The organism is Paenibacillus aestuarii, assembly GCF_027789125.1.
Taxonomy (GTDB): domain Bacteria; phylum Bacillota; class Bacilli; order Paenibacillales; family NBRC-103111; genus Paenibacillus_E; species Paenibacillus_E aestuarii.
The window spans coordinates 173,015-230,685 of sequence record NZ_JAQFVF010000088.1 but is presented as its reverse complement, the minus strand read 5'-3'; the positions used below and the strand labels follow the sequence as shown (position 1 = coordinate 230,685).

53 protein-coding genes (2 of these 53 running past the window's edge) are annotated in these 57,671 nt (G+C 51.9%); 13 read left to right on the top strand and 40 right to left on the bottom strand.

Features of this window, described 5'->3' with window-relative positions; all coding sequences use genetic code 11:
- On the top strand, positions 1–379 hold the 3' portion of the coding sequence (locus tag O9139_RS29705; RefSeq protein WP_270885349.1) for a hypothetical protein. Its footprint begins 191 nt before the window's first position; the window shows 379 of its 570 coding nt (coding positions 192–570); its start codon lies beyond the left edge, outside the window; the stop codon is at positions 377–379.
- A gap of 49 nt (positions 380–428) precedes the next feature.
- Here O9139_RS29705 and O9139_RS29700 read toward each other — a convergent pair whose 3' ends face one another.
- Entirely contained in the window at positions 429–1,385 is a 957-nt protein-coding gene (locus O9139_RS29700) for a hypothetical protein (protein ID WP_270885348.1), read from the bottom strand.
- Positions 1,386–1,387: 2 nt separating this feature from the next.
- Positions 1,388–2,467, bottom strand: a complete 1,080-nt coding sequence (locus O9139_RS29695) for an ABC transporter permease subunit (protein WP_270885347.1) — start codon at positions 2,465–2,467, stop codon at positions 1,388–1,390.
- Between the two features lie 163 nt (positions 2,468–2,630).
- On the opposite strand from O9139_RS29695, the gene O9139_RS29690 reads away from it, so the two are divergent.
- The gene (locus O9139_RS29690; RefSeq protein WP_270885346.1) at positions 2,631–3,410 is read left to right on the top strand and encodes a lipase family protein; all 780 of its coding nucleotides are present in this window, start codon (positions 2,631–2,633) and stop codon (positions 3,408–3,410) included.
- A gap of 458 nt (positions 3,411–3,868) precedes the next feature.
- On the top strand, positions 3,869–3,991 hold the full coding sequence (locus O9139_RS33500) for a transposase (RefSeq protein ID WP_377525701.1): 123 nt from the start codon (positions 3,869–3,871) through the stop codon (positions 3,989–3,991).
- A 433-nt stretch (positions 3,992–4,424) separates the two neighbouring features.
- Here O9139_RS33500 and O9139_RS29685 read toward each other — a convergent pair whose 3' ends face one another.
- Positions 4,425–4,958 carry an SRPBCC family protein gene (locus O9139_RS29685; RefSeq protein WP_270885345.1) on the bottom strand — a complete coding sequence of 178 codons (534 nt, stop codon included), beginning with the start codon at positions 4,956–4,958 and terminating at the stop codon, positions 4,425–4,427.
- Positions 4,959–4,986: 28 nt separating this feature from the next.
- Positions 4,987–5,808 carry an AraC family transcriptional regulator gene (locus O9139_RS29680; RefSeq protein WP_270885344.1) on the bottom strand — a complete coding sequence of 274 codons (822 nt, stop codon included), beginning with the start codon at positions 5,806–5,808 and terminating at the stop codon, positions 4,987–4,989.
- Between the two features lie 117 nt (positions 5,809–5,925).
- Here O9139_RS29680 and O9139_RS29675 point away from each other — a divergent pair, with 117 nt between their 5' ends.
- Positions 5,926–6,378: an SRPBCC domain-containing protein gene (locus O9139_RS29675; protein ID WP_270885343.1), complete on the top strand. Its 453-nt coding sequence runs from the start codon at positions 5,926–5,928 to the stop codon at positions 6,376–6,378.
- Between the two features lie 50 nt (positions 6,379–6,428).
- On the opposite strand, the gene O9139_RS29670 is transcribed toward O9139_RS29675, so the two are convergent.
- Positions 6,429–10,190, bottom strand: coding sequence for an MSCRAMM family protein (locus O9139_RS29670; protein WP_270885342.1), 3,762 nt, complete (start codon positions 10,188–10,190; stop codon positions 6,429–6,431).
- A 236-nt stretch (positions 10,191–10,426) separates the two neighbouring features.
- Positions 10,427–11,266: a sulfurtransferase gene (locus tag O9139_RS29665; RefSeq protein WP_270885341.1), complete on the bottom strand. Its 840-nt coding sequence runs from the start codon at positions 11,264–11,266 to the stop codon at positions 10,427–10,429.
- Positions 11,267–11,397: 131 nt separating this feature from the next.
- On the opposite strand from O9139_RS29665, the gene O9139_RS29660 reads away from it, so the two are divergent.
- Positions 11,398–11,931 (top strand): GNAT family N-acetyltransferase, encoded by a 534-nt coding sequence (locus O9139_RS29660; RefSeq protein WP_270885340.1) that lies wholly within the window; start codon positions 11,398–11,400, stop codon positions 11,929–11,931.
- Positions 11,932–11,933: 2 nt separating this feature from the next.
- Here the strand turns inward: O9139_RS29660 and O9139_RS29655 are convergent, their stop codons facing one another.
- Genes O9139_RS29655 through O9139_RS29645 form a run of 3 tightly spaced genes read right to left on the bottom strand, consistent with a single transcriptional unit; the run spans position 11,934 to position 14,399 of the window.
- On the bottom strand, positions 11,934–12,227 hold the full coding sequence (locus tag O9139_RS29655) for a 4a-hydroxytetrahydrobiopterin dehydratase (protein ID WP_270885339.1): 294 nt from the start codon (positions 12,225–12,227) through the stop codon (positions 11,934–11,936).
- Between the two features lie 26 nt (positions 12,228–12,253).
- Positions 12,254–14,062: a DNA helicase RecQ gene (gene recQ, locus O9139_RS29650; RefSeq protein WP_270885338.1), complete on the bottom strand. Its 1,809-nt coding sequence runs from the start codon at positions 14,060–14,062 to the stop codon at positions 12,254–12,256.
- Positions 14,063–14,105: 43 nt separating this feature from the next.
- The gene (locus O9139_RS29645) at positions 14,106–14,399 is read right to left on the bottom strand and encodes a hypothetical protein (protein WP_270885337.1); all 294 of its coding nucleotides are present in this window, start codon (positions 14,397–14,399) and stop codon (positions 14,106–14,108) included.
- A 185-nt stretch (positions 14,400–14,584) separates the two neighbouring features.
- On the opposite strand from O9139_RS29645, the gene O9139_RS29640 reads away from it, so the two are divergent.
- The 4 genes from O9139_RS29640 to pyrH all read left to right on the top strand — a co-directional run bounded on the left by O9139_RS29640 (position 14,585) and on the right by pyrH (position 21,453).
- Positions 14,585–16,174 carry an SWIM zinc finger family protein gene (locus tag O9139_RS29640; RefSeq protein ID WP_270885336.1) on the top strand — a complete coding sequence of 530 codons (1,590 nt, stop codon included), beginning with the start codon at positions 14,585–14,587 and terminating at the stop codon, positions 16,172–16,174.
- Complete coding sequence (locus O9139_RS29635) at positions 16,162–19,038, top strand: DEAD/DEAH box helicase (RefSeq protein WP_270885335.1); 2,877 nt, start codon at positions 16,162–16,164, stop codon at positions 19,036–19,038. Before O9139_RS29640 ends, O9139_RS29635 begins: the two co-directional genes overlap by 13 nt.
- A gap of 261 nt (positions 19,039–19,299) precedes the next feature.
- Positions 19,300–20,532 (top strand): MFS transporter, encoded by a 1,233-nt coding sequence (locus O9139_RS29630; RefSeq protein WP_270885381.1) that lies wholly within the window; start codon positions 19,300–19,302, stop codon positions 20,530–20,532.
- A gap of 186 nt (positions 20,533–20,718) precedes the next feature.
- Entirely contained in the window at positions 20,719–21,453 is a 735-nt protein-coding gene (pyrH, locus tag O9139_RS29625) for a UMP kinase (protein WP_270885334.1), read from the top strand.
- A gap of 41 nt (positions 21,454–21,494) precedes the next feature.
- Here pyrH and O9139_RS29620 read toward each other — a convergent pair whose 3' ends face one another.
- The 9 genes from O9139_RS29620 to O9139_RS29580 form a co-directional block, all read right to left on the bottom strand.
- Complete coding sequence (locus tag O9139_RS29620; RefSeq protein WP_270885333.1) at positions 21,495–22,163, bottom strand: oxidoreductase; 669 nt, start codon at positions 22,161–22,163, stop codon at positions 21,495–21,497.
- Between the two features lie 20 nt (positions 22,164–22,183).
- Positions 22,184–23,071 carry a GNAT family N-acetyltransferase gene (locus tag O9139_RS29615; protein WP_270885332.1) on the bottom strand — a complete coding sequence of 296 codons (888 nt, stop codon included), beginning with the start codon at positions 23,069–23,071 and terminating at the stop codon, positions 22,184–22,186.
- 163 nt (positions 23,072–23,234) lie between these two features.
- Positions 23,235–23,906, bottom strand: a complete 672-nt coding sequence (locus O9139_RS29610; protein WP_270885331.1) for a GNAT family N-acetyltransferase — start codon at positions 23,904–23,906, stop codon at positions 23,235–23,237.
- A gap of 74 nt (positions 23,907–23,980) precedes the next feature.
- Positions 23,981–24,673 carry a GNAT family N-acetyltransferase gene (locus O9139_RS29605; protein ID WP_377525603.1) on the bottom strand — a complete coding sequence of 231 codons (693 nt, stop codon included), beginning with the start codon at positions 24,671–24,673 and terminating at the stop codon, positions 23,981–23,983.
- A 6-nt stretch (positions 24,674–24,679) separates the two neighbouring features.
- Complete coding sequence (locus O9139_RS29600; RefSeq protein ID WP_270885330.1) at positions 24,680–25,537, bottom strand: carbon-nitrogen hydrolase family protein; 858 nt, start codon at positions 25,535–25,537, stop codon at positions 24,680–24,682.
- A 14-nt stretch (positions 25,538–25,551) separates the two neighbouring features.
- The gene (locus O9139_RS29595; RefSeq protein WP_270885329.1) at positions 25,552–26,541 is read right to left on the bottom strand and encodes an acrylyl-CoA reductase family protein; all 990 of its coding nucleotides are present in this window, start codon (positions 26,539–26,541) and stop codon (positions 25,552–25,554) included.
- Between the two features lie 158 nt (positions 26,542–26,699).
- A complete protein-coding gene (locus tag O9139_RS29590; RefSeq protein WP_270885328.1) occupies positions 26,700–28,277 on the bottom strand; it encodes a UDP-glucose--hexose-1-phosphate uridylyltransferase in 1,578 nt (525 codons plus the stop codon).
- 33 nt (positions 28,278–28,310) lie between these two features.
- Positions 28,311–29,297, bottom strand: a complete 987-nt coding sequence (gene galE / locus O9139_RS29585) for a UDP-glucose 4-epimerase GalE (RefSeq protein ID WP_270885327.1) — start codon at positions 29,295–29,297, stop codon at positions 28,311–28,313.
- Positions 29,298–30,479, bottom strand: a complete 1,182-nt coding sequence (locus O9139_RS29580; RefSeq protein WP_270885326.1) for a galactokinase — start codon at positions 30,477–30,479, stop codon at positions 29,298–29,300. It lies immediately after the preceding gene.
- Between the two features lie 188 nt (positions 30,480–30,667).
- Between O9139_RS29580 and O9139_RS29575 the strand changes: the two genes are divergently transcribed.
- Positions 30,668–31,528 (top strand): AraC family transcriptional regulator, encoded by an 861-nt coding sequence (locus O9139_RS29575; RefSeq protein WP_377525607.1) that lies wholly within the window; start codon positions 30,668–30,670, stop codon positions 31,526–31,528.
- 86 nt (positions 31,529–31,614) lie between these two features.
- Here O9139_RS29575 and O9139_RS29570 read toward each other — a convergent pair whose 3' ends face one another.
- The 9 genes from O9139_RS29570 to O9139_RS29530 all read right to left on the bottom strand — a co-directional run bounded on the left by O9139_RS29570 (position 31,615) and on the right by O9139_RS29530 (position 43,354).
- A complete protein-coding gene (locus O9139_RS29570; RefSeq protein ID WP_270885324.1) occupies positions 31,615–32,598 on the bottom strand; it encodes an ABC transporter permease in 984 nt (327 codons plus the stop codon).
- Position 32,599: 1 nt separating this feature from the next.
- On the bottom strand, positions 32,600–33,679 hold the full coding sequence (locus tag O9139_RS29565; protein ID WP_270885323.1) for an ABC transporter permease: 1,080 nt from the start codon (positions 33,677–33,679) through the stop codon (positions 32,600–32,602).
- On the bottom strand, positions 33,672–35,213 hold the full coding sequence (locus tag O9139_RS29560) for an ABC transporter ATP-binding protein (protein WP_270885322.1): 1,542 nt from the start codon (positions 35,211–35,213) through the stop codon (positions 33,672–33,674). The genes O9139_RS29565 and O9139_RS29560 overlap by 8 nt, the downstream gene beginning before the upstream one ends.
- Before the next feature lie 144 nt (positions 35,214–35,357).
- Entirely contained in the window at positions 35,358–36,425 is a 1,068-nt protein-coding gene (locus tag O9139_RS29555; protein ID WP_270885321.1) for a BMP family lipoprotein, read from the bottom strand.
- A gap of 251 nt (positions 36,426–36,676) precedes the next feature.
- Entirely contained in the window at positions 36,677–38,224 is a 1,548-nt protein-coding gene (locus O9139_RS29550; protein WP_270885320.1) for a putative bifunctional diguanylate cyclase/phosphodiesterase, read from the bottom strand.
- A gap of 122 nt (positions 38,225–38,346) precedes the next feature.
- Entirely contained in the window at positions 38,347–39,603 is a 1,257-nt protein-coding gene (gene ilvA, locus O9139_RS29545; RefSeq protein WP_270885319.1) for a threonine ammonia-lyase IlvA, read from the bottom strand.
- Positions 39,604–39,742: 139 nt separating this feature from the next.
- Complete coding sequence (locus O9139_RS29540; RefSeq protein ID WP_270885318.1) at positions 39,743–42,133, bottom strand: S-layer homology domain-containing protein; 2,391 nt, start codon at positions 42,131–42,133, stop codon at positions 39,743–39,745.
- Between the two features lie 171 nt (positions 42,134–42,304).
- On the bottom strand, positions 42,305–43,039 hold the full coding sequence (gene rluF / locus O9139_RS29535; RefSeq protein ID WP_270885317.1) for a 23S rRNA pseudouridine(2604) synthase RluF: 735 nt from the start codon (positions 43,037–43,039) through the stop codon (positions 42,305–42,307).
- 171 nt (positions 43,040–43,210) lie between these two features.
- Positions 43,211–43,354, bottom strand: coding sequence for a hypothetical protein (locus tag O9139_RS29530; RefSeq protein WP_270885316.1), 144 nt, complete (start codon positions 43,352–43,354; stop codon positions 43,211–43,213).
- 163 nt (positions 43,355–43,517) lie between these two features.
- On the opposite strand from O9139_RS29530, the gene O9139_RS29525 reads away from it, so the two are divergent.
- On the top strand, positions 43,518–44,141 hold the full coding sequence (locus tag O9139_RS29525) for an NAD(P)-dependent oxidoreductase (protein WP_270885315.1): 624 nt from the start codon (positions 43,518–43,520) through the stop codon (positions 44,139–44,141).
- A gap of 52 nt (positions 44,142–44,193) precedes the next feature.
- Here the strand turns inward: O9139_RS29525 and O9139_RS29520 are convergent, their stop codons facing one another.
- The 3 genes from O9139_RS29520 to O9139_RS29510 all read right to left on the bottom strand — a co-directional run bounded on the left by O9139_RS29520 (position 44,194) and on the right by O9139_RS29510 (position 48,457).
- Complete coding sequence (locus O9139_RS29520) at positions 44,194–44,511, bottom strand: hypothetical protein (protein ID WP_270885314.1); 318 nt, start codon at positions 44,509–44,511, stop codon at positions 44,194–44,196.
- 87 nt (positions 44,512–44,598) lie between these two features.
- Positions 44,599–46,671 carry an ABC transporter ATP-binding protein gene (locus O9139_RS29515; RefSeq protein ID WP_270885313.1) on the bottom strand — a complete coding sequence of 691 codons (2,073 nt, stop codon included), beginning with the start codon at positions 46,669–46,671 and terminating at the stop codon, positions 44,599–44,601.
- 40 nt (positions 46,672–46,711) lie between these two features.
- Positions 46,712–48,457 (bottom strand): ABC transporter ATP-binding protein, encoded by a 1,746-nt coding sequence (locus tag O9139_RS29510; protein ID WP_270885312.1) that lies wholly within the window; start codon positions 48,455–48,457, stop codon positions 46,712–46,714.
- A gap of 501 nt (positions 48,458–48,958) precedes the next feature.
- Here O9139_RS29510 and O9139_RS29505 point away from each other — a divergent pair.
- Entirely contained in the window at positions 48,959–49,126 is a 168-nt protein-coding gene (locus O9139_RS29505) for a hypothetical protein (RefSeq protein WP_270885311.1), read from the top strand.
- A 107-nt stretch (positions 49,127–49,233) separates the two neighbouring features.
- Here the strand turns inward: O9139_RS29505 and O9139_RS29500 are convergent, their stop codons facing one another.
- The 3 genes from O9139_RS29500 to O9139_RS29490 all read right to left on the bottom strand — a co-directional run bounded on the left by O9139_RS29500 (position 49,234) and on the right by O9139_RS29490 (position 51,110).
- On the bottom strand, positions 49,234–49,785 hold the full coding sequence (locus tag O9139_RS29500; protein ID WP_270885310.1) for a DUF2231 domain-containing protein: 552 nt from the start codon (positions 49,783–49,785) through the stop codon (positions 49,234–49,236).
- Positions 49,786–49,853: 68 nt separating this feature from the next.
- Positions 49,854–50,690 carry a M56 family metallopeptidase gene (locus O9139_RS29495; protein WP_270885309.1) on the bottom strand — a complete coding sequence of 279 codons (837 nt, stop codon included), beginning with the start codon at positions 50,688–50,690 and terminating at the stop codon, positions 49,854–49,856.
- 3 nt (positions 50,691–50,693) lie between these two features.
- The gene (locus O9139_RS29490; protein WP_270885308.1) at positions 50,694–51,110 is read right to left on the bottom strand and encodes a BlaI/MecI/CopY family transcriptional regulator; all 417 of its coding nucleotides are present in this window, start codon (positions 51,108–51,110) and stop codon (positions 50,694–50,696) included.
- 147 nt (positions 51,111–51,257) lie between these two features.
- Here O9139_RS29490 and O9139_RS29485 point away from each other — a divergent pair, with 147 nt between their 5' ends.
- Complete coding sequence (locus tag O9139_RS29485) at positions 51,258–52,031, top strand: pirin family protein (protein ID WP_270885307.1); 774 nt, start codon at positions 51,258–51,260, stop codon at positions 52,029–52,031.
- A 50-nt stretch (positions 52,032–52,081) separates the two neighbouring features.
- Here O9139_RS29485 and O9139_RS29480 read toward each other — a convergent pair whose 3' ends face one another.
- The 7 genes from O9139_RS29480 to O9139_RS29450 form a co-directional block, all read right to left on the bottom strand.
- On the bottom strand, positions 52,082–52,336 hold the full coding sequence (locus O9139_RS29480; protein WP_270885306.1) for a hypothetical protein: 255 nt from the start codon (positions 52,334–52,336) through the stop codon (positions 52,082–52,084).
- A gap of 72 nt (positions 52,337–52,408) precedes the next feature.
- Complete coding sequence (locus tag O9139_RS29475) at positions 52,409–52,876, bottom strand: VanZ family protein (protein ID WP_270885305.1); 468 nt, start codon at positions 52,874–52,876, stop codon at positions 52,409–52,411.
- A gap of 41 nt (positions 52,877–52,917) precedes the next feature.
- Entirely contained in the window at positions 52,918–53,109 is a 192-nt protein-coding gene (locus O9139_RS29470) for a hypothetical protein (protein WP_270885304.1), read from the bottom strand.
- Positions 53,110–53,301: 192 nt separating this feature from the next.
- Entirely contained in the window at positions 53,302–54,450 is a 1,149-nt protein-coding gene (gene dgoD, locus O9139_RS29465; protein WP_270885303.1) for a galactonate dehydratase, read from the bottom strand.
- Between the two features lie 25 nt (positions 54,451–54,475).
- Positions 54,476–55,108 (bottom strand): bifunctional 4-hydroxy-2-oxoglutarate aldolase/2-dehydro-3-deoxy-phosphogluconate aldolase, encoded by a 633-nt coding sequence (locus tag O9139_RS29460; RefSeq protein WP_270885302.1) that lies wholly within the window; start codon positions 55,106–55,108, stop codon positions 54,476–54,478.
- A 19-nt stretch (positions 55,109–55,127) separates the two neighbouring features.
- Entirely contained in the window at positions 55,128–56,750 is a 1,623-nt protein-coding gene (locus O9139_RS29455) for a response regulator transcription factor (protein ID WP_270885301.1), read from the bottom strand.
- Positions 56,747–57,671: the 3' portion of a sensor histidine kinase gene (locus tag O9139_RS29450; RefSeq protein ID WP_270885300.1), read on the bottom strand. Its footprint extends 839 nt past the window's final position; the window shows 925 of its 1,764 coding nt (coding positions 840–1,764); its start codon lies beyond the right edge, outside the window; its stop codon occupies positions 56,747–56,749. The genes O9139_RS29455 and O9139_RS29450 overlap by 4 nt, the downstream gene beginning before the upstream one ends.

The following is a 57,671-nucleotide window of genomic DNA, read 5'->3' as shown; positions in this document are numbered from 1 at the left end:
CGCCCAGGTGATCCCGCGGGAACCTGCCTGGGTGCCCGTCCAGAATGCCAACTATGTATGGTTCTCCGGTAATCTAAGCGCAGATAACGCTGTAATCTCTACACGCTTTACGCTTTCGCAGCAACGGCGAATCGTTAACGCTTCGTTCTTTATCTCTGTCGACAATTATGCGATTGTCATCATTAACGGCGTCCCGCTTCTCTACGATGGCCCGCAGAATACGCCCGCTTTCTTCAATCCAGGCCGAACCTTCAATGTTCGCCGGTTTCTGCGCAGAGGCCGCAACGATATTGTCATCATCGCCTTTAACTTCGTCGGCGCACGCAGCGTAAGCAACCCGGCCGGCGTAGCGGCCAGATTAGACATCCAGCTCAGCTGATGATCATTGAGAAAAAGCCAGGGGTTCCTCGAGTGGAACCCCTGGCTTTTTAGATCAATTCGCGCTCGGTGCCGTAGCGCCGTTTCAACTGCGCCAGGAAAAACTGCAGCGACAGCAGCACCACCGCAAAGAATGCGCCTACGCTCAAAATAATCCATGGCTGCAGCCTGATATATTTAGCCCCGTAGGCAATCAGCGAGGTCCATTCACCAGTAACGGATACGTTGATTTTGAACCCCGCCTCCTCATCGCCAACCGTCTCCGTACCGCCAAGCACAATGCTGAACACGGCCAACTGCCCCATGAGGAACAAAACCTGCATGAATTCGCTGAGAAACATGAACAATAGCTCATTGCGCATGCACGGAATTAAATGGCGAACTGTCCGGTGATAGGCTGAACCGCCCATCAAGCGCGACGCATCGATATATAATCGCTGGCTATAATATTGTGCACGGCCTGCCAACTGGTGGGCTAACGGAAAGATGCCAATGAAAGTAACCAGAACAATAAAGAGCACCGTAAACATAAAATGATAATGCGGATCCGACTTGATTCCGTAATCCAGCCGCAACCCATAATACATACCCGCCAGTGGCGGAAAGAGAAAGATAAACGCCGGCACAGAGGCAGTCACCCACTGCAGTGAGCTCAAGACACCCAGCCCTCTACTGCTGGCACCACTCCACATGCCCCAAGGAAGGGCGATGAGGAAACGGGCCAAGGTCAAAATAAGCGCCATGCCCAGTGTATACTTCATGCCGTTCAGTAGCAGGCTGAGCATATCATAACCACGGTGATCCGTTCCCAGGAGAAAAGTGCGATTCGGAGCGAACGGCGGGCTGAGATATCGGGTTTTGCCGTCCTGCTGGACTTGAATGAAGTTGATTTTATGATCCGGTGTGATGGGATGGGGCTTGATCCAGCTTCCAAAAATCATAAGCAGCGCCAACAACACCATAAGTCCAACAGAACAGTAATAGGCAGTTGATGAGCGTTTCATCATCGTCAGCCAGCCTCCCTTGTGCGAATGACAACCCTTTTGTGCAGCAGCGCGTAGATCACATGGAACAACATCGCAAGAATGGCTAGTGTCATGCAAATGATTGATATCGTCGAAATGCTCTGCACAGCAGGTGAAATAATAAATCCGCCCAGTCCCAAAATACCGCAGATCGCTTCCGCCACCGCCATGCTAGCAAGCGCCAGAGTCGTCGCTTTAGGCAGTATGACGAGCAGGTCCTCCATCACATTGCGCAGCACATGGCCCATAAGTACCTCACGGCGGGTTAACCCTTTGGCCAAGGCTGTGATGACATAATCTTGTCCAAGCTCGCGGGCCATCGCAACACGAAGCGCGCCATAGATCGTGACTGTCGGGATCAGCGCAATCGCAAGGAACGGGATCAGGAACGGTGTTTTATCTCCGACTTGTACGACCAGGAGCACATAATGACCAAGCGCTCGGGTCACATAAACCGCGCCTAATTGAATCAGAACGATCAGCAAAAAATCAGGCAAGCCGAGCAGCAGAACATGGACGCCGTCGATCACTTTACCGAAGCCGCGCCAGAGCGATGCAGCCAAGGCTAGAACAATACTGAGCACAATCGCCATAAGCAAACCTGGAATAAAGTATGTGCAAGTACGCAGCAGCATGTCCGGAATGGCATCAATAACGCGCATCTCCTTCAAGTTCGTCGGGCTGCGAAAAGTGCCAAAATCTCCGTGGAGCAAGCCGGTTGTCTGATTTTGCACCTGAGAGGCATAATAGCGCCAAGAAATAACAGGATGATCTAATGGAATCGTTGAGGCGCGATAAACACCTCTGGTGGTCATCGCCGTTAAAGCGTATTCCTGCGCTTTCCCGTAGGGGACAGCGAGCAGCGCGATTTTCGGATCGACGACCTTGCTCCCGGGCAGCACGCCGGCCAGCTTCTCTGCCGTCATATCCGGTCCAAGCGACACGCGTATCTGATCAGGATGCACGGACATAAATAAGTACCGGACATTGCTCAGCAGGAAAATACAAACAAGCGTAAATATCCCGAGTCCAACCCACTTCCAAATCGACCTCAACTCGATCACCTCAACCTCTTATTTACCGCCGGTAGAAAACTATTTTCATAGTTTAACACGGTTCTATTGGAAACTCTATCCATTAGATGGAAAATAGGCATATACCAGAGGACAAGTGCCTGCCGTACACATATATATATGAAAAAAGGTCCTGTGTCGGGAGGGGGATCGTATGAGTAGCAGCTTTGATCAACGATTAGCTATTTTTTTAGGTGCCGTGGCTAGTCAGACCTATCAACAGTTTGATAATACAGACGGCACTTTCATTGTTCCAAGAGGCTACAGCGTAAACTTGACCTTTAAAGGCGCCTCCTTTATCGGCCGCGAGGAATATTTCGGGTATATTATTGAATCCAATGATCGGGTGATTGTCGCATTTCGCGGGACAAACACAACTTCGGACTGGATCTCTGACGTGATCGCACGCCAAATTCCATTTCCTTATATTCGGGATGGGGGGTTGGTGCATGAGGGCTTTCTTAACATTTACCGATCTATGCGAAAAAGCATTCTTTCCACGCTGAACAAACGCTCCGCTCAGAAGCAGCTATATATTACCGGCCACAGCCTGGGAGGCGGGCTTGCCACTTTATGCGCCGCTGATGCCGCGGCCAACACCAAGTTCAAATCGCCGATTGTGTATACGTACGCCTCTCCCCGTGTCGGCAGCCCGGCGTTCGCAGGTAGATTTAACCAACTTATCGACAACCGGCAGCGCATCCATAACCAATTCGATGCCGTCCCGCAGCTGCCTACCGTCATCTACAAATCTCCCCGCACGGACGAAGTCTACCATTATCTTCATGTGAAAAAAAGTTATGAGCTCAGCTTTCAAAAAGGCTCCTTATCCGCCAACCATGCGATGAGTAACTATTTCTCTGAGCTTGCCAAGTTGGATCCGGGCTATACCAAGGAGATGTGCAGCCGGAACCCAGGCCTCTGCCCGCGTTGAAAGCTATAAAAAAAGCTGCCCTGCCAAGCATTGGCGCATGTTGGGGCAGCTTTTGTTGTATGTATGCCCCGCATCCGGCCACTTTGAGCAGAACAGCCCCGGCACCACTGCAGATACGTGCCACGGGTCGAGCGCCGTATATTTTTCGAAAATACATTTTCTGTGATATCTACAAATCAATCGGGGTTAACAAATCGCAAGCTTTTCGTCCACGTGGTAAACGGGGTAAATCGAAAATCCTCTATATTCGGAACAAGCCATTTAAAAGTACAAGCTCAAACTTTGTAGATACTACAGAAAAGAGATTCTCGAATAAATCATTTGAAGCAGAGATAATTTGGATAATAATTCAAATTTTTGATTTACATTGCAGATTTGTTTTAGTATAATAAAAGAGAACAAATGTTCTTCCATGTGGGGTGGATGATGTGACTTTTAAATTGCATGACGCTATTCATATGGATTTTCGAACAGAAGCGAATTGTGAAAAGTATTTAATGAAAATGCGCTGGTCAGACGGATTCTGCTGTCCCAATTGCGATAATGATACTTTTTATAAGATTCAAACTCGTAACTTATAGGAGTGCAAAGAATGCAGGGTTCAAATATCATTAACTGCAGGAACAGTGATGCATAAGTCCAAGCTGTCGTTATTGGTATGGTTCCGAGCTATTCAGATCCTGATACAAGATGGTCATCGGCATACGATCACTTCGTTCGCCAAATTGATGGGCGTTAATTACCACACCGCAAAACTATTAATTGCAAAAATTGCTTTAGCCTTGCAAAAAGAGCAAATTCGGCTTGATACAAGCAAACAACAGCATGCAACAGATCAAGTAAAGAAGCCTAAAATACGAAAGCAAAAGGCATGCTATTTTTTTATAAATACTTACGCAGTGCTTCCGAAACGATATATATTCGCTAAATGGATGAAAGCCTTTCTATCTGTAAGGTTATACCCAGTCTTTCTGAAATGCTATCATCGACTGAATTGACATAAATTTAATGCATTCAAAGCTTCTTCTCATACTCCGCTTCCATAACAGCATGTGTCGACCAAAAAGCCCGACGCTTGCGGCCGTTCAACTGGTCACCTAGAATATCCAGATGGGTATGCCAGCCAGCAGCAACACTAACCATAACCGCTCGTTCTCCAGAGAGTTGGCGATGGGTCAAAACAAGCAGCACTTCTTCACCGTTTAGGGTCAGTTCGTAAGTTACTTCCGAAGCGTCCTCCGACCCATCTCCCCAAGTGTAGCTCAGCAGGAAAGGCTCCTCGCAACGAGTAACAATGCCATAGTTGGTATGTCCTTGTTCCAAATGTTTGTACCGCTCTGGGGTCGGTTCGACAAAATCGGATAGTTGGCTGTGGATGAAATTCAGCTCCACTTTACCTCCCACGCGCAGCTCTATGTTGCCCGCTGCCAGCCAGGTCCCCCGCTTCTCCGAATCGGTCAAATACGTCCAGACACGTTCAATCGGACCAGGCAGCAGCCGCTCGACACGAACAGTTCCCACATCAACAAGCGTAACATGATTATTCATTGTTTTCCTCCTTGTAAATTTTATATGATTAAGCCAGCCCAATTTCTTTGACATACTGCTCGGGCGATTTGCCAATTATTGCTTTAAACGTTTTGATGAAGTGCGCTTGATCGTAATAGCCTAGATCGAGTGAAAGCCCGGACCAGTCCGGCACGCCGCCCTGCTCCATCAGCTCTGCAGCATCCTGAAGACGGAAGCGCTGAATGACCCACTTGGGGCTAACACCGACGTAACGATTAAACAGCCGCTGCAGCGTTCTTTTGTTCATATCGAATAGGCTGGCAAGGTCTTCAACCTTGGTAATAGTCCGTTGCGCAATGGCGGCTTGCACCATTTGATTGATCAGTTTGACGTTGTAATCAGGTTCAGGGTGCCGCTTCCGCAAGAAATCCTCGGCAATGTCAGCCATCCGATGATCATCTTCTTGTGTGAACATCATCTGTTCCAACTGCTGCGCGCTTACCCCAAAGGCACCTTCGAAACTAAGGATTCGCCCCGTCAGCATGGATATCGGCTGCTGCCAAAAGGGGTAAAACCCGCCTGGTTTGAACTTGATGCCCAGCACTCTGCCTTCGCCCCGCAGGTTGCGTGTATAGGTCGTTTGTGGTACGCCGTAAACCCCGCTAAACTGCTTTCCATTCTCCTGCTCGAAGGATAGATTCACGTTCGGATAAGACAAAATCGTTTGTGAAAACGGCGTTTGGTCCCGTAAATCCCACCGCACGACCCAGTAATGCTCAATAAACGGTTCCAGGTCTGCGGACGGTTCGATCCGCTTGAGCGTGAAGCGCTGCAAACCCGCTTCCGCGTGCAGGATCCCTTTGTTGGATGGAGTATCGCTTGGATTCATCTTCATTCCTCCAAATACGTTCGTTTTGTCGCGTTTTTACAATACTTATCACTATGTTTATAGTAACATTAAGACCAAGTAATTGGAAAATATTATACATTAAACGGAGGTTAGATCATGGACGAATTGAAGTATGAATTTTATATCAACGCTACGCCGGAGGACATATGGCAGATTTTTGTATCCCCTGAGGGGACAAGGGCTATCTTTTTCGGAAGCACACTGCAAACGACCTTTGAAATCGGAGCTCCTTATCAATATGTAGGACCTGGCAATGATGGGGACGAAACGGTTCATGTATATGGGAACGTGCTGGAGTTTGTGCCTAACCAGCGCATGAGCTATACAGAGCATCCCGGACCATCTTACCGTGAGAACCATGCCGAGCTCGAGACAAGGGTTACTCTCGCGCTGGAGAAGGTAGGCTCGTGCACGAAGATAACGCTGGTCAACGATCAATGGCCGGAGCATCATCCGTCCTACGAATCTACAAAACAAAGCTGGCCGATGATTCTAAGCAATGTGAAAACATACGCTGAAACTGGCAAGACTATGGATTTTGGCTGGTAAGCTGATAGAGCCCGCCTTCAAAGATGCGAAGGCGGGCTCTAGTCATTTTTTTATGCTAAAGGGAATGTAAAAATAATTTCAAAGTCAGGCACAGCCGAACCGTCGCTGGCATAAGCCAGCTTCTCCTCGTCAGTAGCTATATACGTGAGAACAACAGGATATTCAGCTGTATGCTCGAAGGAGAATTCGTAGTGATTGCCGGAACTTGAAGCACCATAGTTGCTTAAGTAGCCGCTGCTATTGCGCACATTTACGGAAGTACGCACGTCTCCTGTTACATTTTGCTTAAAAACAAGCCCGTACGTATCCGCTACGTCATCCAGTGATTGACTCTGGCCTGCCAGCAGTTTCATGCCATTGATAATTCGCCTGATCGATGCCTCCGTCAATTCATTACCATGCGCCCCATAAGCAAGCTGCAAATTTTGATTTAGGCTGAGCAAATTGATCAAATCGATGTCTGCCAAGCTGTTTATCAAGTTGCCCGTGAGCAGCAACGTACCACTCAGAATGCCCTGGTTATGCACGGCAACTGCCTGCTCGATGAGCGCCGCTTGGCGATTGACGGAAACTGCCGTCGCGATGGTAATATCCGCACCGTCGACTTGAGCGGTTAAGTTATCCAATATGATTGGACTTGCCAGTACGGACTCCAGCACCTCGAAACTGTATACGCCTCCACCCAGATCGGTAAAGTTAGTAAACATATCAGGGTCAAATATTCCCCTTGTCTCTCCGCCTACTTTGGCTTTCACATCTAATGCGGTAAGGCCCGTAATCCCTTCCCCGCTTGAGCTAGCGAGCTTGAACGTCACGACCACGTTCGAGCCATCAGCCTTCAAATGCTGGCTTACGATCTGGGCTGCATATTCCGTCGAATAATCGCTCACCGGCGTGGTCACAGACAGCGGTTGCTCCAGGATGACAGTTCCTTGAAGTGAAAGATTGGACAGCACATACGATGCCGAATCTTCGCTGCCTTTAAACATGATCCGATAAGTCTTACTGCTATCGTCATAAGCAAACGATGGGAAAAACTCCGTATCCCCTAGTGATAACTGCTCCTGGCCGACCTTGACGCTGAAATCTTCAGCTGTATAACCTTGTAACGAGTCCCCATTTGCATTCCTTAGGCTCAGGCTAAGGGCTACCTGCTTCGTTCCTGGCCCCTGCGGCACAGGATCGCCTGTCCAGCCTGATTGCTCTGGTGAAGGTACTGAACAGTCAATGGCATTCTGTATAACCTCTTTGAAGAGAAGCTTATAGTTGCCCTGCTTATAGGCCTGCTCCATCAAATGCTCTGCAGCAATAAGCTGTGAGGTCGAGTAAATCCCTGATAAATGATAGCTCGTAAGGATGCTCTCGGCGTTGGCATTAAGATAGGACCAATCAAAGTTACTGTGTCCAGAAAAGAATCCGGACATTAATGCGCGCTGAATGACCGGCGTTTCATTGGCCGTATCCACCCACACTTGCATTTTATCAACAAAGTCATGATCATCTATAACCGACAATAATGCATCCTTATCCATGTTAAGCGCAAATCCATACAAGTCTAATTGCTCGTTATACAGACTATGCAAGCCTGCACGCTCATAATCGTATTTTGTAACGCCAGCCATATTCGCAATGTGTAGACCATTGCGAATAGTTAATAATGCATTTGCAACTGATTTGCGCACGTTGATCATATCGGATGGGTTCGATACATTGCCCGCCGCATCAATCGCGTATAACACGTAATCCCCTTGAGGTACGTTCAATAACTCGATTGAGGCCTCTTCGTCATTAATGGCGTTTGTTTTGGCAACGTAGTGCGCTGCAATGTCCTCGGCATTAGACGATGTCTCTGCAGGTACCAAGTACAGGATCGCGGGCTCATTGGAAGTTGCCTTAACCTGCTGCGATTCGAGCTCTACGACGCCAGTTGTAATGCCGGACAACTGCGGAGGTGTCGAATCTGGCAGCAAACTGACATTGGATAATTGTATTTGCTCCGCGTGAGTATATTGGTTCGTTGCTAATACTTTCTGTGTTTGGCTGGTCAGTCGAATCGGACGATCTGGGAACGCTAGATCATTATAGACTGTTATATCACGGGCCATATAGATCGTAGCAACGTTAGCATTCGACAAAGCTCCAAGCAAGCCTTGTGCGTCTTGCACATAAGCTGTAAGCTCGCTTCCCTCACCAGCAACAAAGTAATTCGCCGAATCCTTCCTTTGAATCATACCTGTATAGCCTGCAAACCCGTTCACCTTAATTGACCCCAAGAAGCTGCTGAGTGCTGCCTGCAGATTGGTTTCATCATTACCCACATCGGAATACATATCTAAATCTCCAAAGCTTACATTGGGATAAGAACTGCTCGTATCCATTGTAAAGCTTGGCGCCGTCAACTGTGTGTGGGAACCGCTAATGCCCTGAAGCTGCACACTCCGGTTAAACGCATATGGACGTGTTAGATGAATATCGTCCAATACCAAAATGTACGGAACCATCGGATCCGCAAGTGCATCAAGCAGCTCATGTTCCGTGCTGACAGCAGCACCGCGCTGCAAATAGATCTCTTTTACTGTAGACTGCCCTTGATTGACCATAAATGGCTGCATTGGGTACAAAAGATAGCCTGCATATGTAACCGAGATTGTATAAGCCTTATTAGGAGGGACTTGGGTGTAGCTGAACTTCCCGTCGGCATCCGAGGTAATCGTTTTTGCATAGCTGCCATCAGTTGCTTCTAAGTGGATACTGACATTTGATAAAGCAGCGCCGCCTTCGCTATCCCGAACAACGCCTATCACACCTTGAGAGATTAGTCTGGTCGTACCGGTATTATAGACATCGGCAGTGACAGGCACCCCTGAAATATGCGCCGTCTGATAACCAGCCATCGCGATATCCAAATCGGCTGCGCCGTATGGTATTTGAGTTAGCATAAACGTGCCAGTCGCATCCGTGAAAGCCTGATAAGTCGTGCCCGTGACACTAACTTGAGCCCCCTGCAGAGGTTGATCCACGTCCGACTTGACGACTCCCACAATGCTGCCTGTCGGCTGGGTATTGACCGCTTTTTCCAGGTAGACAGGGGGCATGGTAACCAAGCTGTTCGCCGTTACGGTCAAGGTCAGTTCATCCCTTATGTACGTGTCCTTCGTCACGGTCACATTCCAATTGCCTGTCGGCACCGCATCGAGATAAAAGTAGCCCCTCGTATCCGAACGCGCATTCCGTGTACCCGCTGGCCCGTTGAGCGTAACAAGTGCCGATTCCAAAGGCTGCTGATCCGCCGTGAACACATACCCGGCAACGGAGCCTAGGGATGGTATACTCGTTAGGAAAAGGTTGTCCAGAACGAGGGAATTTCCCGGCAAAATATTAAATGCTTCGGAATACACATCGGTGTAATCGGCTTTATGGACACGAACCTTGGCCTGGTACATGGCTGGGACGTTGTTAAATTCAAATTTTCCGGACGCATCCGTTAATACGGTCAAGCCCAAGTCGACAAGAACAACCTCAGCTCCCGGTACGGTTTCCCCTGTTTCATCCAGCACGTAACCTGTAATCGTCCCTTTAACGGACCGTTGGCTTATTGGTTGGATTTGACTAAGGAGATTTTGCACATCGGCCTTATCGAACGTGCTTTTGCCCGTAATGGCGACCGCCGCCTGGCTATCTTGTAAGGCCCGCACGACATCTTGAATGTCAACGCCGTTATTATCCCGATCGAGTGTGTAGCCCGCTAACACAGAAGATGGCAGTGTTGTCGACAGCATACACACGGATATGAAAACTTTTAACTTCCGCAACTATATTCCCCCCACCCAAGAAGATCCTCGGGAACTCCGTAATTCTGATCGATAGTTTGATCCTACCATATTATCGGCATTCTTTGTCGAGTTCTGGAGTAATTTTGCTTGATTTTTATCTTACAAGAGCTCAAAGGTTTATGTATTAGATCGCACTTAGCAGACAACCAAAAAAGGCTGCAACAGGTCATACCCTGTCACAGCCCTCCAACCCGCGGTCCACGAGGCTTCCAAGCTTATTTCTCCTCACCCGTCGCAATCGGGTTGTCTTCCCAACTGATCCAGTCGCTCCAACTACCGCTATAGAGCTTCACGTTCGCAAAGCCCGCTTCCGCCAGCGCCAGCACGTTAGGGCAAGCGGTCACGCCGGAGCCGCAGTAGACGATAATTTCCTCGGCGTCGCGCAAGCCGGCAAAATGGCGCTCCTGATCGGCGGCATTGCGCCAAGCGCCCGACTCGTCAAGCACGCCCTTCCAGAAATAGTTGCGCGCACCAGGAATATGCCCGGCAGCTTTATCGATCGGCTCCTCCAGCCCGAGGTAGCGGCGCTCCTCGCGGGAGTCGACCAGCACCGTTCCAGCCCGGCCGAGCTTATCTTTCACCTCATCCATGCTAGCCAACATGGAACGCTGTACCTTCGGCGAGAACGTGCGCGATTCAGGTACCTGGACTTCGTCCGTTACCGGGTGTCCGGCTGCCTTCCACGCCGCATATCCTTGATCGAGCACATACACCTGGCTGTGCCCGAGGAACTTCAACATCCACCATAGACGGGATGCCATCGCCCCGCCCTGATCATCATAAGCGACGACCGTCGTTGTCGCGTCAATGCCGAGCTGCCCCATACGTATCGAAAAACCGCCGAGATCAGGCAGCGGGTGACGACCGCCATGCACCATAATCGCACCGGACATGTCTGACTCCAAATCAACATATACCGCACCAGGGATATGGTCTTTATCGTACTGGTCACGGCCGGATTGCGGCTGCCCAAGCGCAAAACGGCAATCCGCAATAACGATATTAGCCTCGCCTAACCGTCCGAGCAGCCACGATTGTTTTACAATATTTTCCATTAAATAAACACCACCTATGTATAAGATACAGTAAAAATGCTATACCCCGTTTGATCTTCTCATATCCTCTATGGTACAACGAACCTATACAAGCTACAATCAATCCCGAATTGAAAGGGTGATCCGATGCAATGAATGCTACCAATGCCAACTTACAGTGGCGTGTACACCCGCTTACTTTAGCGCATGCACAGGCACTATGCGGATGGCGCTATCCGCCGCCCTATAACTTATATAACTGGTCAGACTGGGCGACGATGCAGCACGAACAAATCGAGTTCGCCGATCCCCTCATCAGGGACAACCAGTATGCAGCCGTCGTGGATGAAGACTCCCAGCTGGTCGGATTCGTGCAATTCTTCCCCATCGTCGGCGTCACCCGCCTCGGACTCGGACTTCACCCCGCTTTATGCGGACAAAGCACTGCACGTGGAACCGGACAAGGCCTGGGGGTACCCTTCGTCAAACTGCTTGTCCAGGAGGCTTTGCGCCGGGCGCCGCAGAACGAGATCGATCTGGAGGTGCTTACCTGGAACACACGCGCCATCCGTACCTACGAGCGCGCCGGGTTCCACATCACAGATACGTACGAGAAACTGACGCCCACAGGCAATGCCATGTTCCATTGCATGGTTTACGACCCTGCAACCTCGCCTCCGGCGTGATGTTAAACGCTGCTGTACGCCGCTTCGAACTGAGCCGCTAGGCTGAAGTCCAGGTCGGTCAAGCCCCCTGCATGCCAGGAGGTGAGGCGCAGCGTGACCATTTTGTAATCAATCGCAATCATCGGATGATGGTTGTTCGCCTCGGCCAGGCGAGCCACCTCATTGACGAAAGCAATCCCTTGCATAAATTCGCTAAACCGGTACTTGCGCACGATCCACTTCTGGTCGTCCGTCTTCCAGGCAGCGACGGCCTTCTCCGCCAGCCGCTCCTCGATCTCAGCGGTCGTCAATTTCATGCGAACCCTCCTCCGTAAGCATACGCTTATTCGTAATCGTAAGCGGCTGCGCCAACCTCGCTTTCACCTGTGTAGGTGCGCAGCAGCTCCAGGAACGGCATGCCATAATTGCGGAATTTCACTTCGCCGACACCTTTGATCTTCAGCATGCCGGCAGCGGTCGTCGGGCAGATCTCGCTCATCTCACGCAGCGTGCTGTCCGCAAAAATAATATACGGCGGCACCTTCTCCTTCTGGGCAATCTCCCGGCGCAGCAGCCGCAGCTGCTCGAACAGTGTGTTGTCGATGGCGGCAGCCCGCACCTGCTGCTTGCGCACCTTTTGGAACACCTGCAGCTTGCCTTGCAGCACGTCGGCTGCCGGCTGCAGCAGCTTCACGACAGGATATTGACCGTCAGATAAGGCCAGATAGCCTTCGGAAATCAGAACATTAATAAGATCAGATATTTCCTTCTCCGGCAAATCGCGCATAATTCCATAAGTCGGCAGCCGGTCGAAGCGGTAATCGAGAACCTTTTTCGCTTTCGAACCCTTAAGCACCGAAGCGATCATGGAAATGCCGAACCGCTCTTGCATGCGGCGGATGCAGGAAAAGATTTTTTGCGCTTCCACCGTAATGTCCACGGTATCGCGATCATCCTTGCAAGAGCTGCAATTACCGCAAGTATCCTCGCGGTTCGTCTCGCCGAAATAGTGCAAGATCACGTTGCGCAAACATCTTGGTGAATAGCAGAAATCGATCATCGTTTGCAGCTTCTTGTATTCGTTGGCTTTGCGCTCCGGCGCGAGCTGATTTTGCTCGATAAGGAACTTCTGTGTCATAATATCCTGCGCGCTGAACAGCAGAATACACTCCGAAGGCTCCCCGTCACGCCCCGCGCGTCCGGCTTCCTGGTAGTACGCCTCCATATTTTTCGGCATATTGTAGTGAATGACATAACGCACGTTGGACTTATCAATCCCCATGCCAAAAGCGTTCGTCGCAATCATCACGCGAATATCATCATAGAGGAACGATTCCTGCATATAGGAGCGCTCTTCATCAGTCAGACCGGCATGATATTTCCCGGCGGCAAAGCCTTTTTTACGCAATAGCTCGTAGAGGTCCTCCACATCCTTCCGCGTAGCGGCATAAATAATGCCCGGCTGATGGGTATGCTCTTTCACATAAGCTTGGATGTAGTCCTTCTTGTTCTCGCCGCGCAGAATCGTTAATTCCAGATTATCCCGGCTGAAGCCGTTGACGAAAATGCCCGCATCGTCCAGCTCCAGCAGACGAGCGATGTCCTCCGTCACTTCGGTCGTAGCCGTCGCTGTAAACGCCGCCACAATCGGGCGATGCGGCAGCTCGCGAATGAACGGCGCGATGGCCACGTAGCTTGGGCGGAAATCGTGCCCCCACTGCGAGACGCAGTGTGCTTCATCGATCGCCACGAACGGCAGCTTAAGCGCATGCATGCGCGCGCGGAACCGCTCGGATTCCAGCCGCTCCGGCGCGATGTACAGCAGCTTGTATTTGCCCTGCATCGCTCCCTGCAGACGCTGTTCGACCTCTCTGCTCTCCAGCGTGCTGTTGATGAACGTCGCCGGAACGCCTAAGCTCGCCAGCGCATCGACCTGATCCTTCATCAACGAAATCAGCGGTGAAATGACAAGCGTCACGCCCTCCATAAGCAGGGCCGGGACTTGGTAACAGATCGACTTCCCGCCCCCGGTCGGCATAATGCCGAGCGTATCGCGCCCTTGCAAGAGGTTGGTAATAATATTTTTTTGGCCCTCGCGAAATTCCGGATAGCCGTAAATATGTTGTAAAACTTTTCTAGCCTCTGAAAGCATAACTTGTGAACACCTTTCTATACTTACTTGCGCACTGGCAACGTCAGACCAAATAAATCACCGACACCAGCTTCTCCCCGTCGTGCACTTTAAGCACGTGATTCGTAGGGTCGTGGCGAACCGAGCCCAGACCGACCTGGATGACCGGGGTACTCCCTAAGCCGTAAAAAATATCATCCGCCAGCGTCCGCAGGCACTCCTCTTGTTCCTCGGGAGTCAGCTCCTGCCACTCTTCCTCTGACATTTCAAATAAATCGTAGTATCCGTCCACTAATGCGATACCGCGCATGAAATCAGCAACGATATCCTTATACTCTCTGCCAAATTTAATCCCCATGCCGCAGATCTCCTTTCGATGCCTCTAAGTTCACTTTATCACATTATGGTCAGAAAAGCAGAGATAAGTACTCATTCCCCTTATAAAAATATTGCCTTTGGCATACACTATGGAAATGGGCAATTTCGGAAAAAATCTGTTACTATGGAAGAAGGAATGCACCGCTCGGAGGTAGGATAGCCATCATGCTGAAACTGCAGATTCCCAAAAATCGAATGAACTACTTAATGAAGCAAGTTCAGCACCATTACGATGCTCAGCAGTTGGAACGAGGCTGGGAGGATTATCACAAGAGCCGCGTAGGCGATATAGATTTGGTCGGCTTAAGCATTCATGCGTCCGTCGCCAGCGATAAGGTTTACGAGGTCGTCCTGAACCTCGAAGACTTTACGCAGAGCTCTTGCAGTTGCGACTATAACGGTTATTGCCAACATATAGCTGCGGCTTTTTTCAGTTTGTACGCGCCCTATGGCCGGCCGGAGCTGCTGCTTCAGCAGCTGAAGCAAGCGATTCACACCCGGAAGAAGACGGTTCGCGGAGCCCCGTCCACGCCGGAACGCAAAGCATCCAACCCGAATGTGCCTCAGGAGAATGCTGCGCCTGCGGAATGGCACCGTTTTTTTGAAGGCCGCTTCCATGGCTTCTCCATTTCACATCAGCATTCGATTGAAACGTTTTATGAGTCGGCATTGGAAACGCTGCCCGGTTTTGCCGCCAGCTGGCGCACCTCAGTCAAAGAGCTGTATCAGCTGCATATCGCGCTGTTCATGATGCGCAAGATCGATCAATTCTATCAAGATACCAAGAGCTCCTACTTGTCTTACTACCATGAGAATGGCTGCAAAGTTGCCGCAAAAAATTGCGAAGATAAGTTCGTCGAATTTGTAGAACGCATGGACGTCAATGGCTCTTACACGGCTGAACCGAAGGCTTGGCAAGCTACGATGAAAATGCTCGGCGACCTCGCGCTGCAAGGCAAGGACAGTCCTGTCGACTGGTTATTCATCTACCGTTTCCTATGGTGGAAGATGGACGGATATGAAAAAATCGGGCAAGAGGAAATCACCCGCCTGGAACAGCTTCTGGCTAAAAAGGAGACGCTGGCGCGCAAAAAGGATACCCTGATTGTCGCTAGGGCGCATTTTGATATTATCCAAGGGAACACGGAAGACGCCTTTGAGCGCCTGAAACAGCTTTCCCACCCGAATGCTAAAGACTTCTTTCTGTATCTCAATTATTACTATAATGAGCGGCGCTGGGAAGATACCCTGGTCTGGCTGCGCTGGCTGTTAACGCCGATTGCGGCGGCCAATCATGATGATTTCCGGGCGTTTTGCCAGTATTGGCTGGATACAACCAAGCATCTGGAGACGGATGGCGAATGGGTGCAGGTTATGGAATCTCTGCTGCCCCGCTCTTACTACTATTACACAGCTTACTTGCTGCAAACGAAGCGCTATCGGCAATGGGTCGATCTTCAGCTGGCGAACCGGATTTCGCCGCTCAACCTGTATGCGTTGGAATTGCGGACCATCGAGGATCACGATGCATCGCTGCTGCTGCCGCTCTACCATCAGGCCGCGGAACGAGCCGTGCAAGAACGGAACCGCGCTTCCTACAAGACCGCGACCCGGCTGCTCAAGAAGCTGCACGCGCTCTACAAACAGCTGGATCAAGCCGACCGCTGGGAGCACTATGTGTACCGGCTTTCCGATAAATTCTCACGCTTGCGCGCTTTCCAAGAAGAGCTGAAGAAAGGAAAATGGATTCGATGATCGAAACCAGCGCGCTGACGGTTCACGTTAGCTCTGTACCTAATGGTTCATTGTTTTTATGGGGCACCCGCGAGAACGGCGGCATCTGGGATGCTCTGGATTTGAAAAATATGCTGTTCGCCTGGCACCGCGCTTCCTTCTACGGCACCTTTCTGGAACCGAGCGAATGGCAAAATCGCGAAGGCATCGAACTCCAGCCGCTCGAAGCGCTGGACTACTTCCACGATCCGCAGCCGGTGCAGCACGTGAAGCTCCACTGGAATAGCGAGTGCGCGAATCTGATTAAGCTCGCGCCGGCGATCCGGGAAGCGCTGGCGACCGGACGCTTCATGCCCGACTATGACAAATGGAAAGCGGGCGAGATTGGCTGGAAGCTTCAGCTTCCCGAAGATTTGCAAGCGCTGGAGACACCGACGGTATCCCGTTGGATCCATGCGCTCATCCCGGAGTGGGTCGACGAAGACGGCGTCATGAAGGACAATCTGCGCAAGCTCGAAGCTGCATATCCGCTGATGCGCCGGGGCGAAGCCGACACCGGCATTTGGCTCGACGAGGAAGACTGGCTCGTCGCCATCGGCTGGCGCCAGGACCGGACGCCGATGCGCACATGCCTGCAGCTGGTCGAACCCGACCAGGCACAGGGCCACGGCTGGCGGCTGCGCATCGTGCTGCAGGACCGGCTGTCACCCGACGTGCTGCGCACGGTGACGCCGGACGGCACGCCCGTGCCGGGCGAGCAGCCATTGCCGGAGGCTTGGCTGCCGGAGATCGGCCGCGTGCAGCGCGACGCGGCCAAGTGGATGCGCATCCTGCCGTGGCTCGGCACGGATGCTGAGGAACCGAACCTCCGTCAGACATTGACGGAGGAGGAGGCTTGGCGCTTCCTCGCAGAGGGAAGCGTACGGCTTGTGGAGGCCGGGACGAGCGTATTCCTCCCGGCCTGGTGGGACCGCATCCGCAAGATGCGGCCGAAGCTGCGCGCGAAGATCAAGTCTTCCGTCGGCTCCGGACGGGAGACGATGTTCGGCCTGAACCAGCTGATGCAGTTCGACTGGAAGCTGGCCGTAGGCGACATCGAGCTGTCGGAAGAAGAGTTCCGCCAGCTGCTTGAAGAGAAGCGCAAGCTCATTCAGATTCGCGGCAATTGGATTCAGCTGGACCCGCAATTCATGGCGCAAGTTGAGCAGATCATGAAGCAGGTGCAGAAGAAGAACGGGCTGTCCTTCCGCGATGTGCTGGAGCTGCATTTTGCCGGTGACGCCGGGGGCTTGCTGCCGCCGGAGGACGATCCGGACGCGCTGCGCTATCTCGATATGGAAGTGGAGCTGAACGAACAGCTTCGCCATATGATCGATCAGCTGACACAGACGGAATCGATCCCGCTCATCCAGCCGCCGCCCAGCTTCCAAGGCTCGCTCCGCCATTACCAAGTGGACGGAATCTCATGGCTGCTGTTTTTGCGCCGATTCGGCCTCGGCGGCTGTCTGGCCGACGACATGGGTCTCGGTAAGACGATTCAATGGATCACCTATCTGCTCACCGTCAAAGAACAGGAACGGCCGGAGACACCATCGCTGCTCATCTGTCCGACTTCCGTGCTCGGCAACTGGCAGATGGAGCTTAAGCGCTTTGCACCCTCGCTCAAGGTGCATTTGCACTACGGGCCTCAGCGCTTAAAAGGGCCCTTTTTCAAAGAAACCGCGGACCGTTCCGATCTGGTGCTGACCTCTTACACGCTCTCGCATCTGGACGAAGCCGAGCTCTCCACTGTCATGTGGAACTCGATCTGTCTGGATGAAGCGCAAAATATAAAGAATGCTTATACCAAGCAGGCATCCGCCATTCGGCGCCTGGACGGCTACCACCGCATTGCCTTAACGGGAACGCCGATCGAAAATAGACTCACCGAGCTGTGGTCGATTTTTGACTTTGCCAATCCGGGCTACCTCGGCACTGTCCGCGAGTTTACACACCGGTATGTGACGGCGATCGAGCGGACCCAGGACAGCGAGATCATCAACAAGGTACAGCGGCTGATTCGTCCGTTTCTGCTGCGCCGCGTGAAGAATGACCCCGCCATTCAGCTCGATTTGCCGGAGAAAAATGAGTCGAAAACATTTATTTCTCTGACCGCCGAGCAGGGCTCCTTATACGAAAATTACATTCAAGACATGTTCGAGCGGCTCGACAAGCTCTCGGCCATGGAGCGGCGCGGGCTGATCCTCGCCGCACTGACGAAGCTCAAGCAGGTGTGCAACCACCCTTCCCTGCTGCTCAAAGAAGGACCGGAAGCACCATGGATGGGCCGGTCGAACAAACTGGAGCGGCTGCTCGAGATGGTGCAGGAGCTGCGCCAGGAAGGCGACAAATGCTTGATTTTCACGCAATTTGTAGAGACCGGCAGCCTGCTGCAGCATGTTTTGCAACAGGAGCTCGGCGAATCCGTACTCTTCCTGCACGGAGGCACGTCCAAGACAGCGCGCGACGAGATGATCGCGCACTTCCAGAATAGCAGCCTGCCGGCGGAGGAGCAGCGGTCGGTGTTCATCCTTTCGCTGAAGGCCGGCGGCATCGGGCTCAACCTAACGGCGGCGAATCATGTGTTCCACTACGATCGCTGGTGGAATCCCGCCGTCGAGAACCAGGCGACGGACCGCGCGTTCCGGATCGGGCAGACGCGTCATGTGCAGGTGCACAAGTTTGTGACGTTGGGCACCCTCGAGGAGCGCATCGATGAGATGATCGAGCGCAAGCTCGGCCTGAGCCAGCAAATCGTCGGCACCGGCGAGAATTGGATTACCGAGCTCACCACGGACGAGCTGCGCGATCTGTTCACCCTTCGGCGGGAATGGGTCGAATTATAGGCATGATCAAGAGGCTGCCTCGGCTAAGTCATCAGCGATGACCTGGCTAGGGCGGCCTCTTTGCCATCTGCCTCCAGAGGGCATTTATTTTTCATGTAAAGCAAAGGGATTTCCTCATCCAATAGCCAATATACTTTAGGAATATGAAGTGAGCTCAAGAAAGGTGGGAATCGCGTGGCGCAGCTTGAATCCCCTACCAATCCGGCGCAGGCCCGAAACGTGTGGGCGCTGTTTTTTTCATTGCCGATCTTCGCATGGGCGATGTACGATTTTGCCAACACCATTTTCTCGTCCAATATCGTGACCGTGTTTTACCCTTTTTACTTAAGCGAAACGCTTGGCAAAAGCGAGGAAATGAATCAAATCGCCAGTACGTTCATTACGTACTCCAATGCCATTTCCAGTTTCTTTCTAGTTTTGCTTTCCCCTTTATTCGGCGTCTGGATCGATCGAACGGGGAAGAAAAAAGCTTATCTCGTGCCTTTTACACTCGTTTGCATAGCAGCAACGCTGCTTATGGGCGTATCATCCCTCTGGCATACGGACCAACAGTGGATGGGGCTGAATGTCGGGATTATCGGTGTCATTTTCTTTTTTATGATCGCCAAGTTTTTTTATAATTCCGGCCTCATCTTCTACGATTCGATGATTTCCGACTTGGGCAATTCGCGGGAGCTGCCGATTATTTCCGGTGTTGGCGTTGCGGTGGGCTATATCGGCACACTGGTCGGACTGGTGGTCTATCCGCTGATCAATGGCAAGCATTATGAAAATACGTTCATCCCAAGCGCCCTGCTCTTTCTCTTATTTTCACTCCCTATCATGCTTCTTTATAAAGAACGCCCGGCCAAAGCCGCAGCTGCCGACGCACAAAAGTCGCTGCTCAGCGGTTATCGTGAGATCTGGGAAACGTTCAAGGAAGCGCGCAATTACCGGGCAGCCTTCCTCTTTATGATCGCTTATTTCTTCTTTAACGACGCGATTGCAACAGCGATTGCCGTGATGGCGGTCTATGCGAATACGGTTATGAGCTTCAGCACCAGCCAATTTATTTTACTGTACCTGGTTTCTACCATTTCCAGCATTATCGGCTCTTTCTTATTTGGCTACGTTACAAGAGGGATCGGCCCGAAGAAAGCCGTCAGCGCCGTAGCGGTCATTCTCATTATCGCTATATCGATCGCTTCCCTCACAACGAGCAAAAGCCTGTTTTGGATCGCCGGCAGCCTGTACGGCGTGTCGATGGGCGCCATGTGGGTCACCTCGCGCACATTAATTGTTGCCCTTACACCGGAGGATAAGCGGGGGCAGTTTTTCGGCTTATTTGCTTTTTCCGGCAAAGTGTCCTCCATTGTAGGACCTACCTTGTACGGCTCCATCACATGGGCGCTCGCCTCTTCTGGCAATATCGCCAGCCGCACGGCACTCGGCTCCTTGCTGATTCTTGTCATTATCGGGCTCATTGTCCATGTCCGCGTGCCCGAAAACAAATAGGGGTTGCGTTCCTTCCAGGCTTTGGGTAAAATACAACTAATCTGCGTGGAAAGGTGTGGGAATATGAGAGCTGCTGTCAAGACGCGTTTGGCGATTCGGATTCAGCGCTTTCCTATTTCCTTTTTTGAAACACTAGAGCATTTATTGCTTTAGTGTTTTTTTATTGTCGAGAGGAGAGCTGAGAATATGCGGTATAAAAGAGTACTCATCAAGCTAAGCGGAGGCGCAGTAGCCGGAGAAAACGAGTTCGGGTTCGATCCGAGGCAGCTGGACCACATCGCGAATGAAATTATGGCCGTAGTCGGTCTCGGCGTGGAAGTGTGCGTAGTCATTGGCGGAGGCAATATTTTTCGTGGGAATATGGGTGAAAGCTGGGGCATTGAAAAAGCTGAGGCCGACAATATCGGCACTCTGGCGACGGTCATCAACAGCTTAATGCTGCGCGGTGTGCTTAAAGCTAAGACGGATGCGGAAGTGCGCGTCATGACGGCCATTCCGATCGCCTCCGTGGCGGAGCCCTTTATCCGTCTTCGAGCGATTCAACACTTGAAAAAGGGGTATATCGTCATTTTTGCTGGAGGCAACGGCCAGCCCTTCGTGACGACGGACTATCCTTCCGTGCAGCGGGCGATTGAGGTGAATTGCGAAGCCATTCTGGTCGCCAAACACGGCGTAGACGGCGTCTTCAATCAGGACCCGAAGCATCACAAGGATGCACAGCAATATAAATCGCTTCACTATAACGATGTGATTCAAAACGACTTGAAGGTCATGGATCAGTCCGCCTTCATCCTCGCTAGGGACTACCACATCCCGATCCACGTGTTCAACTTTGATAAACCAGGCTCAATGAAAGAAATCTGCGAGGGCAAAAATATCGGCACCATCATCAGCAGCTCCTCCGAGCTTATTTTCCACTAGAGCTGGGAGCGCTAGTGCCGGAACCACTAGAGCTGGAGCCGCTAGTGGCGGGAATCCCCGAGCTCTGCAATCCGGTTGGATGCGTATACATGGGTTCCGGGGACGCCACTGCGCGCAGCCCGCAGCATCGCCCAAGCGACCGTCCGGGCATGAATCGCCCGGTACGGACGCAGCGGCCCGGCCATCGCGAACGCCGTCGCCCGCATAAGGGCAGCGGCAAGCCGCTCGCCGAGGCGGAATTCGCCCCGATCACCGAGCAGCAGTGATGGGCGGAATATGTGCAGCTCAGGCAGCCGCAACTCACGCAGCTCAGCTTCGAGCGTCCCCTTGACCCGATTGTAAAAAATGCTCGATTGCGGGTTCGCTCCCATCGCGGAAATGATCAAAAAGCGGGCACAGCCCTGTTCCTTCGCGAGTCGCGCTAACGCCAGCGGGTAATGGCGGTCAACGCGCTCGAACGCCTCCTGGGTCTTAGCGATTTTGATCGTCGTGCCCAGACAGCAGAAGACATCGTCCGCTCCCAGAAGCTCGCGGTACTCCCACAGCCGCTCGAAATCAACGACGACCTGCCGCAGCTTCGGATGACGGATCGGCAGCTCCTTGCGCACCAGTACAGTAATATGACCGTAATCATCCAGCGCCAGCGCTTGCTTCAGCAGCTCCCCGCCAACCAATCCGGTCGCTCCAGCGATACATGCCGTTTTGGCCACTCCGGCCACCCCCTTCGGTGTTAAACCAGCAAAAATTCGTAATAATCGTTTGCATTCAGCATTTGAAAGCCGCAGGATTCATACAAGCCTAGCGCCTTCTCATTTTCAACGGCGACTTCCAGCTTCACAGTCTTTGCTTGTTCTCTGCTTTTCAATAGCTCAATAGTATGACGCAGGATTTGGCGCCCTAGCCCTTTGCTACGGTATTCAGGCAGCACGCAAAAACCGTAAATAAACGCTCGTCCATCCCCTTCCACCAAAGCGCCGATCTTGCCGATAGCCACGTGCTCATCGCCAGTTTCAGCAATCCACGTGCGCTCCTTGTCCCCTTCCAGCGTCTGCATCACGTATTCACGCGCATTCTCTTCAGGCATAGCGAAACCGGACGTATTCAGCTTGACGAGCAAGTCGACATCCTCTTTAGCCGCTGCCCGCAGGGTAACATCTTCACCAAGGGGAACAGTAGAATTCGCTCCGTCCGCGTCTTGCAGTTCCATCACATACTCCGAGAAGCTGTACCGCGCTCCAAGTTGACTCAGAAAAGCTTTGCCGCTCGCGGAGCCCCGCTCGTTAATAAAGATAGCCTTAGGAATCGTTCTGCGCTTGCATTCCGCTATAGCCGTTTGCACCAGTTGGCTGAAGATCCCTTTGCGTCTGGCATCGGGATGAACCATCCCGCTAATTTCGACCTCCGTCGATAAAAAACTGTATATCCCCAAAAATCCGACAACACGATCGTTCTCATAATATAAAAAGTCATTTGTAATGCCCGGCGACCGGGTCGACAACGTGCTCCAGTTCAGCTTAATATCAATCTGCTCCGCTTCGTTGCATACGCGCCAAAGCTCTCGGACAGCTTCCAGCTCTTGAGCGGACATGCCTGCGACAGGGTATAGGCCTTGTTTCAATTCAATATCCCTCTATTCATTCAAAAATGGTGAAAATAGTGAAAATGGTGACCTAATCTTATTATACTTGTCTCCCCGCGCCGGCGTTAGCGAAACAATGATTTTACATAAAGTTTCGTATACAAAAAGCCGCCGACTCTCAAAGTAGTCGGCGGCCTTGCAGTTAAATCGGCAGCAGCGCCACGATCTCGCGCTGCTTCAAAGCTTCCACCATCGCGTGCCATTGAGCCGGCTTATTCGCCAGCACGGCATAGTAGCGCGTAAGGAAGTCTACGACGAGCTGCGCAGGCACGCCTTCGCGCTCCTCGTCCGTCGGCAGGAAGCAGAGGTCGAGCACCTCGACAGCTTCCCCGTTGTTTTCCCAGGATGGATGGACATAGCCGAAATCCAACCGTTTATACCCGAGGTGGGACAGCACCTCGCGGCGGACGTACGGGTCCATCGGCTTCACGCCGCCAAAGGCGTGGTCATGGACCCGGTAAGGATCATAGATCTCCGCGAACATGCCGAGCATCGGCTTGCCCGATGCCGCTGCCAGCGCCTGGAGATCGTCCCAACGCTTGCGGGCCAGAAATCTGCCGATTCCGAGCCCGGCTTGGCCAATAATCGTAAAGTCCGTCATTGCCACTTGGAAATCGTCATAGTACCGGTATTCCGTCGTGCCTACGACCTTGCCTTCATGAATGGCAACGAACACGCGAATTCCCGGATCCTCAAGCGGTTCTTTCCACAAAGAATATTCCAGCACTTCTTCCGGTGGGAAAACCATTTGCATTAATTCGTGCATTTTTTTAAAAAATGGGTCGCTAATATTAGATATTCGATGATACTCCATTAAAAAGACAACTCCTATTCATTAATTTGCACTCTCATTGAACAAGTTATCATGTAATGCTTTAATTGATTGTCTCACACTTGTATAAATGGATTCTCCCACTCCATCAGCATGGCATAATTGCCAGACTCTTCATCATCCAAATAGTGCGGCACCACTTGTACCGGTGTCCGCCCGCAGCGCAGGAGGAACGTGATGACCGGGTCTTTCAGCCGTCCGGCAATAATCGCTTCCGCATAGTCCGTGATGGTCATAGATGCGGCAACCTTGTGATAGCCAGGCATGCGCCCACCGCCAAGCAGCCGCTTGAGCTGCAGCTGTACGACGACTTCGTACATCGATTGCATCATCCACTTCCCGAGACCCAACTTGCGATGGGCAGGGCGGATACAAATATCGACGATGTAGAGCGTATCCCCATCAGGCTGATGATTGCGAATATATCCGTTGTCTGTAATGGTTGCCCAGCTATGGTCCGTCGCCTGCTGAGGGTCATAGTTTACGCGCAGGCCCGTGATAGAACCAGCGATTTCACCGGCAATTTCCACACATAGGGCTCCTTCCGGGAACCGGCTGACATGCTCGTTCAACTGCTCCTCATTCCACCATAGCTCCGAAGGGAACGGCGGCGGGAAGCTTTCCTGCTGAACGCGGATGAGTCCTGCAAAATCATTGCTCGTATAATTGCGGATAATCGCTTCGACCGGCTTATCGCCATCAAACACATACAGTCGCTTATAGTAGGGTGACTTCTCTGTCATACTCATTCCGGGCTACGTCCAGTCGGTATACATATCTGTTCTGCGGTCACGCCATGTCGTGACAGAACCTTTTTCGCGAACAAGGTAGAGCAGATCCAAGTCCAGGTCGGCCGTAACGATCATGTCATCGTTGATTTCGCCTTCCACCAAAATGCCTTTAGGCGGGAACGGCACATCGTTAGGCGTAATGACCGCCGCTTGGCCAAAGTTCGCGCGCATGAAATCTACGGTAGGCAGCCCGCCGACTGTTCCTGTTGTGACCACGTAGATCTGATTCTCGATCGTACGCGCATGGCAGGTATAGCGCACCCGATGAAAACCATGCCTGTCATCCGTACAAGATGGCGCAAACAGCACGTCAGCCCCGCGGGCTTTGGCCATTCTTACAATTTCCGGAAACTCAACATCATAGCACACGAGAATGGCGATGCGACCCTTGTCCGTATCGAACACCTGCAGATTGTCACCGGCGCCCATGTTCCACTCTTTCACTTCAGTTGGCGTGATATGCAGTTTTTTCTGCTCAGCAATACGGCCGTCCGGATAAAATAGAAACGCTGTATTAAAAAGCTTCCCATTCTCCTCCGTAATGTGCGTGCCGCCGATCAAATGCATGCCTGTACGCTGGGCCAGTCCTTGAAAGAGGGAGCGGTATTGCTCCGTATAGCCAGGCAAAGCCTCGATCGGAAGCGCCTTGCCGTTTTTGTCGCCAATTGACATCAGCTGTGTCGTAAACAGCTCGGGAAATAAGACAAAATCCGCTTCAAACTCCTCGGCGCATTTGACATAATGCTCCACTTGAGCGGCAAATTCCTCAAAGCTCTTGATCGTATGTAAATGGTACTGCACGGCGGAAACTCTCATTTTCATCTGCTTCAACTCCTTCACAACTTGACGAGAATGCGGCCTCGGACTTGTCCGTTCAAAACTTCTTGAGCCGCATCCACTACGCCAGCCAGTTCCACTTCTTTGTAGACTGTCTTCTCCAAGCCCACCGGTTTCAGCTCGGTTGCCATCCGCTCCCAGAGCTGGCGTCTAGCCGCCGCCGGGTAATACACAGAGTCAATTCCCAACAGGTTGACGCCCCGCAAAATAAACGGGAACACCGTCGCGGCGAAATCGTTGCCGCCCGTAAGACCGCTCAGCGCGACCGAGCCGCCGTACCGGATTCGACTCAGTACGTACGTCAGCGCTGCTCCGCCGACAGGGTCCACGGCGCCTGCCCAGTACTCTTTGTCAAGCGGCTTCTGCGTTGCCGGCGACAGCGCCTCCCGCGGCAGCACGGCCGCAGCGCCGAGTGCGGTCAGGTAGCCGTGATCCTCCGCTTTGCCCGTACTGGCTTCGACTTGGTACCCTAGCGCGGCCAGCATGGACACGCTGTTGCTCCCCACGCCGCCTGTCGCGCCGCGCACCAGCACCGGGCCTTGCTCCGGGCGAAGCCCGTTGTCTTCCATCCGCTGCACCGACAAGGCAGCGGTAAACCCGGCCGTGCCGAGCAGCATCGCCTCACGATGCGTGAGGCCTTGCGGCAGCGGCACGACCCAATCTGCGGGCACGCGCGCATACGCGCTGAACCCGCCGTAACGCCCCGTCCCCAGCTCATAGCTGGTGACGAGCACTTCATCCCCCTCCACAAAACGAGGATCGCTGGAGGCGGCTACGGTGCCCGCCAGGTCGATGCCCGGCACGATCGGATATGAACGGACAACGCGGCCATTCGGGCTGCAGGCCAACGCGTCTTTATAATTCATGCTGGAGTAATGCACACGGACGGTCACTTCACCTGGAGGAAGATCCTCTAACTTAAGTTCCTTGATCCCTATCGCAAATGTTTCATTTGTTCGTTCGACGAACAGCGCTTCAAAACTGTCCATGTTACCCCTCCCATCACGTGAATTTCGCATGATTCTTTAATCAGTGTACTAAATTCTGGCTGCCGTTTCCAATTGGCGCTTTGACGCAAAAAACACCCCTTACACACATCGGATTAACCAAAAAGCTAATCCTAATGCCTGTTAAGGGGTGTTACGATTTAGGACTGCACGAACCCGGCAGCCGCCAGGAACTTGCCGAATGCCGCTTGCCCAGCTTCCGTGCGCTTGAAGACGCCGGCATCTTGCAGCACTTCGAGGAACTTGCCGCCGACCTCGTCCTGCAGCGCAGTCTGCGCCTCGGCAAGCTGCATCGCGCTGCCGTACTTCGCGAGCAGCGCCTCAATCCATGCCGCATGCTTATGCAGCGGATGGCCTGCGTCCTCGCGGATCGCGCTGCTGAAATCGGCTTCGCCGGTCAGAAGCCGGGCGATCTCCGCCAGCTCCGCCTGCAGGCGGCCCGGCAGCACCGCGAGGCCCATCACCTCGATCAAGCCGATATTCTCCTTCTTGATATGGTGCAAGTGCTGATGCGGATGGAAGATGCCATCCGGATGCTCCGCGCTGGTGCGGTTGTTCCGCAGCACCAGGTCCAGCTCATATTCGCCCCGTGCATTGTTGCGGGCAATCGGGGTAATCGTGTTATGCGGAATCCGCTGTCCGTCCTTCTCGCTGAAGGCGAGAACGTCCGCTTCCGCATCGCTGTAGGCGCGCCAGTCTTCCAGCAGCTTGCTGGCGAGCATGTAGAGCGTCTGCTTGTTATGGCCGCTCAAGCGCAAGACCGACATCGGCCATTTCACAATGGACGCTTTCACGCCTGCAAATTCAGGGTGCGCGAAGAAGGCTTCACTCGGCGCTTTTTCCATCGGGAACTTGTGCTTGCCGCCCTGGAAGTGGTCATGGTTCAGAATCGAGCCGCCCACGATCGGAAGATCCGCATTTGATCCGATGAAATAATGCGGGAATTGGTCGATGAAATCGAGCAAGCGGTAGAAGGTATTCGCCGTCGTCTTCATCGGAATATGGTGCTCGTGGAAAATGATGCTGTGCTCGTTGTAATAGACATATGGCGAGTATTGGAAGTACCATTTCTCGTTGTCCAGCTCCAGCGGAATTACGCGCAAGTTTTGTCTCGCAGGGTGATTCAATCTTCCCGCATAGCCCAAATTGTCCACGCACAAGAGACATTTGGGGTAGCTGCTTTGCGGCAGCGTTTTGAGCAGGGCAATCTCCTTCGGATCCTTTTCCGGCTTGGAGAGGTTTACAGTGATCTCCAGATCGCCGTACTCCGTGCCCGCCAGCCAGTACGCATTCTTGCGAATTTGATCCATGCGGATATAGTTGGAATCGATTGATAACTTATAAAAATAATCCGTAGCTTTCTCGACACCCGTGGTCTTCGCCCGATGCCAGAACTGATGGACGACCTCGGATGGTCTAGGCATCAGCAAGCCCATGATTTTCGCGTCCAGCAAATCCCGGTAAGTGCTTGTGTTCTCCTGCAGCAGGCCCGACTCGTAGGCGTCATCCAGCAAGTGCTGAAGCAGTTCCGCAGGGCTGTCCAGCTTTTCATTCGGCATCTCGCCTTGATAAGGCTCTGGAAGGCTGAACAGATCCAGCAGCGCATTGCGTGAAGTATATATATCCAGCTCATCGATCAGCTCATTTTGTCTTGCGAATTGCAGCAGTCTCTCGATGTTGAGCGCCGTTTGCGTTTGTTTCGGTGCAACTAAACTCATGTTCCCGGCTCCTTTCGTTTCCCTTGATGCAGCTTACTTCGCGTAGCCGCTCGGATGCTGCTGATGCCAGCTCCACGCGCTCTCGATGATCGCTTCCAGCGAATCGCGCGATGGCTTCCAGCCCAGCTCAGCCCGCGCGCGTTCCGAAGATGCGATCAGCACGGCAGGGTCTCCTGCTCTGCGCGGCTGAACGACAGCCGGAATCGCGTGACCCGTAACCTTGCGGGCGATGTCGATGACTTCTTTCACGGAGAAGCCTTTGCCATTGCCGAGATTGTAGATGGCGCTATCCGCACCTGCGCGCAGCTTTTCAACCGCCAGCACGTGTGCGCTGGCAAGGTCGCTGACGTGGATGTAGTCGCGGACGCACGTTCCGTCTTCTGTCGAGTAATCATCGCCGAAAATTGATATATGTTCTCTTTGACCTAATGCGACCTGCAAAATGATGGGAATCAAGTGCGTTTCAGGGCTGTGGTCTTCGCCGATTTTACCGCTAGCATGTGCTCCAGCTGCGTTGAAATAGCGCAAGGATACATACTTGATGCCATGAGCCGTATCAAACCATTTCATCATCTTTTCCATGGCGAGCTTCGTTTCGCCGTACGTATTCGTCGGTAAAGTGCGGTCCGTCTCGAGAATCGGAATATTGTCCGGTTCGCCGTAAGTGGCCGCTGTGGAGGAGAACACGATGTTTTTGACGCCATATTGCGTCATTTTCTCCAGCAAGCAAAGTGTGCCGTATACGTTATTGTGATAGTATTTGGCAGGGTTTGTCATACTTTCGCCGACCAACGAATTGGCCGCAAAATGAATAATCGCATCGATTTGATTTTCACGAAATACAGTATCCATGAATTCACTATCGCGCAGGTCGCCAACATACAGCTTGCCGCCCAAGACCGCTTCGCGATGGCCTTGCTGCAAGTTATCCACAACGACTACATCTTCACCTTTTTCCAGCAGCTCCGCAACCGCGTGAGAGCCGATATAACCTGCACCGCCCGTAATTAAAATTGCCATTTATAGCGCCTCCTCCAGCTTTTCAACACCGTTGCCGATCTCACAAACATAGAAGCTCGGCGTCAGGCCCGTTTTCTCCGTATACTCCCGGCCTACTTGATCAATAAACGTCTGCACGCTGTCTTCGTGCACGAGGGATACTGTGCATCCGCCGAAGCCAGCACCTGTCATGCGCGAACCTAGAACGCCCTGCACTTTAAGCGCAGCTTCAACCATCGCGTCCAGTTCCGGACCTGTTACTTCATAGAGATCGCGCAGCGAATTGTGAGACCCGACCATTAGCTTGCCGAATGCTTCAAGGTCGTTCGCTTTCAATACGTCAATGGATTGCAGAACTCGATCGATCTCCTCGATCACATGCTGCGCTCGCTTGCTGACGGTTTCATCAGGAATGAGATGCTTAGCCGCGTTGAATTGTTCGAGGCTCAACTGACCGAGCAATTCAATACCCGGATACTGCTGCTGCAAGTATGTGACCGCCTGCTCGCATTGACTTCTTCTCTCATTATAGGCGGAATCCACCAAGCCTCTGCGTTTATTCGTGTTGCCGATCACCAGTTTGTATTTACCGCTATTAAATGGAACATGGCTGTATTCCAACGTATCGCACATTAACAGGATCGCATGATCCTTCTTGCCGTTGGCAACTGCGAACTGATCCATAATGCCGCAGTTGACACCGACGAACTGGTTTTCCGTCTTTTGCGCCAGCAGCGCAATCTTCACCGTATCCTTCGGATAACCTTCCATCGATAATAATCCGAATGCCGTAACGACTTCGATGGAAGCGGAAGAGGACAGCCCCGAGCCATTTGGAATTTCACCGTGGAACAAAAGATCGTAGCCTTTGGTCACCGGGAAGCCCTCTTTGGCCAGGTGGACAAAGATGCCCTTCGGGTAGTTCATCCAGTCATCTTCCTCTTGATAGGACAACTCGTCTATGGAAATTTGTTTGCGAAGCGGCAAGTTCGTGGAAGCGAAACCGATGTTGCGGTCTTCTCTCGGACGAATCAGCATGGTCGTTCCGAAGGTCAGTGCCGCCGGAAATACGTAGCCGCCGTTGTAATCCGTGTGCTCACCGATCAGATTAACGCGTCCAGGAGCATGAAAAGCCGCGATAGACGCTGAGGAGTCGCCGTACAGTTCAACGAATGTCTTCTTTAGTGCTTGTAAATTTGCCAAGGTGGCACCGCCTTTTCTATGATTGAACCCATTTTCAAAACGTTGATTTGTAATTTCAGTATAAAAGATGGCTGCTGAATTAGCTATGGATGCATGTAATTTCCACATGGAAAAAAGTGATTTTATAGCCTTCATCTTTAAACTTGATTATGATAAAGTTTATGTAAATAAAGGAGGGCATGCGCGCCATGATGACTAAGCCGGAAAGCTATTACGTCGTCTCCAATCCGCTCCCTGCGGCCGACCACAACTTACTTGTGCTCTTTGCCGGGGAGAGCCAAACCAAAGCGGAACATAAACTGGGACCGAAGGTATACGATTATTATCTTGTCCATTATATTATATCCGGCCAAGGCACCTTTTCCTGCCACGGGCAGGATTATGAGCTTGGCGCCGGCGACAGCTTCTTCATTGAGCCTGAACAGTTGGTCAGCTATCGATCCGATGCGGAGGATCCGTGGCATTACTGTTGGATTGCCTTCAGCGGGCCTGAGGCCGCTCCCTTGGTCGCCAGTTCGGGCGTGAACCAGCTGCAGCCCATCGTCCATGCCAGGCGAAACCGGCGGATTCCTGTGCTGTTCCGCCATATCCAGCAGGCGCTTCATGCCAAACGGAGCAACGCCCAGCTCAAAGCGTGCGGGTACCTTCAATTGCTGCTTGGCGAATATTGTGAACTTTTGACACATGCGGCGGCGGATGATGTCGTCGCGGATGTCGAAAGCGATCGAATTGTACAGCAAGCCATTCATTATCTTTCCACACAATACGCGGAACCAATCACCATTGAGTTGATGGCAGAGAGCATCGGTTACAACCGCGCTTATTTGTCGCGCTTGTTCAAAAGGCATACGAAAGTAACGCCGGTAGCTTTTCTGCAAAAGCTGCGCGTAGATAAAGCCAGGCTGCTGCTGCGGGAACGCTTGGAGCTGACGGTCGAGCAGATTGCGGCTTCTGTCGGTTTTCACGATCCGCTCTACTTCTCCAAACAGTTTCGACGTTGGTATGGCGTATCGCCGACCGAGTACCGGAACCAAATGAAATCGCTATAGCGTGAGGAATCGAGATGTCAGGATTAAAAAAAACATGCATGGCCTGTCGTCCCCAGAGACGCTTAGCCATGCATATTTGTGTAAGATTATCTTTTGCCTGGATCGTAAGGCTCGCCCAAAGCAGATGGTGCTTTCGCCCGGCCTACCGCACCGGCCAATACTAGAATGGTCAGCACATACGGCAGCATGTACAGGAATTCTTGCGGAATGTGCTTGGAGAAATCGAACAGCCGCATGAAATTGTTGAGCGCTTGCGCCATCCCGAAGAATACCGCGGCACCCATCGCCCCTACCGGATGCCATTTTCCGAAGATCATCGCCGCCATCGCGATAAAGCCCTGTCCAGAAATCGTGTTGTGCGAGAAGCTGCTCGTCGTTGTCAGTGTGATTGTCGCTCCGCCAAGACCGGCGAAAATACCGCTGATCAGCACGGCCATGTAACGAATCCGTTTCACTTTGATACCGACTGTATCCGCAGCGCTCGGATGCTCCCCGACAGAGCGGAGGCGCAAGCCGAATGGTGTTTTGAACAGCACGTACCACGTTACGGCCACGAGAATCAAAGCAATGTACGTCGTCGGATATGCCGTAAAGAACGCATAGCCGATATAAGGAATTTTCGAGAGCAGTGGGATTTCCCATTTGCCAAACACATTATTAAGCGTCTCGGTTTGACCTGCGCCATTGAACAAAACTTTTACCAGATATACAGTCACGCCGGCAGCAAGGAAGTTAATGACGACCCCACTGATAACTTGATCCGCTTTAAACGTAATCGTCGCCACCGCATGAATCAGCGCAAAAATCAGCGCGAAAACGATCGCTGTCAGCAAGCCGATCCAAGGTGACCACATGCCCATGTTGGCTTCCTCTGCATAGTAGGCGCCCACGGCTGAAGCGAACGCCCCGGATACCATGAGGCCCTCGATGCCGATATTGACGACACCCGAGCGCTCGGAGAAGATACCGCCCAATGCGCCGAAGATCAGCGCCGTTGAATAAACTAGCGTCGTATTAATAAGTTCGCTGAACTTGGTCAGTAACGCGTTTATCATTGATAGAAGGTCCATATTACGACGCCCTCTCTTTCTTGCGTTTGCCGTAGAACGGAATAAGTATCCATTTCACAATACCTTGTGTGGCGACAAAGAAAATAACGGAACTAATAACGATTCGAATAATTTCCGGCGGAACGTCCGCACCGAAGCTCATGCCTGCGGATCCGTAAGTGAGTCCGCCAAACAGCGCGGCACCGAGCACGATCCCGACTGGATTGTTAGCGCCCAGCAAGGAAACCGCCACACCGTCGAAGCCATACCCTGGTGAAGCCGCAGCTACAACCTGGTAGTGGAATACGCCCAAAATTTCAAACACGCCGGCTAACCCGGCGAAAATACCACTGATAAACATCGCTTTCACCATGTTACGGTTCACGTTCATGCCGGCATATTTGGCCGCATCCACGTTATGCCCAACAGCGCGGAGCTCGAAGCCCTGCTTCGTTTTCATCAAGATGATATAGAATGCAACGGCTGCAAGCAGCGCAATCAATGTGCCCCAATGAACCCGCGCGTGGTTCAGCATGTTCGATAACCAATCGATGCTCAGCGAAGCTGAATCTTGAATCATATAAGAACGCTGCTGCTTAGGCTCCAGAAGGAACGTATTCACGATATAGTTGGAAAGGAATAGTGCGATCCAGTTCAACATGATCGTGGTGATGACCTCGTTCACGCCGCGTTTTGCTTTCAGATAGCCGGCAATAGCTCCCCAAAGGCCACCTAACAGCGCGCCGACGATAACGGCAAGCGGAGCGTGGATGATCCAGGGAAGTCCGGTCACTTTCACGCCGATGATCGTCGCACCAGTCATCCCCATGACCACTTGGCCTTCAGCGCCAATATTGAACAATCCTGTACGGAATGCGAAGGCAACCGACAAACCGGTTAAGATAAGCGGAGTAATCGCCCGGATAGCTTCTCCAATGTCATAGGAGCTGCCGAAGATCCTTGCAAACAACGAACTGTACGCCTCGATAGGGTTATAACCGCCAGCCAGCATGACGAGCGCTCCGAATAACAGCCCAAGGATGATTGCCACGATCGGATTGATCGCCGAATCACTGGTAAAAACTCTAACAACCTTATTCATGAGCAGCTCCCTTCACTGCGCCTTTACTGCCGGCCATGAGAAGTCCGATTTCCTGATCGTTCGTCTCTTGCGGCAGTACTTCGCCCACAATCTGTCCTTCGTAAATGACCGCGATCCGGTCAGATACGTTCATAATTTCATCCAATTCAAAAGAAATCAAAAGTACGGCTTTGCCTTTGTTGCGCTGCTCAATCAATTGACGATGCACGAACTCAATCGCCCCGACATCCAAGCCCCGCGTCGGCTGTGCCGCAATCAGCAGATTTGGATTTTTGTGTATTTCCCTGGCAATAATCGCTTTTTGCTGATTACCGCCTGAGAGGGAACGGGCCTTTGTATAAATGCTTGGCGTCCGAACGTCGAACTGCTTAATTAGCGCTTCAGCATGACGATCGATTGCCTCGTAGTTCAACAGACCGCCACGGTTATATTCAGGGTGAAAATACGTTTCCAGCACCATGTTTTCGCTCATTGAGAAATCCAAAACCAAGCCATGTTTATGTCGATCTTCCGGAATATGAGATAATCCGGCCTCCGAAATGTGTCTCGGAGTTTGATTCGTAATATCACTGCCCATCAGCTTTACTTGGCCGCTGTCTACAGGGCGCAGTCCGGTCAAAGCTTCAATTAGTTCACTTTGGCCATTGCCGTCGACTCCGGCGATACCGAGAATTTCTCCGGCTTTTACTTCAAAGTTCAAGCTCTTCAAGGCAGCTAGACCTTGATGATTCCGAACAACTAAGTCCTTCACTTCCAGAACAGGCTCGCCGAGCTTCGCGGCTTGCTTGTCCACTTTAAAGCTGACATCGCGGCCAACCATCTTCTCCGCTAGAATTTGCGGATTTGCCGAGGCTGTCGCTATTGAATCAATCACTTTCCCCCGGCGAATAATCGTCACGGTATCGGCGATTTCCATAATCTCTTTGAGCTTATGGGTGATTAGAATAATGGATTTGCCCTCTTTGACCAGATTGCGCATAATCTCGATCAGCTCGCTGATCTCCTGAGGAGTCAATACAGCCGTCGGCTCGTCAAAAATTAGAATGTCGGCTCCCCGATACAGCGTTTTCAAGATTTCAACACGCTGCTGCATGCCAACGGAAATATCCTCGATTTTCGCTTTTGGATCTACGCGCAGACCGTACTGCTCCGAGAGTTTGCTTACTTTCTCTTGCGCCGTACGATAATCAATTTTCGTGCCCTTTTTAGGCTCCATGCCCAAAATAATGTTTTCCGTTACTGTAAATGGCTGAACCAGCTTAAAATGCTGATGCACCATCCCGATGCCGAGCTCGATCGCGCGATTCGGACTATCAATTTTCACTTCATTGCCATGCATCTTAATATAACCTTCATCCGGCTGATACAGACCGAACAAGATATTCATCAATGTTGATTTGCCTGCGCCGTTCTCGCCAAGCAAGGCATGAATCTCGCCTTTTTGCAGCTTGAGGCTGATGGAGTCATTGGCGACGATGCCAGGGAACCGCTTTGTAATGCCACAAAGCTCTACAACAGGGGTTAATTCGCTCATGAGATCACCCTATGGATCAATTTTTAACACTTTAGTTTAAAAAGCCCTTCTAACTAAAGAACAAGGCTAGTTTATGCAACTAGCCTTGTTTCAACTAAAACACGCTAAGTACCTGTGTTATCACTTCTATACGTTCAACAGCAATTATGGAGTTTCTGGAACTTTAATCTCGCCGCTGATGATTTTTGCTTTGTACTCATCTACTTTTTTGAGGATGTCTGCAGAAACGTTCTTCTTGGAAGTTTCAGGAAGGCCTACGCCGTCATCTTTCAAACCGAGAACAACTGTTTTACCGCCTTGGAACTTGCCAGAGATCATGTCGTTGGATACACGGACTACCGCTTGGTCAACGCGCTTCAGCATGGATGTCAGTGTTACATCATCACCAAACTCTAGGGATTGGTCTTTATCTACACCGATAACCCAAAGCTTCTTGCCGGATTTGTTGCGGTCTTTAGCTTCGTTAAATACGCCGTTACCAGTGGAACCTGCTGCTGGGAAAATGATGTCAGCGCCATCGTTGAAGATCGTCGCCGCTGCCGCTTTACCAAGGTCAGGCTTGTCGAATGCGCCTGTATAGTTCACTTGTACTTTCGCATTAGGGTTAACTGCTGCTACACCCGCTTTGAAACCAGCTTCAAAACGTTTGATAACCGGGATGTCGATACCGCCGACGAAACCGATTTTATTTGTTTTCGTTGTCAGACCTGCAACTACGCCAACCAGGAAGGAACCTTCTTGCTCGGAGAAAGTTACGGACTCAACGTTCGGTGCATCAACTACGTTATCGATAATAGCCAATTTAGCGTTCGGGTTTTGTGTAGCAACGGCTTTAACCGCATCGCCCATCAAGAAACCGATACCCCAAGTCAGGTTGTAGTTATCTTTAACGAATTGGTTCAAGTTAGGTGTATAGTCTGCATCGCTCTTACTTTCAATATTCTTCACTTTAGCGCCGGTTTGCTTCTCAAGTGCTTTCAAACCTTCCCATGCGCTTTGGTTAAAGGATTTATCGTTAACGCCACCGATATCGGTAACCATGCCGATTTTGAAATCCTTGCCTGTGTTGTTGCTTGGAGCTGCCGATGCCGCTGCGCTTGCTGCAGGAGATGCTGCGCCACCTGTATTCGCCTCAGGTTTCTTGGCACAGCCTGTCAGCGCCATTGCGGAAACTGTTACAGCCACGAGTGCCGTTGTAAACACTTTTTTCATTATTCTTAACCCCCGTCATCTAAATTTGACCTCAACCCTGGAACCCCATACGTAGTATAACCGTTGAAAAACGAAATTATGTAAGGCTTTCCATGTACAATTGTAACATTAAAAGACCTAGGAGAAAAGTGGTACACGAAAGGAAAATTCACATTTCGTTATGTGTTACAAGCGCACATTACCGCTTTGTTATTTGCAACAATATGGGTTCCAAGCACCAAAAGTATTATACTACCACCGGTCAATAAAATCTACATGGCTGATTGCGTAATATTTGCTCCCATGCGGTCTAGGAACTCAGCAGGATGCAGAGGTTCACTAAAGAGCGGTCCTTGTACTTCGGTGCACTGCAAATGCTGCAAATGCTCCAACTGCTCTTTCGTTTCAACACCCTTGGCCAAGATTGTCAGCCCCAGACGACGCGCCATGCGAATGATAGCCTCGATCAGCATCTGATTGTCTTCGTCGCCCGGAAGATCGCGAATCAAGGTGCTGTCCAGCTTGACACTGTCCATCGGCACATCCTCCATACCCGGACGCATAAACAGACTGATTGAGAGATCATCCATCAAGATGCGCACGCCTAACGCTTTTAACTGCCGCAGCTTTTCACCGACTTTTTGCACACTCGATGTCGTCAGGCTCTCGGTTAAATCAAACTCTACACAGCTTGCGCAAATGCCCGTTTCATTCAAATTAAGCTTCAAAGTTTCAATGAGAAACTCGTCCTCAAACTGAACAGCCGACATCCCCACGGTAAGCCGCAAGTCAGGAAATCCATTCTCCTGCCAAAACTTGACTTGCCGACATGCCGTGTCCAACATCCAGTGGCCGATGGGAACGATTACCCCCGTTTCATTCGCTATCTTCCTCCAGTCCGGTTGAGTGATCTTGTTGTTCTTACCTCTGCTCCATTGGAGAACAGCCTCGACTCCTTTCACTCGGCCTGTATCTATTTCATATCGCGGTTGGTACACCAGCTCAAATTCTTTCTGATTCAGCGCAGCATACAGCTCTTTCTCCAGCTTCGCTTTGTGCGACACCATCGCATCAATATCTGCTGCGAAAAACTGAAAACGGCTATGCCCCCGCTCCTTCGCCGAATCCAAAGCCTCATCCGCGCGCTGCATGAGCAGCTCCGGTGTATCGCCATCCGCCGGATACAGGGCAATGCCGATGCTGGCCGTCACCGAGACCGGCGTTCCATCCAGCATGAACGGCTCTTCCAGCTCCGCCTGTATGCGTGCAGCCACCGTGCCTACATCCTCCGGCTTCGCCATATGATCGAGCAGGATGGTGAACTCATCACCGCCTTGGCGGAATACGGTATCCTCGCGGCGCAAGGATCGCAGTAAGCGGCGTCCCGCCTGACGGATCAACAGATCGCCGGACGCGTGGCCAAGCGTGTCGTTGACGCCTTTGAAGCGATCGAGATCCAGGAACATGACGGCGACAAGATGCTCATGCCGCTGAGCGTGAAGCAGCGCGCGCTTCAAGCGGTCGTCGAACAAGCGGCGGTTCGGCAGCCCGGTTAAGTCATCATGGTAAGCCATGTGAGCGAATTCCCGGCTGCGCTGTTGATGAGCTTCGCTTATATCCAGCAGCCGCTGGATCCAGCGCGCCGCCAGTAAGACGACAGCGCCCTGCAGCACGATCCCAACCCATACATGCGGCTGCAGTGGGAATGATGCGGCAGCGAGCAGATTCACCGTTAACAAGCCGCAACCAATTATTGCTATATATGCCCAAGCGTAAGCTTTTGTATGCTGCAAACATTTGGCTTTTAATTCTTTGTTCATGCCAGCCCCCCTTTCAGCAAAATAAAAGCTATTCCAAATAGGAATAGCTGAAGGATCGTCCGCTGCCAGGCATCCAGTCCCGGACGGATCGTCTGCCTGTCAGCGGCTATCCCGCCACTGCCTTAAATAAGCAAATTAAACAACTTCGGATCTTTATTAATTTCGATAAAGCCGTAATCTTTAAGCGACAGACGCTCGATCAGGCCCTCGTAGTCATCCTTGTTTTTAAGCTCGATCCCCACTAAAGCAGGTGCATCATCCCGATTATTCTTCTTGGTATACTCGAATCGGGTAATATCGTCTGTCGGTCCAAGCACTTCCTCAAGGAACTCGCGCAGCGCTCCAGCCCGTTGCGGGAAATTGAGGATGAAGTAGTGCTTCAGCCCCTCATAAATGAGGGATCGTTCTTTAATGACCTGCATCCGGTCAATATCGTTGTTGCCGCCGCTGATGATGCAAACGACGGTTTTACCGCGAATCTGCTCCCGATAAGCATCCAGCGCCGCAACCGGCAGTGCTCCTGCAGGCTCGATGACGATCGCATTGTTGTTATAAAGCTCAAGAATAGTCGTGCACTCTTTACCGGAAGGGACGACGACAATATCTTCGAGCGCATCTTTACAAATATCGAACGTTAACTGGCCGACCTGCTTCACCGCTGCTCCGTCGACGAACTTATCAATGGTGCTCAGAGTCACGACTTGTCCTCGCGCAAGCGACTGCGCCATACTGTCGGCTCCTTCAGGTTCGACGCCGATCATCCGCGTCTGTGGCGATACGCTTTGCACATACGTCGAAACGCCCGCGACCAAGCCGCCTCCGCCAATGGTGGCAAAAATAAAATCAGGTGTCTCCGGAATCTGATTCATAATTTCCAGACCGACGGTTCCTTGGCCTGCGATCGTACGCACATCGTCGAACGGGTGAATGAATACTTTGTTCTCCTTCTCGCAGTACGCCTTCGCTTGAGCCGAAGAATCATCGAACGTATCCCCGGTTAGAATGACTTCCACAAACGGGCCGCCGAAGAGCTTCACCTGCGATATCTTCTGGCGCGGGGTTGTTGTCGGCATGAAGATTTTCCCGTGAATGCCTAACTGCTTACAAGAATAAGCGACCCCCTGCGCGTGATTACCCGCGCTTGCGCAGACTACGCCGGCCTCGCGCTCGGATGGGGATAGGCTCTGAATCACATTGTACGCACCGCGGATTTTGAACGATCGCACGACTTGCATATCTTCTCGTTTTAGATAAACGTTGCACTCATATATGCTGGACAGCAGCTCATTGCGCTGCAAAGGTGAAGGTTCAATAACCCGGCTAAGCACATGGTTCGCCTTAATAATATCTTCCAGACCTACTTTACTTAAAACGTTCATACGCTCTGCTCCTTTTCCCAGCTATGCCTATAGCATTGTATAAAACTAAGTTTTATACAGTATTGTAGCATAATCTCGGGAGTTTGCAGCGTAATCACTGAAAATAAAGCATGCTGCCGAAGCAGCATGCTTGCAACGCTTATCTATAAACGATGTGGGGCGTAGACTGCAGTTCTGCGCGCTTCTGTAAAAAGCGGAAGAAGGCGCTTGCCGCTTGAGCTCTTGATACCTCTTGCTGCGGCTCGAAGCTATTGTTATCCAACGACATAATACCCAGGCCGAGCACGATCACAGCGGCGCCGGCATTTTTTAACTGCGCAGCGTCCGCGAAGTTCGTATTAAAAATGCCCTCATACTTCGTGAGGTTCTGGTACCCCAGCGCCTTCACGATGAGCTGTGCCATATCCTCACGATTCATCGGCGCATTCGGGTTAAAGTCGGCGCCTGGATCCAGAAGCCCGCGGTCTACGGCGCTTTCCACATAGGCGAAGTATGGAGAACCTGCTTTTACATCCGCAAAGGAAGCTTTCCGCTCAGCACCGTAATAAAAACCGCTGTTGCCGCCGTTGATGGCGATGACCAGCATTTTGATCATTTCACCGCGCGTCATCGTTTGCTCCGGATTGACTTTGCCGTCTTTGACATCGAGCGCCTGGTAATCTACCATCAGCTGCAGCTCGTTCCGCGCCCAGTGATTGTCGATATCGTCGACTTTGATTTTGCCAAGTGTGATCACTTCGCCGGTGTTGGCGCTCTTCCACTGTCCGGACTGCGCATCCAGCAGGAACGCTTCCTGTGTGTACTTTGGAACAAGGGAGTAGACCAGTTTCGCTGTCAGCTTGTCATCGGCCGACTGATCAGCCGCCTGTGGCAGGATCTCGCCGGACGCGACCATGAGGTTGTACTTCTCAAGCGGCATAACGCCGACACCCCTGTTACCTGCAAGCACATAGTTCAGCTTAATATCGTATTGCGATAGCAGCAGGTCTTTGGCCTTGTCAATATCAATGACCTCAGGCTTCTGCGTAGGGTAAGGCACATCGCTGAACGAGATGCTGAAATTCACGATCTTGCCTGTCGTGCGATCCACACTGAGCGAAGCTTGCTCATAACCTGCAGCTACGCCGTCAATAACCCGTTTGAAGCTAACCTCCCAGTTGCGCATATGCTTCAGCTGATCGGCCGAGAAATCTTTTTCATTCGGCACATCCAGCACGAGCTGGTCGGTGTAGGCCGGCAGCAGTTTTTTCACAAAGTCAGTGGCTGTTGCCGCCGCCGTATCCAGGGAGACCTTGGCATCGACTTCTTTGTCCGGTTCATAAGACGCATAGCTGTTGAAGTTTTTGATTTCGCCCGTTTTGCTGTCAACGGTTGCCCACGCACCGCCGCCAACAATTTTACTATTTGCTTCTTTATCCGCAGGCTTATTCCAGTTCAAATTCCAGGTCGATTCCGTCTCGCCTGTCTCCGGATTCGTGGATTCATTGTAAGAAGCATCCTGCAATTGCAAATCTGAGGAGAGGCCGAACGTATCGATCACCTTCCGGACTGCCTGCTCCTTCGTCAAGTTCAGGTTGGCTGCAGGCTTGCTTCCTAGCGGCTTGTCAGTAAGCGGTTTCCGACCTGCTGCAGCGGAGTCCCCACCCACTGGATTCCACAGCTCGCCTGTTACCGCATTCAAGGAAAAGCCGTTGAATGTATACGAAATAATGGGCTGTTTCTTTTGAGCGGCGTCAGCGCGATACGGAATTTGATACTGCAATGACAGCTTCGCTTTATCCTTAAATAGCTGCGCTGCTTTATCTATCGTAATGGCAGCCGCACTTTGGTCGAAGGTGACTTGGTCGTCCCAATTATAATTGTAGGAAACCACTTCCCCGTCGCCATTCACCGTGACGTTTACGCCGTTTTGTGGGAAAGGCACGCCAGCTACGGAGCGGTCAAAGCGAATATTGTACTGGTAGTTCCCGTCAAGCGGTGTGCGGAAAGCCTTCTCTTCTGTATCGTTATACAGTAAATCACTTTGTTTGCTTGGGTTTACTTTGGTAATCCAAGCCGATGCGGCATCTTTGGCCCCTTTGAAGTCAACCTTCGGCGGATAACTCGGCTTCCTGTCTGGATCTTGATCGTACTTATAATAGGATGATAACGATCCGTCTATGCCATTAATGGAGATGTTTATATTGCCGTAAAACTGATCCTTGACCTTCTTGGCATAGGATATGTTCCACGTTGGATAGCTGCGGCCGCCACCATAGTAGCCATTCAGGCTGATCGATTGCAGCGTGTAGCCAGATGGGATGGTGACATAACTTTGGGCCAGCTCCAGTGCCCGTTCCTTGGAAAGGCTAGCCTCAGGCAGTTTGCCGTCAACTTGTCCGGGCATTACAGGCATGACTGGCCGTGCGATTACACTATCACTAACGGCTGCGCCGGACTGCGCAGCCTCGTCTGCCCATGCATGAGGAACGGCAGCTAGTAGAAGTGAAGAAGCTACAGCGATAGACCCCACTTGTTTAAGCAATTTCAAGTTCATCTTCCCCCTTAGAGACAAAATGGTCTTATATGCTTCTAACGTCAGAAGTTGGAAAAAGGTTGCTCGCCAATATAATTTTTTTAAACAAGTAAATTAAAAAAAGCATGCACATATGAAAGCCCTTCTCCGAGGGTTCACAGCACATGCTTTTCTTATGAGGCTAGCCTAATTTCTTGCCTGCGTCCGGTCCTTGTCCGTTCCTGGATAGCTTTTGCTGAGCGTACGCATTAAATCCTGCATCTCACCTTTCGTTAAATCCCGCCACTGGCCGAGCTTTAGGTTGCCCAGGTGGATATGCATGATCCGCACGCGCTGCAGACGCGTAACGCGATAGCCGAACGCCTCGCACATCCGGCGGATTTGCCGGTTCAGCCCTTGCGTAAGAATGATCCGGAAAACCCGATCCCCGACTTTATAAACCTCGCAGGGCTTGGTCGTCGTTCCGAGGATTTTCACCCCGCTCGCCATCCCTTGCAAAAACATCGGAGTTACCGGTTTGTTGACAGTAACGATATATTCTTTGTCGTGATTATTCTCCGCCCGCAAAATCTGGTTGACGATATCGCCGTTGTTAGTCAGCAAAATCAGCCCTTCGGAATCTTTGTCCAACCGCCCGATAGGAAAAATGCGCTCCTCGTGCCCGACAAAGTCAACAATGTTGCCCTTCACATGCGCTTCCGTCGTACTGGTAATTCCCACCGGCTTGTTCAACGCGATGTAGACGTGCTCTTTCTTCTCGCCGATCTTCCTGCCATCGATACGGACGTCATCGCCGGGGTCGACGACGCTGCCCAGCGTTGCTCTCACGCCGTTGATCGAAACACGTCCCGCTTCCACCCATTTATCGGCCTCGCGCCTGGAGCACACGCCGGTTTCGCTAATAAATTTATTAATTCTCATGACTCGAAAGATCCCTTCTCTGCCAACATAATCCGCTGCTTATTCACAGGTCTATTATGCTGGATTCGCTCAGCAGGTTCAAGTGTGCGGGGAGTGGATGAGGCTTAGGATATACAAAAATGGCTGCCCCCTGCAAAACTAGGTTCACGATCCGCAGCCAATTGGCATTTACTAATATGTAGAGAATACATCTACCTGTCGATCCATTCGATCTGCAGCTTGACCGTCTGACCGCGTCATCGGGTCCAGCCGTAGAATATTGGCAGCTAACCGGTTCGCTTCGGTGACGGCATCGTTATTGCTCAGCCCAACCATGGATTGTCTCTGATGGCTGTCATATGCCGTGCAATCCTAGAGTTGGGCGCTGTTGTTCTTTTATGCGGCAGCATAGCGAACCGGCATGCTGCACATTCCATTGAGTTACCGCTTACTCCCGTGAAAGGGTATAATCAAGCTATCCATTTTACAGGAGGCTGCCATGCGCATTGCTATTTTAGGAGCTACAGGTCGAGTAGGCAAAAGAGTTCTACATAAAGCACTACGGGATGGGCACGACGTTACCGTCCTCGTTCGCAACCCTGACAAACTGGTCGAGCTGCGCCCCGAACGGCTCACCGTGCTGCACGGCGATGTTCGCCGACCAGAAGATATTCGCCGCTCGCTGCAACAGGCTGAGCTTCTCATCAGCTGCCTGAGCACAGATGGCGGCACCGTGCTCACCGAGAGCATGCCCCTAATTATCGACGGCATGAAGGAAACCGGCGTCCCGCGCATCATTACCATTGGCACCGCGGGAATTTTGCAGAGCCGCGAATACCCGGGGCTGCTGCGCTATGAAACGCCGGACACTAGGCGCTCATCAACGCGAGCAGCGGAAGAACACCGGAAGGCTTGGGAGCTGCTTGCCGCATCCGGCTTGGCTTGGACGGTCATCTGTCCGACTTATTTGCCGGACGGAGAGCCGCAAGGCGGGTACCGCGCGGAAAAAGATTATTTGCCCGACGGGGGCATGTCCATTTCCGTAGGCGACACCGCAGCGTTCACCTATGCGGAAGCCCTTCAGCAGGACTATGTGAACTGCCGGGTTGGACTGGCTTATTAAACCCAAAAAGAGACCTGGCGGAAACAGTGCGACCGCCAGGTCTCTTTACAATTCAAGAATAGCCTCTATTTCGTCCATTCAAAATAACACGAATGTTGATCCATGAGATCACAATTCCCGCCGCGCGGAACAAATAGCCGATGACGGGGATATAGCTCAGGAACGACAACACAACGTTGGCAATCGTCATGTTGAGTGTATCGTTGCGATTCAGCAGAGCAAGCACGAGGGAGACGAAGACGAGCGGTATCACCCAGGCACTCGACCACAAATACACAAACGGAATCAGACCCAGCAAATAACCGATGCCAATGCCAACCTCTGAAAGTAGCTGCAGCAAATTCAGAATGCGAAGCGTATCTGGCCGCATGAAGCTCCTCCGTTCCATTCATTATTGCGCTATCTCTTCCATTGTAGCATAGCCGTTTGTAATAGTCTTTAGCCAGGTTAATGAGCTTTAAACGCGGCTCTCGATCTCACTATCCGCGGCTGCCGCAGGCTCAGCGGCTTTCGCGGGTTCCAGATGACCCTGCTGCTGCAGCTGGTACATCTGGTAGTACCGCCCGAGCTGGCTCATCAGCTCGTCGTGATTGCCGCGCTCGACGATTTCGCCATGGTCGAGCACAAGAATCTGATCGGCGTTCTTGATCGTCGATAAGCGGTGGGCAATGATGAAGGTGGTACGCCCCTTCTTCAACACATCGAGCGCGGCCTGAATGACGGCCTCGGTTTCCGTATCGATGCTGGCCGTCGCCTCATCGAGAATAAGAATCGCCGGGTCGAAGGCCAGCGCCCTGGCGAAGGAAATGAGCTGCCGCTGACCGGCTGACAGCGTGCTGCCCTTCTCGATCACGGGCTCGTCGATGCCGTGCGGCAAGCTTGTGAACATCTCCGCAGCCCCGACGTCGCGGAGCGCTTGCTCCACCCGTTCCCGGGTGATGGCCGGATCGTCCAAACTGACGTTGGACGCAATCGTCCCGGTGAACAGGAACGGGTCTTGCAGCACGATGCCCATATGCTGGCGCAGCAGCTGCTTGGGCATATCGCGCACATCGGTGCCGTCGATCGTAATCCGGCCTTCCTTTACGTCGTAGAACCGGAACAATAAGTTCAAGATAGAACTTTTGCCCGAGCCCGTGTGTCCGACTAATGCCACCGTCTGCCCCTGCTTCGCCTCGAAGGAAATATCCTTCAGCACATACTCTCCATCTTTATAAGCAAAGCGCACATGCTCGAATTCCACGTGACCGCTATAGCGCTCAGCAGTCCCTTCCGCCACATCGGTACCCTGCTCGTCGAGGAGCTCGAACACACGGTCCGCAGAGACCAGCGCCCGCTCCAAATTCGGCAGTTGGTTGACGATACCGACCATCGGATGGAACATCCGGTTGAGATAATCCACGAAAGCGTAGAGCACGCCGACAGTGATGACGTTATTCAGAGTGCTCCCGCCCACATACCAGATCAAACCGAAAAAGAACAGGTTCCGAATCACGTTCATCAAGTTGTGGGACGTCATCGAGTTCAGGCTGAGCATTTTGTTCTGATACCTCGTATACTCGTCGTTCAGCTGCTCAAACTCCTTGACCGTTTCCTTCTGACGGCGGAAGGCCTGGATGATGGCCATCCCTTGAATGGACTCATTGATCATCGCATTAATCAAGCTGATACGTTCACGAATTTCGTAATTATAGCGGGAAGCAAATTTACGGTATACGATAATCCATATATAAAGCATCGGAATAATAGGAAGTGTAATCAACGCCAAGTGATAATCTAAAAAGAAGAGCGCAGCAATAATGCCAACAATGTAAATCGCGCCTGTAAAAAAGTTGGCGAGTACCTGAACATATAAATCCCGTACAGATTCTGTATCGTTCGTAATCCGCGAGACCACTTTGCCCGCAGGCAAATTGTCAAAATAATTGATCGGCAAGCGCGAGGTTTGCGCAAAAACGTCGTTGCGCATGCGCTGAATGATGCGGTTCGCTGCCGATTGAAGCAAATAACGCTGACCATACGTAAAAACAGCGCCAATGACAATCAGAATGACGTACAAGCCGGCCAGCTTCATCAAGTTGCCAAATTCAGGGGCGTAGAACGAAAAGAGCTCCGTGTTGCTAAGCTTTTTCGCTGCATATTCCGCATGGTCCTGGCCCTGCGTGATCGTGAGCTTGCCACCCGTAAACTGGCGTCTTCCGTCAAATGCAACGGCCTGATCGACCATCACAAAGTCGCTGCCCACCTGCAAAATCCGGACTTCCTTGCCACGCGCCTCGCCCTCTGAAAAGTAGTCGCTGCGCTTGTAAAATACACCGCCATAGGCTACGGCATGATCGGTCTTCGTCGCAGATACCGTCTCATACCACGGCTTCTCAATGCCGAGAATATGACGGTCAATCATCTGCTTCGCAATAAATGGCCCTGCAAGCTCCGCAGCAATTGCGACAGCCAAGAACGCCAGCGCAATCAGCAACGGCTTTTTGAATAACAAGGCATATTGAAAGAGACGCTTTCCGGTTTGTCTCATGAACTTGATCACCTTCTTTTCTTAAAATCTTTGTTTCATATTAAGCCTCAACATGCGCTTCCAGCTGTTGACGGTCGTATTGTTCCTTGTACCAGCCGCCTCGTTTCAGCAGCTGCTCGTGTGTGCCTTCCTCGACGATGTATCCTTCATCCATCACTAGAATCCAATCGGCATGCTGTACAGCCGACAGACGATGCGTCGTGATAAGGGTTGTTTTGCCGGCCCGCTCCGTGCGGATTCCGCGGATAATTTCCGCTTCCGTCTTGGCGTCAACCGCCGAGAGTGCATCGTCGAGCATCAGAATCTCCGGGTTCACATAGAGCGCCCGGGCAATGGAGACGCGCTGCTTCTGGCCGCCGGATAAGGCGACACCTTTCTCGCCGACGAGTGTATTCAGCCCTTCGGGCAGAAACTGCACGTCTTTGCGGAAAGCCGCCAGCTCCAGCGCCTGCATAAGCTCCTCTTCCGTGCCTTCGCTGTGACCGAACATAATATTCTCCTTCACGGTCTTCGAGAATAGAATCGGCTGCTGCGGCACGTAACCGATCCACCCGTGCAGCGTATCGACCGTAATCTGCTCGATAGGCATATCGGACACGGTGATAGCTCCTTCGCCCAGCGGATATTCCCGCAGCAGCTGCTTGAGCAGCGTCGTCTTGCCGCTGCCTGTTCTGCCGACGATGCCTAGCGTCTGACCGCGCTGCAAGCGGAAGGTCACATTGACGAGGTTATCGATGGCGGAAGACGGGTAACGGAATGTAACGTTCCGAAAGTCAATCGAGTTCGGCAGCAGCAATGTGACCGCCTCCGGCGCATCCGCAACGTCCGGCTTATAGCCGAGCGTCTCGTTCACACGGTCCAGCGACGCATTGCCCCGCTGCATAATGTTCATCAGCTCGCCGATGGCAAACATCGGCCAGATCAGCATCCCGAGGAACGTGTTAAACGATATAAGTTCGCCCAGTGTCAGCTCGCTGCGGAACACCATGTACCCACCGTAGCAAAGACCGATCAAATAGGAAATGCCGACAAGTATTTTCACAGTTGGTTCAAACAGCGAGTCAATCACCGCGACGGCGAGATTTTTGCGGTATACATCGTCCGTCATCTCTTTAAAATTGTGCTCGCTGGCTTTTTCCTGGACATAGGCCCGGATGACGCGGACGCCGGCGATTGTCTCCAGCACGCGATCGTTCATCTCGCCAAAAGCGTCCTGCGCACGCATGAAGCGCTCATGAATTCTTCTCCCGTACAGTGTGATCGCTACAGCCATAATGGGCAGCGGTAAAATAGCCGCAATCGTCAGTTTCCAACTGATCAGGAAGCCCATCATGCCAAGAATGGTCATCATGAACAGCGTTGAATCCACGAAGGTCAGAATGCCAAATCCCGCCGTCGTCGAGACCGCCTGCAAGTCATTCGTCGCCCGAGCCATCAAATCTCCCGTCCGGTTCCGCTCATAGAACGTCGGTGTCATGCGCAGCAAATGCCTCATCAACCTGGAACGCAATATGCGCTCCAAAACAAAAGCGCCCCCGAACAGCTGATACAGCCACACGTAAGACATGGTATAACCTAGCACAATGAGTACGCCCCAAAAAACAAGCAGCTGCATCAGCTTCGTGCCGGTGAGCGTTCCCATGTGGATGCCGTCAATGGCATAGCCGATCAGCTTCGGCGGAATGACATCAATAAATCCGACCACAATCAGAAGCCCCACCGCCAAGGTGTACCGCTTCCAGTTCATGCGGAAAAACCAGCTTAATTTCTTCAGTACTGTAAACATGCCAACTTTCACTCCTCTCATCTCGTACACTGGTTGCATGACAGCCTAATGATCCTTATACACGCAAAAAGGCACACCGCACGCAGCGATATGCCTCTTATACAATAAAAGCGCACGTTACGAACATTCATCGTAACCCGCGCTATCTAAAACGTTCATCATTGAGTTGCGGCAGCAGCAGCCGCCAAAGATAACGATCACTCGCTTACGGCTGACACATGGGTTACGCAATATGAAATTGTATGGTCTAAACGGTTCATCAACCGGTTCAAACGACGATCCAAAACCATTACAATTCCTTTCATTTCATAACCCCCCATTTCCAAAAGTTGTATTTTTTTCACTTACAGAGGTGATCTTAACACCCCGCAGCGGAATGTGTCAACCGAGAGAACGACTATAACCAACTGTCAGCTTGACCCTGTCATTGTCACACATAATTCACAAACGGTCGACATATGTTGGAGTAAAGGCATTCGTAACGGGAAGGGATGGGTTCCTATGGTGGATCAGGTCTTCGCTTTGATGGGCTCACTTTTTGTATTCGCTGTGATTCTAGGAGTAACGGTATATGCCTTAGCGTATTTCGTCAGTCATGACTCGACGAGTTATGACATGGAATTTCTATGGGATAATCGCTTTACGCGGGAGGAATTGGAGCTGGAATAGCTTTACTATGTATTTCCACTATATCAAACATGTGTTCCCATATCAACATTTTCATGTGCAAAAAAGGACAGCCACAAGGCTGTCCTTTACTTATGATATCTGCAGCCTTACTTGGCAGCAGGTGTGTTCTGACCGGAACCGCCGCTCTGACCCTGACCTTGGCCTTGGCCGCCTTGCCGCTGACCCTGACCCGGCGCTCCTTGACCGCCTTGGCCCGGTCCGCCAGCCGGATTCTGCATCATCGGACCACCGTTCGGATTAAACGGCCTATGTACCATTTGTCCGCCAAGATGCCCCGTGTAAGAGACGAGAATGACTGCGATAAGCGCGCCTGTCAAATAGATCGGGTTGCCGCCGATCTCCCGCTTTTTCCAAACCAGTAAGCCGATGCGGATGACCGTCAGCAAGATTGCAGCGAACATCGTCAGCTTTGCATACAGTTCATGCGTATGGACCATCGGATTTCTCATCCCCTCAGGCCCTGTAATCACCGATGCGATCGCCCCAAGCGTACCCACCGTCAAGCTGAGCCAACCGGCCGCATGCCACTCCCGTTTCTTAAAGATCAGCGCCAACAAATCGAATACAAGGCTAAAAATCAGCAAAGCAATGGGAAAATGGGTGAAAATAAAGTGCGCGTTTTTCAATAAATAGTCCATGGTTTCGTCTCCTTTTTCCAATTCAAATTTAAAACTACATATTGTAGTGTAACTCTCCAAAAAAAGATTCAGGTGAGTGTCACCAGAATCAACAGCGTAACAACGGAAACCAGCGTCCTCATGAGCGGAATCCCCAGCGTCAGCGGAGTTGCCGGCTCCAGGATGTGCAGGATGCGCAAATTGATCGAAGTTTCCGCAAAAGATGCATAGGATACGTTAGGCCCCGGGGCTCGACCTTGCTGTTTCAGCATTTTGAGCAGCGCGCTCCCCAAATCTTGGGCACTGCAGGTTATGCTCATCGCAAAGCGATCAGCCATAATCTCGATAATAATTTTATATTTATCTCTCACCCACCGGAACATTGGAATGTACCACATGGATATCGACAACATAGATAACAAAAAGATAGCCAAAGGATCCCGCTGCATTAAGTGGAACCTTTCATGCTCCATCACCGCTTCCAGCTCACTGGGATCGAGCATATCGATAAGCCCTGTAGAGAGCACGATCTGCGGCCGCAAGACGCCAAGCGTCAAGGCAACCGGCGTACGCTCCCGGATCACAATCAGCTCATGCCCGCGCAAGTGATATTTGCCCGTATACAGCCGCGTAAGCTGCTTGTCTTGAAAACGAACGAGCCGCTTCGCCGAGCGGACAGAAACCAACATTTGCCTGACGATGACCCATAGGCACGACCCAAACGTGTAGATCACGAGCAGGTGAATGGTATAGAAGACCCACGGCGCCCGCAGCATATGAAAGAGTTCAAAGCAGATTTTGAACACATTGAAAGAAAGCCGGATACCGAACAGCACGTGCAAGGAAAAGAAGGCCATTTGCAGAAAAATGAAGCTCGCAGTCGCGAAAGACGCATATAGCATCCATTTGAACCGAGTTTCCCACATGAGTTATCTGTCCTTTTTCAATTCTTTAATTTTCTGTTCCAACCGATCCAGCAGATCAGGATCAACCTGATCGAGCGCATCTACCATGTGCACGACGGCTTGCGAGCCGAATTCCTCAATCAGATCCAAGGTCAGCTCCTTGGACTGTGCTTCCATGAACGCTTCGCGTGTCATAACGGGACGATAGACAGAGGAGCGAATTTGCGACCTCTTATGCAGGACACCCTTCTCCACGAGCCGGTTCATGACTGTCATGACGGTATTGAAGGAGAGGGCCTTCTCTTGGTCTAGCCGATGGTGGACGTCCTTGATCGTCATCTCTTGCTCCGTGCTCCACAATATTTCCATGATCTTAGCTTCAAGCGGGCCAAAAAAACGGCCTAAACCGCTGCTTTGAAACTTAAAGTTTTGCATTTTCATTAGTAAACACCTCTACACTACATATTGTAGTAATAAAGGGAAGTATCCGTCAAGTTCTGCTCCATTGACATCCATGCTGCAGTGATTTATAATTACTTACATAAAGTTAGTTGTTAAAATAATTAAAGTAAAAGGGGCGAATTCACGATGAGTATTCGTATCTTTTCTACTCAACAACAGGGTGTCGGCGCTTTCGATGGCGGCAAATTCATCGAGCAGCGGCCAATCAGCTTTCCAGGTGAACAAACAGCCGTCGATCGCGTAGGATCCTTGTTCTACTGGGCTTGGGGCAAAGCGTCCGACGTAGCGGAAATTCCCATGCATCCCCATAAAGCGTTCGAGATCGTCACCTACGTCATTGAAGGGCTTGTCGAGCATCGCGACTCACTGGGATCGCTGGAAACCGTAACGAATGGCGGTACACAAGTCATTCAAGCTGGGTCTGGCGTGTACCATTCTGAAGCTTTCCGCGAAGCAGGCAGCGAGGGGCTGCAAATTTGGTTCGAGCCGCATCTCAGTGTCACCGGGAAGAAACCCGCCACATATCATCAATACGAGCATGAACAGTTTCCTGTTCAAACGATTGAACATACGACGGTCAAAACCGTTATTGGCAGCGAGTCGCCGATTAAGCTGGATGCCGAAGCGCTGATGTATGATTGGACGCTGCAGCCTGGCGCCGAGTTCCGGTACGCGTTGACTCCCGGCCGCAACCTCGCCTTGCTGGTCATTCGCGGCCAAGCCGAGGCGTCGGCAGGATCGGCACCTGCGCAGCCGCTTGCGCATAAGGACTTCGCCGTCGTCGAGACTGCTGCAGAAGGCGAAGCGCTAGTTCTGCACGCCGATAGCGCGCAAGGCTCGCGGATCATAGCCATCGAGGTGCCTAAGGATCCCGGATATCCACTTTATCGCAAGTCCTAATAGAACAAAACCAGCCACCTCCTGCTGCAAGGAAGGGCTGGTTTTTGCTTTTATTGAATGTTGTTGAGTCTGGACTTCTCCTCTTGAAGCGATTCATCCGCTTGCTGCACAGCCGGCTGGTCATGATGAGCCCTAGCCTGCGCTATCGCTCTTTCCGCCTGCGTAATCGCATTCTGCGCTTCTTGAATCGTCTGATCCGTCGGATGCGTCATGGCGTGGGAAACGGCTCTGTGCACATTATCTACGGAGTTTTGCGCCGACGAAACCGGATTTTGCGATTGCAGACTCGAGTCTTGATGCGTCATGTGTTCGTTGCCTCCTACCCTAGAATGAAAATCAGAACAACGCTTATCTAGGTTGAGGAAAATCCGGCACTTTTATACCCCGCGATCCTGCGCGGTTATATTTTGTTTCTTGTGGGAAATGTAGAAGCGATAGACTCCGTAGCTTATACTGGCGCCAAGCCCGTTCAGAATCACATCGTCAATGTCCATGCTGCCTACGCGCAGCAGCATTTGCAGCATTTCCAGGAGCACGAGCGGACAGCCAAAATATAATGCAAACCGCCAGTAGCGGCCGGCACCGCAAAATAGGCAGGGCAGCAGCCAACCATATGGCATGAAGACGCCAATATTGCCAAATATATTAATTACCCATGTCCGCCAGGAAAACGTGTGGATATGAAATATGTAAATTCCCAGTGTTTTAAGAGGAATTAAATTATACATGAACGGACCATTAGCCTGATGATGCCGGCCAAAACCCAAAAACATCCAATACAGCAAACAGGCCGTGTAGCCCGCAAACAACAGCCATATCCATTTACGAAACGATTTAGCGGCCATCCGGCATCAGCACCTTTCCTAATACTAGTAAAACAAAAGAGCTACGCGCTTTCAAGCGCATAGCTCTTTTCTGAAAGAATGCTTGGCATTGGTGGCCCGAACGAACGCCGACGGGGCTCCAGCCTCAGTCTGGTGCTAGGCGTTAGTCCGATTTTGCCCAGCTGCAGGGAGCAGGGGCGTAAGCTTGCTGCTTCCAGTCCGATTTCGCCCAATTGCAGCACGGTTTTCTGCACTCACCCCGCTCTAACCCCTCTCCAACTGGGCTAATTCGGACTGCAGCAGCGCCGCCTCCTTTCTCACCCTCTCTAATTGGGCAAAACCCAACTACAGCGACGAGAGCCCTGCTCTAGCCACTGGCTACTTGCCATATCATCTACCATCCGCCAAGCCTGCCACCCTCATAGCCGCCACCTGCTACTTTCCTTCTACCACTCCGCCACAGTTCCATCCGCCTGACGCCAGATCGGATTCTTCCAGTTGTGGCCAATCTTGGCCATCTCACGCACCTTCGCCTCGTTGACCTCGATACCCAGTCCCGGCGCGGTCAAATTGCGGACAAATCCGTCTTCGTACTTGAACACGGACGGATCCACGAGATAATCAAGCAAATCGCTGCCTTGATTGTAATGAATACCCAAGCTTTGCTCCTGAATGAACGCATTCGGGGAACACGTGTCAAGCTGCAGGCACGCAGCCAGCGCAATCGGCCCCAGAGGACAGTGCGGAGCAACTGCCACATCGTAGGCTTCCGCCATCGCCGCGATTTTGCGCGTCTCCAGAATGCCACCGGCGTGGGATAAATCCGGCTGAATGATATCGACGACGCCCTGGGCGAGCAGCTCCTTGAAGCCCCAACGCGTATACATCCGCTCGCCGGTAGCGATCGGGCAGGACGTGTAGCGCGCGATCTCGCGCAGCGCTTCGTTGTTTTCCGGCAGTACCGGCTCCTCGATGAACATCGGGCGGAACGGTTCTAATTCCTTGGCGATAATCTTCGCCATGGATTTGTGCACGCGGCCATGGAAGTCAATGCCGATGCCGACTTCTTTGCCAACCGCCTCGCGCACGGCTGCGATGCGGGCAATCGCCTCATCGACCTTGCTGATCGAGTCGATGTAATGCATTTCCTCGGTGGCGTTCATCTTCACCGCGGTAAACCCAGCCGCCACCTGCTGCAAGGCGGCCTGACCGACATCGCTCGGCCGGTCCCCGCCGATCCACGAATACACGCGCGTCCGCTCCCGGCACGCGCCGCCTAACAAATCATACACAGGCGCGTTATAGAACTTGCCCTTGATGTCCCAGAGAGCCTGCTCAATCCCGGAGATGGCGCTCGACAGAATCGGCCCCCCGCGATAGAAACCGCCGCGGTACAGCACTTGAAATAGATCCTCAATCCGCATCGGATCTGCACCGATAATATGCTCGCTCATTTCCATCACGGCAGCAGCAACCGTATCCGCCTTTCCTTCTACGACCGGCTCGCCCCAACCCGTAATGCCTTCGTCTGTCTCCACTTTCAGAAATAGCCATCTTGGCGGTACTTTGAACAATTCCATTTTGGTAATTTTCATCCCAATTTCCCCTCTCGTCCTTGTTCTAATTATGGTTGACGGCTGCTAAAAGCTGCTTAGCGTACGCCGTTATTGCCGTATAGTTGTTTTGGCGGATCTCCTGCAGCGACACAACGCTGCCGCCGACGCCGACACCCACAGCTCCCGCTTCCAAATACGAAGCGGCGTTGTCTTTGGTGATGCCGCCAACGGCCACAAGCTCCACATCGTGCAAAGGGCCGCGAAGCTCCTTCACATAGCCCGGGCCGAAGCTGGCGCACGGAAATAACTTCACCAACGGCGCGCCCCACGACACGGCTTGGACAATTTCCGATGGCGTCATGGCGCCCGGCAGCGGCATGACTTGATGCTTCAGCGCACAGCGGATCATCCCTTGGTCCGTGTTCGGCGAGATGAGGAACTGCGCACCGGCAGCGGCAGCCTCCTCCGCCATCCGCGCATCCAGCACCGTGCCTGCACCCACGCTCATACGCCCTTCATACTTGCCGCGCATCTCCTGAATGATATCCAGCGCGCCAGGGGTGTTGAGCGTCACTTCAGCCAAGCGGATGCCGCCGGCGTACAGCGCCTCGAAGAGCGGCTCCGCCTGCGGCCGCTCGATGCCGCGAATAATGACAATCACCTTCGACTGTTTCACCTGTTGAATAATCTCTTGCACCGGATCTCCTCCCCCGTTGTCAGGTATACTGATCGCGATATTCCTGCGGCGTCATGCCGTAGTGTTTCTTAAACGCATGATTGAATGAATGGGGACGCTGATAGCCGAGCTGAGTAGCGATTTCATAGATTTTAACCGAGCTATGTTTTAATAAATACGCCGCCTTGTCCATCCTTAGACGATTGACATAATCACTTAGATTATCACCGGTCTCCAGCTTATAAATTTTCGATACATAGACAGGATGCAAATAGACATGCTCAGCAATGGATTGCAAGGAAACGTCGCTGGCCAGGTTTTGCTCGATAAAATGCCGGATTTCATTGATCAGCGACATTCTGCTGTCCTTCCGCTCCTGATCCATATCTTCCTTCATCCGCCGCAATGCCCGCGTCGACCAGTCCCTGAGTTGATTTACCGAGCGGAACGGGATGCCGTCCGTCATCCTGTCATAGTCCTTGCCCATCAGCTGATGCAATTGCCGACCATTCTTATGGGCAATATAGGCATAAGCGGAGGCGATGGAGAAGTATACCTCCAAGAGATGCTCCTGCGATTCGGTATACTTAGCTTCCATCTCATCAAAAATAACGCCCAACTTCTCCTCAACATCGTCCCAACGCGCGGCCTCGAGCAGGTGGTTCAGCGTCGGCGGCTCGTACAGCCGCTGCAAAGCTGACAGCTCCGCCTGCACAGGCTCGTCGCCCAGACGCATGAACAGTTCATGCTCATTGCCGATGCGTTTGCGGAAAGCGCTCAGGGAGCGGTTATAAAGCGCGTTCATCTCATCCGGGAAGGTTCCCCAGGTGCTGACCAGAATGGAGATTTTGCCTTTCAGGTAGTTGTTCACCGCGGACTGCAGCACAGATGCCGTCCTCTCCAGCCATGCGGTCCCTTCCTTATCCGGCGCTTCCGGCTCGCCTTTCTTTTTCATCACGAAGACCAGATAATCATGCGCATCCTTCGTATGCCAGCTGTCAAACCGCTCTCCGAACAGCTCCTCCACCATGTTGCCAATCGCATATTCCATCAAGGACAGCCGGCTGATGTCATATTCCAGAAACTCAGATTCCAAGCGAATCATCATAATGGCAAAAGCATGCTCATGGTAATCCGACAAGTCCAGCATGTGCATTTTGTCACGGAGCGACGCCTCCGACATTTTGCGCCCTTGCAGCAGGTCGTTAAGAAGATTGCCCCGCAGAAGCGGGAGATTCTCCTTCAATGTGTAGCTTAACCGCTGTCTGGAGACAACTTCCTCCCACTCGCGCTGCAGCTTGTCCTTCACACGGCTTACCGTCGCGAGCAGTTCGGTCTCCGTAACGGGCTTCAACAAATAGTCTTCCGTCCCTTGAAGAATCGCCTCTTTGGCATAATTGAAATCCGAGTACCCTGACAAAAGGATGCACTTCGTCTTCGGCCATCTGAGGTTGATCTCATTGATCAATTGCAAACCCGTAATACCGGGCATCTGTATGTCCGTGAGTACGATATCGATGGAGGTCTGTTCAAGCAGCTCCAAAGCCTCTGTGCCGGAATACGCTTTATACACCTGCTCCACACCGATAGACTCCCAGTTTATGGTTGCATACAGGCGATCCACCACATGAACCTCGTCATCGACAATCAAGAGCTCTGTCATGTTTCCGGCACCTCCGTCTTCGGCCCGATTGTCTGCGCATCGCGTCTCCACGTCAGCACAGCCCTGACGCCTCGGGCGCCTCCCCGCTCAAAAGCAAGGCCGGAGCCTCGGCCAAATTGGTACACCAAGCGATGGTGAACGTTCCAGGTGCCGCAGCCGATGTCATCTGACATCGCCGTTTGCAGCTGCTTATGCAGCCTCTCCAGCTCCCCATCGGTGAGCCCCTCGCCGTTATCCTCGACAACGAGTCTGTTAAACTCCGCATCCTGCTCCCCCGTGATCGTAATCCGATCGCCTTGGAGACTGCGCTCAATACCGTGGATAATGGCATTCTCCACAAGCGGCTGCAGGATGAGCCTTGGGACTCGTTCCTCCATCATCGCATTCGGCACGTCAATCTGATAAGTGAGCCTGTGAATGCGCAAAGTCTGGATACTCAAATAATGGCGCGCCATGTCCAATTCCTCTTGCAGTCTGACCATCTGGTTCTCCACGCGGGTCGTGTACCGGTAATACTCGGCCAAGTTTTGCGCCATAGCTACCACCGACTCCTTATCTTCCATCTCAGCCGAATTGATAATAAAGAACAAGGAGTTATATAGAAAATGGGGATGGATTTGCGACTGCAGCTGCTTCAATGTCGCTTCGCGCGACCGTATTTTCTCGGCATACACATCCTCGACCAGCACTTGAATTTGCTGCGCCATTTCGTTAAAGCGTTGAATCAGAAAATCAAATTCATTTTTAGCTTTATATTCGATGCGGGCGGACAAATCCCCTCGCTTCACTTTCTGCACGCTCTGAATCATTTTGACGAGCGGAATCTGCACATTGCGGTATAGCAGGAAAGATGCCAACACGCTCATGCCGAGCAAAAGGCCGATGGAGACATAAAACAAGTTGCGGGACATCGTGATCGGC

Excerpts from the sequence above, each read along its gene's own strand:
- O9139_RS29655 (WP_270885339.1), bottom strand. The coding sequence starts at position 12,227 with ATGAAATTGACGACCGCTGAGATCGAGGAGCGGCTGGCGGAGAAGGCC.
- O9139_RS29570 (WP_270885324.1), bottom strand. The coding sequence starts at position 32,598 with ATGGACCTTCTATCAATGATAAACGCGTTACTGACCAAGTTCAGCGAA.
- O9139_RS29525 (WP_270885315.1), top strand. The coding sequence starts at position 43,518 with ATGCGCATTGCTATTTTAGGAGCTACAGGTCGAGTAGGCAAAAGAGTT.
- recQ (WP_270885338.1), bottom strand. The coding sequence starts at position 14,062 with ATGCTTTCAGAGGCTAGAAAAGTTTTACAACATATTTACGGCTATCCG.
- pyrH (WP_270885334.1), top strand. The coding sequence starts at position 20,719 with ATGCGGTATAAAAGAGTACTCATCAAGCTAAGCGGAGGCGCAGTAGCC.
- O9139_RS29635 (WP_270885335.1), top strand. The coding sequence starts at position 16,162 with ATGGATTCGATGATCGAAACCAGCGCGCTGACGGTTCACGTTAGCTCT.
- O9139_RS29495 (WP_270885309.1), bottom strand. The coding sequence starts at position 50,690 with ATGTGGGAAACTCGGTTCAAATGGATGCTATATGCGTCTTTCGCGACT.
- O9139_RS29610 (WP_270885331.1), bottom strand. The coding sequence starts at position 23,906 with ATGGAGTATCATCGAATATCTAATATTAGCGACCCATTTTTTAAAAAA.
- O9139_RS29480 (WP_270885306.1), bottom strand. The coding sequence starts at position 52,336 with ATGACGCATCAAGACTCGAGTCTGCAATCGCAAAATCCGGTTTCGTCG.
- O9139_RS29565 (WP_270885323.1), bottom strand. The coding sequence starts at position 33,679 with ATGAATAAGGTTGTTAGAGTTTTTACCAGTGATTCGGCGATCAATCCG.
- O9139_RS29700 (WP_270885348.1), bottom strand. The coding sequence starts at position 1,385 with ATGATGAAACGCTCATCAACTGCCTATTACTGTTCTGTTGGACTTATG.
- galE (WP_270885327.1), bottom strand. The coding sequence starts at position 29,297 with ATGGCAATTTTAATTACGGGCGGTGCAGGTTATATCGGCTCTCACGCG.
- O9139_RS29600 (WP_270885330.1), bottom strand. The coding sequence starts at position 25,537 with ATGAAAATGAGAGTTTCCGCCGTGCAGTACCATTTACATACGATCAAG.
- O9139_RS29605 (WP_377525603.1), bottom strand. The coding sequence starts at position 24,673 with ATGAGTATGACAGAGAAGTCACCCTACTATAAGCGACTGTATGTGTTT.
- O9139_RS29530 (WP_270885316.1), bottom strand. The coding sequence starts at position 43,354 with ATGGTTGGGCTGAGCAATAACGATGCCGTCACCGAAGCGAACCGGTTA.
- O9139_RS29475 (WP_270885305.1), bottom strand. The coding sequence starts at position 52,876 with ATGGCCGCTAAATCGTTTCGTAAATGGATATGGCTGTTGTTTGCGGGC.
- O9139_RS29555 (WP_270885321.1), bottom strand. The coding sequence starts at position 36,425 with ATGAAAAAAGTGTTTACAACGGCACTCGTGGCTGTAACAGTTTCCGCA.
- ilvA (WP_270885319.1), bottom strand. The coding sequence starts at position 39,603 with ATGAACGTTTTAAGTAAAGTAGGTCTGGAAGATATTATTAAGGCGAAC.
- O9139_RS29575 (WP_377525607.1), top strand. The coding sequence starts at position 30,668 with ATGATGACTAAGCCGGAAAGCTATTACGTCGTCTCCAATCCGCTCCCT.
- O9139_RS29640 (WP_270885336.1), top strand. The coding sequence starts at position 14,585 with ATGCTGAAACTGCAGATTCCCAAAAATCGAATGAACTACTTAATGAAG.
- O9139_RS29515 (WP_270885313.1), bottom strand. The coding sequence starts at position 46,671 with ATGAGACAAACCGGAAAGCGTCTCTTTCAATATGCCTTGTTATTCAAA.
- O9139_RS29645 (WP_270885337.1), bottom strand. The coding sequence starts at position 14,399 with ATGGGGATTAAATTTGGCAGAGAGTATAAGGATATCGTTGCTGATTTC.
- O9139_RS29675 (WP_270885343.1), top strand. The coding sequence starts at position 5,926 with ATGGACGAATTGAAGTATGAATTTTATATCAACGCTACGCCGGAGGAC.
- O9139_RS29680 (WP_270885344.1), bottom strand. The coding sequence starts at position 5,808 with ATGAATCCAAGCGATACTCCATCCAACAAAGGGATCCTGCACGCGGAA.
- O9139_RS29665 (WP_270885341.1), bottom strand. The coding sequence starts at position 11,266 with ATGGAAAATATTGTAAAACAATCGTGGCTGCTCGGACGGTTAGGCGAG.
- O9139_RS29500 (WP_270885310.1), bottom strand. The coding sequence starts at position 49,785 with ATGGACTATTTATTGAAAAACGCGCACTTTATTTTCACCCATTTTCCC.
- dgoD (WP_270885303.1), bottom strand. The coding sequence starts at position 54,450 with ATGAAAATTACCAAAATGGAATTGTTCAAAGTACCGCCAAGATGGCTA.
- O9139_RS29520 (WP_270885314.1), bottom strand. The coding sequence starts at position 44,511 with ATGCGGCCAGATACGCTTCGCATTCTGAATTTGCTGCAGCTACTTTCA.
- O9139_RS29590 (WP_270885328.1), bottom strand. The coding sequence starts at position 28,277 with ATGAGTTTAGTTGCACCGAAACAAACGCAAACGGCGCTCAACATCGAG.
- O9139_RS29690 (WP_270885346.1), top strand. The coding sequence starts at position 2,631 with ATGAGTAGCAGCTTTGATCAACGATTAGCTATTTTTTTAGGTGCCGTG.
- O9139_RS29490 (WP_270885308.1), bottom strand. The coding sequence starts at position 51,110 with ATGAAAATGCAAAACTTTAAGTTTCAAAGCAGCGGTTTAGGCCGTTTT.
- O9139_RS29630 (WP_270885381.1), top strand. The coding sequence starts at position 19,300 with ATGTACGATTTTGCCAACACCATTTTCTCGTCCAATATCGTGACCGTG.
- O9139_RS29510 (WP_270885312.1), bottom strand. The coding sequence starts at position 48,457 with ATGTTTACAGTACTGAAGAAATTAAGCTGGTTTTTCCGCATGAACTGG.
- O9139_RS29660 (WP_270885340.1), top strand. The coding sequence starts at position 11,398 with ATGAATGCTACCAATGCCAACTTACAGTGGCGTGTACACCCGCTTACT.
- O9139_RS29485 (WP_270885307.1), top strand. The coding sequence starts at position 51,258 with ATGAGTATTCGTATCTTTTCTACTCAACAACAGGGTGTCGGCGCTTTC.
- O9139_RS29560 (WP_270885322.1), bottom strand. The coding sequence starts at position 35,213 with ATGAGCGAATTAACCCCTGTTGTAGAGCTTTGTGGCATTACAAAGCGG.
- O9139_RS29455 (WP_270885301.1), bottom strand. The coding sequence starts at position 56,750 with ATGACAGAGCTCTTGATTGTCGATGACGAGGTTCATGTGGTGGATCGC.
- O9139_RS29685 (WP_270885345.1), bottom strand. The coding sequence starts at position 4,958 with ATGAATAATCATGTTACGCTTGTTGATGTGGGAACTGTTCGTGTCGAG.
- O9139_RS29505 (WP_270885311.1), top strand. The coding sequence starts at position 48,959 with ATGGTGGATCAGGTCTTCGCTTTGATGGGCTCACTTTTTGTATTCGCT.
- O9139_RS33500 (WP_377525701.1), top strand. The coding sequence starts at position 3,869 with ATGGATTTTCGAACAGAAGCGAATTGTGAAAAGTATTTAATGAAAATG.
- O9139_RS29595 (WP_270885329.1), bottom strand. The coding sequence starts at position 26,541 with ATGGACAGTTTTGAAGCGCTGTTCGTCGAACGAACAAATGAAACATTT.
- rluF (WP_270885317.1), bottom strand. The coding sequence starts at position 43,039 with ATGAGAATTAATAAATTTATTAGCGAAACCGGCGTGTGCTCCAGGCGC.
- O9139_RS29550 (WP_270885320.1), bottom strand. The coding sequence starts at position 38,224 with ATGAACAAAGAATTAAAAGCCAAATGTTTGCAGCATACAAAAGCTTAC.